This window comes from Ruegeria denitrificans (assembly GCF_001458295.1).
GTDB classification, from domain to species: domain Bacteria; phylum Pseudomonadota; class Alphaproteobacteria; order Rhodobacterales; family Rhodobacteraceae; genus Ruegeria; species Ruegeria denitrificans.
Genome location: NZ_CYUD01000003.1, coordinates 57672 through 114535 on the forward strand (window position 1 = coordinate 57672; position 56864 = coordinate 114535).

51 protein-coding genes, 1 tRNA gene and 2 pseudogenes (2 of these 54 cut by a window edge) are annotated in these 56864 nt (G+C 55.3%); 28 read left to right on the forward strand and 26 right to left on the reverse strand.

What is annotated here, in order from left to right:
* From RUE5091_RS05035 to RUE5091_RS05050, 4 genes and pseudogenes are all read left to right on the forward strand, one after another.
* Positions 1-1210, forward strand: partial view of an oxidoreductase gene (locus RUE5091_RS05035; protein WP_058281094.1) — the 3' portion only. The gene continues 857 nt to the left of window position 1, outside the view; the window shows 1210 of its 2067 coding nt (coding positions 858-2067); the start codon falls outside the window, past its left edge; it ends in the stop codon at positions 1208-1210.
* Positions 1211-1265: 55 nt separating this feature from the next.
* The gene (locus tag RUE5091_RS05040; RefSeq protein WP_058280813.1) at positions 1266-1718 is read left to right on the forward strand and encodes a GNAT family N-acetyltransferase; all 453 of its coding nucleotides are present in this window, start codon (positions 1266-1268) and stop codon (positions 1716-1718) included.
* 86 nt (positions 1719-1804) lie between these two features.
* A pseudogene (locus RUE5091_RS23920) lies at positions 1805-2029 on the forward strand (IS6 family transposase); the annotation flags it as partial.
* A 57-nt stretch (positions 2030-2086) separates the two neighbouring features.
* A pseudogene (locus RUE5091_RS05050) lies at positions 2087-2795 on the forward strand (IS6 family transposase).
* A gap of 71 nt (positions 2796-2866) precedes the next feature.
* Here RUE5091_RS05050 and RUE5091_RS05055 read toward each other — a convergent pair.
* A complete protein-coding gene (locus RUE5091_RS05055; protein WP_082643556.1) occupies positions 2867-4294 on the reverse strand; it encodes a sensor histidine kinase in 1428 nt (475 codons plus the stop codon).
* 296 nt (positions 4295-4590) lie between these two features.
* Here RUE5091_RS05055 and RUE5091_RS05060 point away from each other — a divergent pair, with 296 nt between their 5' ends.
* Positions 4591-5928 (forward strand): cytochrome P450, encoded by a 1338-nt coding sequence (locus tag RUE5091_RS05060; protein ID WP_243470716.1) that lies wholly within the window; start codon positions 4591-4593, stop codon positions 5926-5928.
* Positions 5929-5989: 61 nt separating this feature from the next.
* Here the strand turns inward: RUE5091_RS05060 and RUE5091_RS05065 are convergent, their stop codons facing one another.
* On the reverse strand, positions 5990-7120 hold the full coding sequence (locus tag RUE5091_RS05065) for a response regulator (protein WP_082643557.1): 1131 nt from the start codon (positions 7118-7120) through the stop codon (positions 5990-5992).
* A gap of 389 nt (positions 7121-7509) precedes the next feature.
* Positions 7510-8250 carry an acyl-homoserine-lactone synthase gene (locus RUE5091_RS05070; protein ID WP_082643558.1) on the reverse strand — a complete coding sequence of 247 codons (741 nt, stop codon included), beginning with the start codon at positions 8248-8250 and terminating at the stop codon, positions 7510-7512.
* Positions 8251-8647: 397 nt separating this feature from the next.
* Between RUE5091_RS05070 and RUE5091_RS05075 the strand changes: the two genes are divergently transcribed.
* From RUE5091_RS05075 to RUE5091_RS05085, 3 genes are all read left to right on the forward strand, one after another.
* Complete coding sequence (locus RUE5091_RS05075; protein WP_165590752.1) at positions 8648-9733, forward strand: response regulator; 1086 nt, start codon at positions 8648-8650, stop codon at positions 9731-9733.
* Positions 9734-10136: 403 nt separating this feature from the next.
* Complete coding sequence (locus RUE5091_RS05080; protein WP_058280817.1) at positions 10137-11282, forward strand: M24 family metallopeptidase; 1146 nt, start codon at positions 10137-10139, stop codon at positions 11280-11282.
* A gap of 195 nt (positions 11283-11477) precedes the next feature.
* Positions 11478-11855, forward strand: a complete 378-nt coding sequence (locus RUE5091_RS05085) for a nuclear transport factor 2 family protein (protein WP_058280818.1) — start codon at positions 11478-11480, stop codon at positions 11853-11855.
* Between the two features lie 127 nt (positions 11856-11982).
* On the opposite strand, the gene RUE5091_RS05090 is transcribed toward RUE5091_RS05085, so the two are convergent.
* Positions 11983-12951 (reverse strand): LysR family transcriptional regulator, encoded by a 969-nt coding sequence (locus tag RUE5091_RS05090; RefSeq protein ID WP_058280819.1) that lies wholly within the window; start codon positions 12949-12951, stop codon positions 11983-11985.
* 129 nt (positions 12952-13080) lie between these two features.
* Between RUE5091_RS05090 and RUE5091_RS05095 the strand changes: the two genes are divergently transcribed.
* The 6 genes from RUE5091_RS05095 (at position 13081) to RUE5091_RS05120 (ending at position 20275) form a co-directional block, all read left to right on the forward strand.
* Positions 13081-14088 (forward strand): TAXI family TRAP transporter solute-binding subunit, encoded by a 1008-nt coding sequence (locus RUE5091_RS05095; RefSeq protein ID WP_058281096.1) that lies wholly within the window; start codon positions 13081-13083, stop codon positions 14086-14088.
* Positions 14089-14169: 81 nt separating this feature from the next.
* A complete protein-coding gene (locus RUE5091_RS05100; RefSeq protein ID WP_058280820.1) occupies positions 14170-16383 on the forward strand; it encodes a TRAP transporter permease in 2214 nt (737 codons plus the stop codon).
* A gap of 3 nt (positions 16384-16386) precedes the next feature.
* Positions 16387-17625 (forward strand): NAD(P)/FAD-dependent oxidoreductase, encoded by a 1239-nt coding sequence (locus tag RUE5091_RS05105; protein WP_058280821.1) that lies wholly within the window; start codon positions 16387-16389, stop codon positions 17623-17625.
* Positions 17626-17662: 37 nt separating this feature from the next.
* Positions 17663-18403 carry an aspartate/glutamate racemase family protein gene (locus RUE5091_RS05110; protein ID WP_058280822.1) on the forward strand — a complete coding sequence of 247 codons (741 nt, stop codon included), beginning with the start codon at positions 17663-17665 and terminating at the stop codon, positions 18401-18403.
* Positions 18404-18513: 110 nt separating this feature from the next.
* Positions 18514-19248: a hypothetical protein gene (locus RUE5091_RS05115; RefSeq protein WP_058280823.1), complete on the forward strand. Its 735-nt coding sequence runs from the start codon at positions 18514-18516 to the stop codon at positions 19246-19248.
* A 10-nt stretch (positions 19249-19258) separates the two neighbouring features.
* On the forward strand, positions 19259-20275 hold the full coding sequence (locus RUE5091_RS05120; protein ID WP_082643572.1) for a D-cysteine desulfhydrase family protein: 1017 nt from the start codon (positions 19259-19261) through the stop codon (positions 20273-20275).
* Between the two features lie 138 nt (positions 20276-20413).
* Here RUE5091_RS05120 and RUE5091_RS05125 read toward each other — a convergent pair whose 3' ends face one another.
* The gene (locus RUE5091_RS05125) at positions 20414-20878 is read right to left on the reverse strand and encodes a putative molybdenum carrier protein (protein WP_058280825.1); all 465 of its coding nucleotides are present in this window, start codon (positions 20876-20878) and stop codon (positions 20414-20416) included.
* A 556-nt stretch (positions 20879-21434) separates the two neighbouring features.
* Between RUE5091_RS05125 and RUE5091_RS05130 the strand changes: the two genes are divergently transcribed.
* Positions 21435-21650, forward strand: coding sequence for a hypothetical protein (locus RUE5091_RS05130; RefSeq protein WP_058280826.1), 216 nt, complete (start codon positions 21435-21437; stop codon positions 21648-21650).
* 95 nt (positions 21651-21745) lie between these two features.
* Positions 21746-23149 carry an MATE family efflux transporter gene (locus tag RUE5091_RS05135; RefSeq protein ID WP_058280827.1) on the forward strand — a complete coding sequence of 468 codons (1404 nt, stop codon included), beginning with the start codon at positions 21746-21748 and terminating at the stop codon, positions 23147-23149.
* 5 nt (positions 23150-23154) lie between these two features.
* On the opposite strand, the gene RUE5091_RS05140 is transcribed toward RUE5091_RS05135, so the two are convergent.
* The 13 genes from RUE5091_RS05140 to RUE5091_RS05205 form a co-directional block, all read right to left on the reverse strand.
* Positions 23155-24252 carry a M56 family metallopeptidase gene (locus RUE5091_RS05140; protein WP_058280828.1) on the reverse strand — a complete coding sequence of 366 codons (1098 nt, stop codon included), beginning with the start codon at positions 24250-24252 and terminating at the stop codon, positions 23155-23157.
* On the reverse strand, positions 24239-24634 hold the full coding sequence (locus RUE5091_RS05145) for a BlaI/MecI/CopY family transcriptional regulator (RefSeq protein ID WP_058280829.1): 396 nt from the start codon (positions 24632-24634) through the stop codon (positions 24239-24241). The genes RUE5091_RS05140 and RUE5091_RS05145 overlap by 14 nt, the downstream gene beginning before the upstream one ends.
* Before the next feature lie 66 nt (positions 24635-24700).
* Positions 24701-24970, reverse strand: a complete 270-nt coding sequence (locus tag RUE5091_RS05150) for a DUF2160 domain-containing protein (RefSeq protein WP_370731977.1) — start codon at positions 24968-24970, stop codon at positions 24701-24703.
* A gap of 143 nt (positions 24971-25113) precedes the next feature.
* Positions 25114-25911: a carbohydrate ABC transporter permease gene (locus RUE5091_RS05155; RefSeq protein WP_058280831.1), complete on the reverse strand. Its 798-nt coding sequence runs from the start codon at positions 25909-25911 to the stop codon at positions 25114-25116.
* Complete coding sequence (locus RUE5091_RS05160; protein WP_058280832.1) at positions 25908-26771, reverse strand: carbohydrate ABC transporter permease; 864 nt, start codon at positions 26769-26771, stop codon at positions 25908-25910. Before RUE5091_RS05160 ends, RUE5091_RS05155 begins: the two co-directional genes overlap by 4 nt.
* Complete coding sequence (locus RUE5091_RS05165) at positions 26768-27844, reverse strand: ABC transporter ATP-binding protein (protein WP_058280833.1); 1077 nt, start codon at positions 27842-27844, stop codon at positions 26768-26770. The genes RUE5091_RS05160 and RUE5091_RS05165 overlap by 4 nt, the downstream gene beginning before the upstream one ends.
* Position 27845: 1 nt before the next feature.
* A complete protein-coding gene (locus RUE5091_RS05170; protein ID WP_058280834.1) occupies positions 27846-28895 on the reverse strand; it encodes an ABC transporter ATP-binding protein in 1050 nt (349 codons plus the stop codon).
* Positions 28896-28978: 83 nt separating this feature from the next.
* Positions 28979-30718: an ABC transporter substrate-binding protein gene (locus RUE5091_RS05175; RefSeq protein WP_058280835.1), complete on the reverse strand. Its 1740-nt coding sequence runs from the start codon at positions 30716-30718 to the stop codon at positions 28979-28981.
* A 506-nt stretch (positions 30719-31224) separates the two neighbouring features.
* A tRNA-Glu gene (locus tag RUE5091_RS05185) sits at positions 31225-31299 on the reverse strand.
* Positions 31300-31397: 98 nt separating this feature from the next.
* On the reverse strand, positions 31398-33140 hold the full coding sequence (recJ, locus tag RUE5091_RS05190) for a single-stranded-DNA-specific exonuclease RecJ (RefSeq protein WP_058280837.1): 1743 nt from the start codon (positions 33138-33140) through the stop codon (positions 31398-31400).
* A 91-nt stretch (positions 33141-33231) separates the two neighbouring features.
* Positions 33232-34215: a class II fructose-bisphosphatase gene (glpX, locus tag RUE5091_RS05195; protein WP_058280838.1), complete on the reverse strand. Its 984-nt coding sequence runs from the start codon at positions 34213-34215 to the stop codon at positions 33232-33234.
* Positions 34216-34284: 69 nt separating this feature from the next.
* Positions 34285-35571 (reverse strand): homoserine dehydrogenase, encoded by a 1287-nt coding sequence (locus RUE5091_RS05200; RefSeq protein ID WP_058280839.1) that lies wholly within the window; start codon positions 35569-35571, stop codon positions 34285-34287.
* A 126-nt stretch (positions 35572-35697) separates the two neighbouring features.
* The gene (locus RUE5091_RS05205; RefSeq protein ID WP_058280840.1) at positions 35698-35946 is read right to left on the reverse strand and encodes a hypothetical protein; all 249 of its coding nucleotides are present in this window, start codon (positions 35944-35946) and stop codon (positions 35698-35700) included.
* A 99-nt stretch (positions 35947-36045) separates the two neighbouring features.
* Between RUE5091_RS05205 and RUE5091_RS05210 the strand changes: the two genes are divergently transcribed.
* Positions 36046-36633, forward strand: a complete 588-nt coding sequence (locus tag RUE5091_RS05210) for a TetR/AcrR family transcriptional regulator (protein WP_058280841.1) — start codon at positions 36046-36048, stop codon at positions 36631-36633.
* On the opposite strand, the gene RUE5091_RS05215 is transcribed toward RUE5091_RS05210, so the two are convergent.
* Entirely contained in the window at positions 36630-37541 is a 912-nt protein-coding gene (locus RUE5091_RS05215; RefSeq protein WP_058281097.1) for a pirin family protein, read from the reverse strand. The genes RUE5091_RS05210 and RUE5091_RS05215 overlap by 4 nt on opposite strands.
* A 147-nt stretch (positions 37542-37688) precedes the next feature.
* On the opposite strand from RUE5091_RS05215, the gene RUE5091_RS05220 reads away from it, so the two are divergent.
* Complete coding sequence (locus tag RUE5091_RS05220; protein ID WP_058280842.1) at positions 37689-38180, forward strand: hypothetical protein; 492 nt, start codon at positions 37689-37691, stop codon at positions 38178-38180.
* Here the strand turns inward: RUE5091_RS05220 and RUE5091_RS05225 are convergent.
* From RUE5091_RS05225 to RUE5091_RS05235, 3 genes are read right to left on the reverse strand one after another with little or no spacing between them, the layout of a single operon-like run.
* Positions 38143-38721, reverse strand: a complete 579-nt coding sequence (locus RUE5091_RS05225; RefSeq protein WP_058280843.1) for a TadE/TadG family type IV pilus assembly protein — start codon at positions 38719-38721, stop codon at positions 38143-38145. The genes RUE5091_RS05220 and RUE5091_RS05225 overlap by 38 nt on opposite strands.
* Positions 38722-38725: 4 nt before the next feature.
* On the reverse strand, positions 38726-39256 hold the full coding sequence (locus RUE5091_RS05230; RefSeq protein WP_058280844.1) for a TadE/TadG family type IV pilus assembly protein: 531 nt from the start codon (positions 39254-39256) through the stop codon (positions 38726-38728).
* Entirely contained in the window at positions 39253-40932 is a 1680-nt protein-coding gene (locus tag RUE5091_RS05235; protein WP_058280845.1) for a pilus assembly protein, read from the reverse strand. Before RUE5091_RS05235 ends, RUE5091_RS05230 begins: the two co-directional genes overlap by 4 nt.
* Positions 40933-41259: 327 nt before the next feature.
* Here RUE5091_RS05235 and RUE5091_RS05240 point away from each other — a divergent pair, with 327 nt between their 5' ends.
* The 4 genes from RUE5091_RS05240 (at position 41260) to rpoD (ending at position 47267) form a co-directional block, all read left to right on the forward strand.
* Positions 41260-42690, forward strand: coding sequence for a Glu/Leu/Phe/Val family dehydrogenase (locus tag RUE5091_RS05240; protein ID WP_058280846.1), 1431 nt, complete (start codon positions 41260-41262; stop codon positions 42688-42690).
* A 149-nt stretch (positions 42691-42839) separates the two neighbouring features.
* Positions 42840-43136: a hypothetical protein gene (locus tag RUE5091_RS05245; protein WP_058280847.1), complete on the forward strand. Its 297-nt coding sequence runs from the start codon at positions 42840-42842 to the stop codon at positions 43134-43136.
* A 78-nt stretch (positions 43137-43214) separates the two neighbouring features.
* Complete coding sequence (dnaG, locus tag RUE5091_RS05250) at positions 43215-45164, forward strand: DNA primase (protein WP_058280848.1); 1950 nt, start codon at positions 43215-43217, stop codon at positions 45162-45164.
* A 114-nt stretch (positions 45165-45278) separates the two neighbouring features.
* Positions 45279-47267 carry an RNA polymerase sigma factor RpoD gene (gene rpoD, locus RUE5091_RS05255; protein WP_058280849.1) on the forward strand — a complete coding sequence of 663 codons (1989 nt, stop codon included), beginning with the start codon at positions 45279-45281 and terminating at the stop codon, positions 47265-47267.
* A gap of 187 nt (positions 47268-47454) precedes the next feature.
* On the opposite strand, the gene RUE5091_RS05260 is transcribed toward rpoD, so the two are convergent.
* Positions 47455-48543: a helix-turn-helix domain-containing protein gene (locus RUE5091_RS05260; protein ID WP_243470717.1), complete on the reverse strand. Its 1089-nt coding sequence runs from the start codon at positions 48541-48543 to the stop codon at positions 47455-47457.
* A 255-nt stretch (positions 48544-48798) separates the two neighbouring features.
* On the opposite strand from RUE5091_RS05260, the gene RUE5091_RS05265 reads away from it, so the two are divergent.
* The 6 genes from RUE5091_RS05265 to ribD all read left to right on the forward strand — a co-directional run bounded on the left by RUE5091_RS05265 (position 48799) and on the right by ribD (position 52386).
* Complete coding sequence (locus tag RUE5091_RS05265; protein ID WP_058280850.1) at positions 48799-49236, forward strand: thiol-disulfide oxidoreductase DCC family protein; 438 nt, start codon at positions 48799-48801, stop codon at positions 49234-49236.
* A complete protein-coding gene (locus RUE5091_RS05270; protein ID WP_058280851.1) occupies positions 49237-49785 on the forward strand; it encodes a DUF4166 domain-containing protein in 549 nt (182 codons plus the stop codon).
* A gap of 72 nt (positions 49786-49857) precedes the next feature.
* A complete protein-coding gene (locus RUE5091_RS05275) occupies positions 49858-50265 on the forward strand; it encodes a hypothetical protein (protein ID WP_243470718.1) in 408 nt (135 codons plus the stop codon).
* An 18-nt stretch (positions 50266-50283) separates the two neighbouring features.
* A complete protein-coding gene (locus tag RUE5091_RS05280; protein WP_058280852.1) occupies positions 50284-50697 on the forward strand; it encodes a secondary thiamine-phosphate synthase enzyme YjbQ in 414 nt (137 codons plus the stop codon).
* A 121-nt stretch (positions 50698-50818) separates the two neighbouring features.
* The gene (gene nrdR, locus RUE5091_RS05285) at positions 50819-51289 is read left to right on the forward strand and encodes a transcriptional regulator NrdR (RefSeq protein WP_037307671.1); all 471 of its coding nucleotides are present in this window, start codon (positions 50819-50821) and stop codon (positions 51287-51289) included.
* Entirely contained in the window at positions 51286-52386 is a 1101-nt protein-coding gene (gene ribD, locus RUE5091_RS05290; protein ID WP_082643563.1) for a bifunctional diaminohydroxyphosphoribosylaminopyrimidine deaminase/5-amino-6-(5-phosphoribosylamino)uracil reductase RibD, read from the forward strand. Before nrdR ends, ribD begins: the two co-directional genes overlap by 4 nt.
* On the opposite strand, the gene RUE5091_RS05295 is transcribed toward ribD, so the two are convergent.
* The 3 genes from RUE5091_RS05295 to RUE5091_RS05305 form a co-directional block, all read right to left on the reverse strand.
* The gene (locus tag RUE5091_RS05295) at positions 52383-54383 is read right to left on the reverse strand and encodes a capsule polysaccharide biogenesis protein (protein ID WP_058280854.1); all 2001 of its coding nucleotides are present in this window, start codon (positions 54381-54383) and stop codon (positions 52383-52385) included. The genes ribD and RUE5091_RS05295 overlap by 4 nt on opposite strands.
* Positions 54383-55513 carry a polysaccharide biosynthesis/export family protein gene (locus tag RUE5091_RS05300; protein ID WP_058280855.1) on the reverse strand — a complete coding sequence of 377 codons (1131 nt, stop codon included), beginning with the start codon at positions 55511-55513 and terminating at the stop codon, positions 54383-54385. Before RUE5091_RS05300 ends, RUE5091_RS05295 begins: the two co-directional genes overlap by 1 nt.
* Before the next feature lie 92 nt (positions 55514-55605).
* Positions 55606-56864, reverse strand: the 3' portion of a protein-coding gene (locus tag RUE5091_RS05305) for a capsule polysaccharide biogenesis protein (protein WP_058280856.1). It continues 40 nt past the right edge of the window; 1259 of the gene's 1299 nt are visible here — the last part of the coding sequence; its start codon lies off the right edge, out of view; its stop codon occupies positions 55606-55608.

Below are 56864 nucleotides of genomic sequence, written 5' to 3' on the forward strand. Positions count from 1 at the left end.
CGTGACGGATAAGCCTGTGGTAACCGTTGGTCGCTTTACGTCACCGGATACAATGGTCTCGCAAGTCAGGCGGGGGATTACTGATTTCATTGGTGCAGCGCGCCCGTCGATTGCCGATCCTTACCTTCCAAAGAAGATCGAGGAAGGACGCTTGTCTGCGATCCGCGAGTGTATTGGATGCAATGTCTGTTACGCCAGCGACTCGATCGGAGTACCTATTCGTTGCTCTCAGAACCCAACAATGGGGGAGGAATGGCGTAAAGGCTGGCATCCAGAAATCCTTCGCAAGAAGTCCTCAGAGGCGCGTGTTCTGATCGTCGGGGCCGGGGCTGCCGGACTGGAAGCAGCACGGGCACTTGGTGTGCGAGGGTACGATGTCCTACTGGCGGAAGCTTCACGTGAGTTGGGTGGCAGGGTCTCGCGCGAAGCAGCTCTACCTGGCATGAGCGAGTACATTCGCGTGAAAGACTATCGCGAGCAGCAATTGATTGAGATGCCCAACGTTGAAATCTACCGTGAAAGTCCGCTGACAGTTGACGATATCTTGGCCGTTGAGGCTGATCACGTAGCGATTGCGACCGGCGCGACTTGGCGAAAGGAGTGTTTTGACGAAGAACGTTTCGTCCCGGTTACAGAAGGAGCCGCCCTAAGTCGCGTTTTCACCCCAGATGACATCATGGATGGAAAGCTTCCCGACGGACCGACGCTCGTTTTCGATGGGGATGGCTATTACATGGCCAGCGTCATTGCTGAGAAGATACGAGCGCAGGGACATGCTGTAACGCTGGTCACACCGTCTGACAGTGTTTCTGATTGGGCGGGAAAAACCTCCGAACGTTGGCGCATCCGAACGCATTTGCTTCGCCTAGGTGTCGAGGTCCTGCCGTCAAAATCGCTTGTACAGTTTGATGGCGAAATCGCGGAGTTAGAGTGCACTTATGGCGGGCCAAGTGTGACCGTACCCGTTGCCAACACTGTTATGGTTACTGCTCGCAAGCCAAATGATAGCCTTTACAGGGGGGTGCTCGGCCGGATGAGCCCTGAGGACTTGCCATTCAGTCTTCGTCGCATAGGAGATTGTGATGCGCCGGCGATTATAGCCGCAGCGGTTTATGCAGGTCATCGATACGCTCAGGAATTGGAAGAAGCCGTGGATGAGGACATTCCACTTAAACATGATCGTGTGGACGTCGGGCAGCAGCCCATTTGACCGAATGGCGCGATCTCGGTTGTAGGCAATCAAAGAAACGTTGGAGGAACCACCCATGCCGGAAGGCTTAGTTATCCGCCCCCTCGAATTGAAAGATCACGAAGAGTGGAGCCGCTTATGGACGGCATATTTGGAGTTCTACGAGACCTCTGTTTCAGAACAAGTCTATGAGATTTCGTTCAACAGGTTGTTGTCAACAGATGCAGGTGAATACAATTGTCTTATCGCTGAGTTGGAAGGAAGGCCGGTTGGAATAGCGCACTACCTTTACCATAGGTTCATGTGGTCAGTGGAGGATACTTGTTATCTGATGGATCTCTTCGCCGACCCGCAGGTTAGGGGAAAAGGTATTGGTCGGGCTCTAATCGAGTCTGTTTTTCAGATCGCCAAACAGCACGGTGTTCCAACCACCTATTGGACAACTCAAGAAAATAACTACCAAGGTCGAATTTTGTACGACAAGGTGGCTAAAAGAACGCCATTTATTGTTTATGAAAAAGACGAATGACCAACTGCGTTTTGTCAGAAAGGTCTTGTCGGCACTGTCAGAAGAAACCCACTTGAGCCGGGCAGGTGGTTTCGTAGATTCGCGACATTACAAAACGCTCCCCATTCCGTTACTTCAAAACCAGCCCAGTGATCATTCGCCTAGCGGTTATGATGTATGTCCGGTTCCAGCTATCGCTTCGGATCGTGGAAGGCCTTCTGCATGAGCGCGGCATCGACGTGAACCACGAAGCAATCCGGTTTTGGTGGAACAGACTTGGTCCGTTGTTTGCCGCTGAGATCCGCCGAAACCGCGTCCATAGTCTCCGCGCGGGTCTTGTCAGAAGAACTTTGCTTGAGCGGGGCAGGGCGGTTGCGTAGCTTTTGTCCATGACCAAACCTGCCTCTTTCAAATACTTTAAAACCAATCCCGAGATCATTCGCCTTGCGGTTATGCTGTATATCCGATTCCTGCTCTCGCTTCGGAATGTAGAAGATCTGCTGCACGAGCGCGGTATCGACGTGAGCCACGAAACGGTCCGATATTGGTGGAGCAGGTTCGGTCCGATGTTTGCCGCCGAGATCAGACGAAAGCGAGTTCAGCAACTGCGCGCATTCTCGAAATGAAAGTGGCACGTGGACGAGGCTTTTTGTGAAGGTAAATGGCAAGAGACACTACCTCTGGCGGGCTGTAGATCATGAGGGCGAAGTGTTGGAAGCAGTTGTCACCAAACGCCGAAACAAGCAGGCCGCATTGAAATTCCTCAGGAAACTGATGAAGCGCCATGGCTGTGTGGAAGAGACTGTGACGGATCGCTTCGCATCGTATCGGGCCGCTCTCAGAGAGCACGGTGCTATCGAAAAACTGCAGACGGGAAGGTGGCTCAACAACCGCGTGGAGAATTTGCATCTTCCGTTTCGACGACGCGAACGCGCCATGCAACGTTTCAGGCGCATGCGAAGTTTACAGAAATCCGCATCCCTCCATTCCTCCGTCTACAACCACTTCAACCAGGAAAGATCGCTAGCCAGCAGAGATACCTTCAAGCTGACGCGCACCGCCGCTCTTGCCGAGTGGCGCGAACTTGGCGCGGCATAAACGGCAGCTATACTGGCCTAGCTGAGACTGGTTCGAATTCCTCTGACAGCACCCATTTGGTCCGTCGGAAGTTACCGTGAAGATACGACCCCAGTTTTCAAGGTTCGCAGTTGTTTATTGGTTTCAATCGCCTTGCTTTCCAACATAGGTAGTTCAATGAAAAACTCGGTGCCTTTGCCGAGAACACTTTTATAGTCAATAATTCCTCCAAAGTGTTCGACAATTTCTTTGGAAATATGCATGCCAAGCCCGGTTCCTCCGGCGTGCCGCTCATCTGAAGAGTCAATTTGCGAAAAGCGGTCAAAAACTTTTTCCCGGGAACCTTTTGGAATACCGATGCCCTGGTCTTTTACGAATATGCGCACGTTCTTACCGACCCTTTCACAACCAGCTGTGATTTCTCCACCTTCGCGCGAGAATTTGGCTGCGTTGGAAATCATGTTTGCTAAAACCTGAAGAAGTCGCATTGCGTCCGCTCGTACATACACATTGCCACTGCCGCGGATGTCTTCTGTAATTTCTACATTATGTGCGCTGACATACCCCAAGTTGCATGAAATTGCTTCTCGAACCAATTCGTGCACTTCAATTTTTCGCTCGCGATAGTTCATTTCGCCAGCTTCCATTTTTTGGATGTCGAGCACGTCGTTAATCAAGGAGGCGAGGCGTTCACTGTTCTTGCTTGCCAGGAGAACGAGATTTTGCATCGGTTCAGGAATTTCACCCAATGCACCGGTATTGAGCAGATCAAGAGATCCCTTGATTGAGGTTAGAGGAGTGCGCAGTTCATGGCTGACTGTGGAAATGAATTGAGACTTGGCAATGTAAGCGGCCTTTGTTCTTTCATGCTCTTCTTTAAGTTTTTCGAGTTGCTCCAGGTTTTTCCGGTACAGTTTCAGAAATACCAGAGAACAGTCGATCAAGAAGTACATCACAAAAATAACGGTGAAAAACTGTAGCCAAAGATCAGACGAAAGCTCGGGACGTTCGACCCAGATGTCCTTCACAACTATGACCATGAATGAAACGCCATACATCGCCAGGCGCACACTCATTGCCCAGACAAACTGATGGTTATTCATCGCTGCAAACAACGCCGCTGCAAACAAGAAAAACAAAGGGGTAAAGTGTCCACCAACCGGCTGTTTGAAGGCAACTGAAACAGCGTACAGGCAGATCGCAGTTGAGCTGAGGATCGTGTTGAGCAGTATCCACGCAACCATCATTGCAATTGCTTTATGCTGGTCCGGACCTAAGCGAGGCACGCGTTTTGCGAGCATCAAGTCCTGTACTTCGCAAATTAAGATCACTCCGTAGAACAACAGCGCATTTACGGGATCAAAGAAGAATCCGGTAAGAATGGTTGTGGCAAGAAAAATAGCTTGTCGCTGCCATAAAAGCGCGAAGCTCATGGCGGTGTAGTCTTTGATATTTTGCAAGAGCCGGTTTTCCGGCTCGCCGGTTGATCGGTCCGGCTGTGCTGGGTCGATAGCCGTCATCCCAATGTCTTTTTTCTCGTACTCACAGGGCGGGAATATCCGAACAATGAGGACGCAGTTGGTCGGAATTGGGTTCACAGTTTGGCAATAATTGTGGCGTACCCGGAAAATTGTTGAGTTTCAGGTGGGGTATTTCCCCAGTTACCGTGGTACCTATATTGTTGCGTAAGTGCCTACATGGGCGTCAAAAGCCTATGATTTCGTTGCTAAGACGGTGTCTTCCCACTTAAGTTGAAGCGTAGGCAGGCTTTGATACTCCAAGGAACCGCGTTTTGACTGCGTTTGGAATGACGAAAATGAAGCAGTTCGACGTCACTCCGGTTGCGGCGAAACTGGCCGAAAAACCTGTGACTTTGATCCAGTTCGCAAGGTCGGCCGGTCGAAACATGCTTGAAGTCATACCAGTTGAAACTCTGCGCCAAACCTATGTTCGCGGGCCGCTAAACATACACTACATTTGTGATCCGGAAATGATCACTGAACTGCTTGTTGGGCAGGGCCGCGCTTTTCCTAAGGCAAAGTTCACAAAGGATATTATCGGTTCGGCCGTTGGCAACGGTTTGATATTATCCGAGGGTGAGAAATGGCGTCAGCAACGGCGGCGGTATTCTCCTTTGTTCGCGGCCAGAAATCTTCCGGTTATGGCTAAACATTTTGCTGAAACCGGTGCGGAAGTTGCAGACTCCTTAGCGGAAAACGAAGGTCCGGTAGATGTATCTCAAGTTGCACCTGCCTCGACTTTGACAAACATTTCACGAGTGATCTTTTCAGGAAACGAAGAGGTCAGCTCTGAGCAAATTCGTTTAGGGCTGATTGCATACTTTAACTATATTTCAGATTTATCGCTGTTCGATTTGATGGGATTGCCAAAATGGTTGCCGCGCAAGAAATGGCTTATGAGCAAGGCTCCGGTTACCAAGATGAGAGACCTCGCGCGACAAGTTATAGAACACCGTCGGTCTGAAAACCGGGGTGAACCCCGTGACTTTCTTGATTTCATGATTGAGGCGCTGAAGACGGATTTCGAAGACGAAGAGACGACTGTCGATAATCTGCTGACCTTTGTAGTTGCAGGTCATGAAACCTCGGCCAACGCGCTGGCTTGGGGGTATTACCTGCTGGCGTTGAACCCAGATATTCAAAACAGAATTCGAACTGAAATTCAGGCCGTACGACCTGATGGTTTGGTGGAATTTTCTGACCTTGAGTCGATGCCATTGTTGCGCGCCCACGTGAAAGAAACTTTGCGCCTTTATCCATCTGCGGCTTTTTTCGCCAGGGATGCGTCAGAAACCGTCGAAATCAAGGGTGTTACAATTGAAAAGGGAGACGCGCTTTTTTTCCCTGTTTATTCGTTGCACAGAAATGAAAAATTATGGGACGATCCTGATCAATACCGACCGGAACGGTTCTTGGGTGCCACTCTGCCACGCGGTCAATATATTCCCTTCGGAGATGGGCCCAGAATTTGTATAGGTGCGCAATACGCAGAAACGGAGATCATGGTTTTGATGGCCTCGGTGCTGCGCTGTATAAATTTTTCGTTGGGCGAGGCAAAATTACCAGAACCAGTTTTGACATTTACGATGCGCACCAGTGGCCCGCTCATACTTGAAGCCGAACGGGCTTCGTAAGAAGCCGAAGCGCGAATCCACTTTGCACTCTGAAGAACAAAGGTGTTCCTGACCTTATCTGCTATCGATCAAGGTAGGTATTGGTGCTGTAGAGCTCTCGCAGCACAGTGTCAAAGAGCCTTGTGCTAGGCTTGTTCTTGCGGACGGACTCGGTTGTTGACTGCATTTGCGACTGCGATACGGCGATTTTTTCCGGCTTACTTTCTCTCTTGTTTGCTTTTTCACACGCCTGTTTTAGGGCCGCATTCGCACCGGATTTAGAGAAAGAGCGCATTGACAAAGGTGCGCTCATCACCACTTTGAGATGCGCAGGAGCATTTCGGCTGCTTAAAACTGTCCTCAGTTTCAGATTAAGAACTTCTTCAGTAGGCAGCCGGTTCGTAAAGCCACGCCCGTGAGTTACGATCAGGAAAGTGCCACTTCCCCGGTAGGAAAATACACCGTCGGTCTTCCTTGATGTTTTTTCTATGCATTCACCGAGGTCGGAAATGACGCGCCGAAAAGCACCAAAATCATTTATATCAAAATGATACCCGGCGCCCCGTAGTTTGATTGCCGTCACCCAAGAGTCAAAGCGGCGTCCTCTTGAAAATTGATCGACGTAGTTGTCGAACTCGACATAGCGCAAACACCGATCCAATCCTTCGATCGACAGGGGATCTTCGAAATTGAACTTCTGATTGTAGTCCAATTCTTCGCGAAGGTTCTTTAATGAGGCCGAAGAAGTCTTTGCCCTGAGCCGCTCCATCATCAAAAGATGTGCTGCATTCATGCGGCTGCGCAGTTCCAAAAAGTCAAAGGGCTTGGTGATGTAGTCGAAGGCACCTTCCAAGAAAGCCCTTTCAATGTGCTCCTGGTCCGTCATTGCGGTCAGCATAATTACGGGTGTTTCAAGATATTCCGGTGTTCTGCGAAGCTGTTTGAGCAATTCAATCCCGGTGGTTCCGGGCATTTGAATGTCTACGAGCAGGCAATCAAACGGAGTTTCTGCCGCTTCAATTTTCTTTAGTGCCAATTCGGCCGATTCTGCCACTGAAACTTTACAGTTTTCAAGTTCCGGAAGGGCCGACTGGAGGAGCTCAAGAATACACGGTTCGTCATCGACAACTAAAACGTTAAGCGTCACTTGCCTCAGTGCTTGGAGGTCCAATTTTAGTTGAAACCGATCATTGCCGAAGGTGGAATGTCTCATAACTGATGAACCGTTACTGCCCTGCCTAACGTGCCTAGATTAGGCGTCGAGTGGGACGAAACAGCGGCAAAACAGCAGAAAATCTATAGGAAACGAGGTATTTTCTTGACCTTATTTTGGCAATTGCGGTCTTTACGCCCACTTTTGTGTATTGGACGCCAGGTCTTTAGAGCTTCATTTAAGCAATAGAGTATAGCAGCGGTTTTCATCAATTGGGTTAACGAGCTTTGCAATATACCCAATAAAAAACATGAAGAGAATTTTCGGATCAACGGATTGTGAGACAGGCAACTCAATCTTCAAAACTCTTTAAGATCCCATGTCTTGCAGATTGACGTGACATAAGAAGGGCAGCCCCCCCTTCGTTTGAGCTGCCGGTGTAGAAAAGCCTATCTGTCAATATTGAACAAAACGGATTGGCTTGCGGTGCCGTCTATCGAGAATTTTGCCCCGACCGGAGAAGCTGAAACGCCTAACCGTCTTGACCAACGTGCCCAGAGAGCAGGGACGATACCCAGTATGCTTAGCGCTCCACTTTGTTCTGCCGCAAGAGTCATTTGGTGAAACAACTCTTGCTGAACCAAGAGCCTGCGCGAAGACGAAACGCTGTCCGATACAAAAAAACGCGTTGCTTCCCAGACACCCTGTTTTACCGGCGCGTCAAAAAACAGAATATCAGTAGGCATTCCTTTTAAGATACCTCTCTGCGCATCTCGCAACATATAACTGTATATTCCACATTGAGCCGTGCTTGGAAGAAGCCTTACCCCGCCAAGAACCTCGCCGAATTCATGAAGAACGATCCACTGGCAGGCGGGGGTATCATATTGGTCGAATTCCATTCTGTCAGCTTCGCCAACTTGCCACTTCAGCTTGTCGATAAAGATGGCCTTTCGCATTTCGAGGTACTTCGTAAGCAAAGTGCCATGTTCGTGCATGTTGCGAAAACTCATTGTGGTCGAGCGAACGTCACCAAACGCGCCCCGAGGTTCAGGCTCGGCACGTTTGACGGTAAACAACTTGCGCCGCGCCAAGGACTTTGGCGCAGTCGGAGCATCATTGGCGGGACTCAGATCTGGAAATGCTTCCGCTGCCTGGTATGCCCGCCGATAGCTGAGTGGTCGGTCCATATTTTACTCGTAGTTTCGCCACACTTATGACAAGATTAATTTAGGTAGGTCCACAACCTAATGAAGTGTTATCGGCAATTGATGCGAAACTGTGTCTAATTCACATCCCTTGAGTCTAATAGTTCACCATCAGGGTAGAGCCTCTTAATCGTCACAGCCACATTTTTGCTTTCTTCTGGGCTCACTACTGGGTAAATTTTCCGTCAAGCTGTTGTTAAGGCTTAGTTTCAGTTTCTTGGCTTCTTACGGATTGGCGAGTGAACAAAGTGTGATTGGGTTGTGCTTCAACGCAAGGCTTAGCGCCGCAAGATACTAAGTATGATCCACATTAAATAGCTTGTTGGTTTACAACTGCCGGATGCAGTTTACGTCAGTTAATTGAATAAACGAGAAAATGATGCGTAGACATAACGAGGCCCATCTTGGGTCAACGTTTTGCCGCCTTCTTTCTGCATTATGGTGCTGTCGAGAGAGTTTTACGCATCAGCCAATCGTTGCTCTTTGTCTGCAATACACAGCGATTGGTTCGATGCAAGAAGTTGGTGAAAAGAATATGCGTATACTGGCAGTAGACGATGACCCTAGCATTCTGGAGTTGCTGAACAGCGTACTCGCTGCATTCGGATACAAAGACGTGGCTACCGCCCGCAGTGGTCAAGAGGCTCTCGAAATATTATCGGACCCGTCACAGGTATTCGACTGTTTGCTTCTGGATGTGCAGATGCCAAAGATGAACGGAATTACTCTGTGCGAGGAAGTCCGCAAGATACCGGATTACGTATATACGCCCATTATCATGGTGACCGCCATGGTGCAGAAACAGTATATTGACGAAGCTTTCGAAGTTGGAGCCACTGACTACGTTACAAAGCCCTTTGAGTTTTCTGATCTGAAGCAAAGACTTTCGGACGCTTACAGGATGGCAGCTGAACGTAGAGCAGCAATCGAGGTGCTCAAAGCTGATGAAGAACAATGGCAGTCTTCGGAAGTTTATCCGGGTGTTCGTATTTGCGATCCGCAATACCTTGGAGGCTTGCCTGGATGCATCGGACTGGCCGAATTTGAGAATTACGTCATCCAGGTTTCCACGATGCATTCCACAGCTGCAAACATAGTGGCTGTCAAAGTGACTGACATGGAGCAAGTCTACAAATCTGTCTCACCGAACGAGTTTCGTGAATCCATGGCCTCAGCGGGTGCCGCGCTGCTTAGGGCCACTAAGGAGGGGCGCAAAGTAGCGACGTATTGGGGTAATGGCGTGTTTCTGTTTGTCTTCGACAAGCAAGACGGAAAGAGTGCGGAACGGCTTGTGCAGCAGGGTCCGGAAATTGCGGACGGCGTTTTGTTAGGCACCACACTGGTTTTTCTGGTGGGTGAAGAAATTGCGCTGGAAGCTACAACTAAAATGGAAGCGCTGTTCTTGATAGACAAGGCGGTAGAGCTGGCTGAGTTGCGAGGCGATCAAGTCGCTCAATCAGGTTAAGGTCTCCAGTACCAGGGGCTCGCTTACCCGCCTTGATCGCAGCGCTGGCAGCGATCGCGATATATGAACGGTTCATCAGTCAGATTTAGATTTGCGTAGAATTGTCACGCTTAGCTGACGAACGCGCCCGATCCTCCGTGTTTCAATTTTCAAGGTATTCTTGTTCAACGCTCAGGCACTGCAGCGCACCGTGCTGCAGGTTTCAGACTTTCGATCGGGAAGAGCAAATCAGGTCGCGTCGGTTCAGAGGCAGACCGTTGGAAACTATTTCGCTGACAAATCCCAGATCAGATCCAGATATCGATTTCTTCGTGTAGACCGAAAGAGAGACCTGTTCTACCAATCAGGGTAAGTTCAAAAAATCAGCGGAAGGCAAGGTGTGCCTTCAGGACGGAGGCTGACGATGTTTGCCAAAAGAATGCAGAGTTTCCGAAGCCGTATGCAAGAGGCTGATATAGATGTCGCTCTGATCACAGATGAAGACAACATGTACTATCTGACCGGGTATTACGATTATCTGCATATGGAATTTGGCCGCCCAACTGTACTCGTCATACATCGTGACGGCGAAAGTCTGTTAATAACCCCAACCATTGATCTGAACACTGCACAGGCGGCAGCCAAGGTGGATCGGATCGCTGCTTGGAATGACGGTATGGGCGATGAGTGGAGGGCCGAATTGCCTGACGCAGTTAAGGGCGTCAACAGTGTTGGGATCGAGCCTGATAGTATGCCACCGATGGTGCGCCGATATGTGGATGTGATTATTCCATCAAATCAGCTGGTTAGCGCTGCGTCTCTACTCTCTGATATGCGCATGGTGAAATCATTTGAGGAGTTGCAACTGGCACGGCACGCTGGCGAGGTGGCGACGGCCATGATGGAAGCCGGGCGTCAGGCAATAGGACACGGAGTTCCGGAATATGAGGTTGCGCTGGCAACTTCTCAGGCCGGGACGCGTAAGGCGGCGGCGCTTTTGGCTGCTCACTATACAGACGCTGAAATGTCTCCGAATACCCATTTTTTGCAGATCATGGCATCTGGAGATGCCATCATCAAAACGCATCACCGCGCTACAACCAGGATCATGCAGCAAGGTGATCCTGTGTTTTTGTGTTTTTGTGGGATGACCAATTTTCATCGTTTCAAACTGGGCTTTGATCGAACTTTCTGGATTGGCGATATAAAAGACAAACAGCAGGAACGCGTATATGAAGTTGCGGTGGCTAGTCAGGCAGCGGCTTTAGACGCTTTGCGCCCAGGAGTTACGGCAGAAAGTGTGCACGCGGCCTATGCTGAAGTCATCGAAAGCAACGGCTATGAGTACCCATTTCGGTGCGGGCGCGCCACGGGTTTCAGTTTCCTGGAAAAACCGCAATTGGTCACAGGAGACAAAACTGTATTGCGCCCGGGAATGGTTTTTGCAGTAGACGGTTCGGTCTCAATTGACTCATTCCGCGCACAGGTTGGTGACAGCTTCATCATCACTGAGGATGGCTGGGAGGCAATAACCGAACATCCAAAATCTCTGGATGCGGTCATCATCTGAGGGGCTTGCCTTGACGCGGGTATGGGCTTTTCGCTTTTCCTGCAAACTCACATGAGTCTCAGGCTCAATGCCGTGCCGGTCAGGTCTAGGCCGGGTTGAAAATGTCTGCCGGACCTGTGCGGTCTGTTCTTTGATACGTGTCAAGTTGGCCGAAGATAAAAAGCGGTACAATTAGTGACAATGCAAGGGGGGCTCATGGAAGACCTAGTTGAAATTGGAAGAACCTTCGTTCAGGCAATGCGTAATCGCAGAGGCCTTGAAAATGTTGATGAAATGTATGCGGAAAACGCACAGTCGGTTGAGGCGGTTGTGCCTCCGGTTCGACAGTTCCGCATTACAAAGGGCCAGGAAGCCATCAAAGGAAAAAGAGAGGATTGGCTGGCTGCGTATGAAATCCGGGAACTTGACGTTGATGGCCCTTACGTTCATCCGCCCAACCGCTTTGGGGTGCGATATAGGGCTGAGGTAACTCGGAAGGCCACAGGTGAACACATGACCTTACGCGAGATAGCCATTTATTCGGTGGCAGAAGGCAAGATCGTTCAGGAAGAATTTTTCATGCTGCCAAAATAGGAATCGCGGTCGGCAACAGTGTCGTGGCCCGGGCGGTTTGCCCGATGACGTGTGCTGTTTGACGTTCGATGGTCAGTTGATCCAGGCATGTCTTGTTGCATGCGGGAAGGGCGTCAGTGTGTCAATGTCAGGTCTGTTCGTCGGACTCGTCCCCGATCCATTCCGTTCGCGGGTTGGCTTTCACTTCTTCAAGCATTTTAAGAACTTCGGCTTTCCAACCCGCTTTGATTTTTAACGCCAACTGAGACGGCGGGCGGTGGGCAGGTTCAAGGATTGCGTATTCATATCTAAGCGGATTGACCAATGGTATGAAAACGACCTTGCCATTGGACAGATTCATTTCGCGCTCGGTTGCGACGGTCAACGGGTCAACGATGGTGCTGCACTGGCCCGAACTGACAAAGGGAATGAGGGGTAGAAAATACTGACAGGTCACGGTCGGATCATAGATTGCAGACACGTTCTGAAACTCTTGTCGTATTTTTCTTTGGAACGGGTGCGTCGCGTACAATCCTCCCATTGGCATCCCGCTCAGGTCGGAAATTGCAATGCTATCTCGCGAGGCCAGCGGATGATCACAATCTATCGCACAGAAACAGTCTGCTTTGATGAGTTCGGCTGAATATTGTGCTTTTCGCCCGGCCGAATGTTCAAAATCGGCAAATCCGAAATCGATGTTTTGTGTTCCCGCCAGTTCAATGATTTGCGGAGAGCTGCGCGAAGACAGCGTGATCTGAATGTCCGGGTTCTCACCCAACGACTGGCTGATGAAGCGTGGGAACAAGAACGCAGAGGGGCCCGGCATCGTTGCGATATTCAGGCTGCCGGAATGCCCTTTGATCAATCCCTCCATGGTGCTGGAGATCGTTGCAAGGCGATCCAGAATGCCTGCGGTCTCGGCCAGCAGATAATGCGCCTCGGGGACCGGAACAAGCCGACGTCCTCTGCGTTCAAACAGTGTCAGGCCCAATGATTTTTCCAGATTTTTAAGGGCAAGGCTGATCGCAGGCTGCGTCCGGTTGAGTTTCTTGGCGGTCTGAGAGATGGAGCCGGACTCCATCACTTCGCGAAAAACGGAAAGCTGGGTGAGGTTCATGGCTAAACATATAAGTTAAAATTTAGTTTTGTGAAATATAACAAATTTGTATTTATGGGAATTGCCTTTACGCTTGCAGGATCGAAATTCGGGGAAACCGAATCCGACGTTCAAACTTGGGAGATGACAATGAAATTAGTGAAATGCTTGACTGGATTGGCTTTGGCTGGCGCGCTGGCCGCACCGGCGCTGGCGCAGGACCCGACCTTTTTCCGCATTGGCACCGGCGGTGCTGGCGGAACTTACTTCCCCATTGGCGGCACCATCGCAAATGGTATCTCGGCCCCTCCGGGTTCGCGCCCCTGTGAAGAAGGCGGCCAGTGCGGCGTTCCGGGTCTGATCGCGATTGCGCAATCGACCACCGCGTCGGTGTTCAACAACGCCGCTGTTCAGAACGGTGAACTGGAAGCTGGCCTTGCGGCGGCGGACGTCACCCGCTCGATGTATCTGGGCGAGGGCAAGTTCGAAGGCAAACCGCACCCCAAGCTGCGCATCGTCGCCAATCTGTTCCCTGAAGACCTGCACCTGGTGCTGCCAGCCGGTTCGACGATCAACGATCTGGGTGATCTGGAAGGCAAGCGCGTCGGTATCGCGCAGGCAGGGTCGGGTACGCAGGTTGCCGTGCTGCAGATGCTGGATGCCTGGGGCGTCAACCGTGACAACATGGACGAAGCCGAGCTGAACAACAGCCAAAGCGCCGAGCGCTTGGCCGATGGTCAGCTGGACGCCTATTTCTACGCTGCAGGCTGGCCGGTTGCTGCTATGGTGCAGCTGTCCTCGACCAAGGGTATGAACCTGCATTCCTTCAGCGACGAAGATCTGGCCAAGATCAACGAGATCATTCCGGCCTATATCCCCTCGGCCATTCCGGGTGGCGTTTATGAAGGTATCGATGGCGAAACCAAGACGCCTGCGGTCAGCGCGATGCTGGTTGTGTCGTCAGACCTGTCGGATGATCTGGTCTATCAACTGACCAAGGCGATGTGGAACGACAACACTCGCAAGCTTTTGGACAACGGCCATGCCAAGGGCAAGCAGATCACTGCCGAAACGGCTTTGGACGGTGTCGAGGCGCTGGGTGTTCCGCTGCATCCGGGTGCCGAGAAGTTCTACAAAGAAGCTGGGCTTCTGCAGTAATCGCATCTCATCGTAACCTATCGTCCGGTGCCCCATATCGGGGCACCGCACACTTGAATTTTGCGAAATCAGGGGGCCATCATGACCGAGACCCAGAAACTTGATGACCACGAGCTGACGGCCGAAGAACTTGCGGCCATCGAAGAACAGTTCGACGAAGGTGCCGCTGTCCGGCAGGTCACACCAACCACCGGTAAGGTCCTGCGCGTCGTTGCCCTGATCTTTGCATTCTATGAATTCTTTACTGCCGGATTCGGCTTGCCAGCCGACCATTGGCATATGGGCATCTATCTGGCCCTACTGTTCATTCTGGTCTACGCGACCATTCCGATTATCGGGTCGCAAAGCCTGTATGCGCTGAAAGTCAGCCGGTTCCGTATCGGAAACATCCCCCTTTATGATCTTGTCTTCATGGCGCTTGGCATCATCGCAGCGCTGTACGTAGGCTTCGCCTGGCGCGGTATTCCGTTGCTGGGGATCGAGGAGCAGACATTCCGCATGGGTAACCCCAACGGCTATGACGTGTTCCTGGGTGTCATCATCATCCTGCTGGTGCTGGACATCGCACGCCGCACGTTGGGTTGGGTCCTGCCGCTGATCATCTGCGTATTCATCTCATACGCCCTGCTGGGGCCGTATTTCCCGGGGTTGCTGCAACATCCTGGTGTGAACTTCAAAACCTTCGTGTCGTCGATGTATTTCCCGCAGGAAGGCATCTATGGCGTCACTCTGTGGGTCGTTTCGACTATTGTGTTCCACTTTGTCCTGTTCGGCGTGATCGCACAGCGCACAGGGCTGGGACAGCTTTTCATTGATAACGCCACGATTTTGGCGGGCCGCTATACTGGCGGTCCTGCAAAAGTGTCGGTGGTGTCCTCGGCCTTCTTCGGCACGATCTCTGGTTCTTCGGTGGCCAACACCGTTTCAACCGGAGCGCTGACCATCCCCAACATGAAGCGCCTTGGATACCCCGGCCATTTTGCAGGCGGGGTCGAGGCAGCGTCTTCGGCGGGTGGTCAAATCACACCACCGATCATGGGCGCCGCGGCCTTCATCATGGCCGAGTTCCTTGAGGTTCCGTACACCACCATCGTGATCGCGGCGATCTTCCCGGCGCTTCTGCACTATGTTGGTGTCTTTGCCGTTGTGCACCTGATGGCGCGCAAGCTGGACCTGAAGGGGCTGACCAAAGACCAACTGCCGCAACTCAAGGCCGTATGGGCCGAAGGGTGGGCCAATATTGTGCCGCTGATTGGTCTGCTAGTGGTGCTGTTTACCGGTTACACGCCGTTCATGTCGGCCTTCTGCGGTATCTCGCTGGCGGTGATTGCGGGTATGTCGCGGATCAAACAGCCTCCGACGCTGATCTACGCAGCCGCATTCCTGGCCTTTGTCCTTTGGAAATTCTCGGACGGCGGGTTTGATATGACCATGACGGCCATTCTTTGCACCTTGTCTGTGGTCGCAACACTCAATCCGCAAAAACGGATCGAAGTGCCCGAGATGCTGCAGGCGGTCGAATTGGGTGTGAAATACTCGCTGGCCGTGGGTGCCGCAGCTGCTGCTGTGGGAATTGTGGTAGGAGTGATCAACACTACTGGCATCGGCTTCCGTATTGGCTTCATGGTGACACAGGGCGCAGGCAATCTGGCGGCGGATCTGTACAACATGATCTCGTTCGGCAGCTTCCAACTGTTTGCGATGGAAGACCTGCAACTGTTCATCTCGCTGGTGTTCATTGCCATCGTCTGCATCCTGATGGGCGCGGGTATTCCCACCACGGCGCTGTACATCATGCTGGTGTCGGTCGCACAGCCCGCGCTGGCGCAGCTTGGCGTGCCGCCCATCGCCAGCCACCTGTTTGTGTTGTACTACGGGGTGGTGTCTGAAATCACGCCTCCGGTCTGTACATCGGCCTATGCGGCGGCGGCGATTGCGAATTCGAACCCGTTCCGTACCGGACTTTCTGCCTTTACCCTTGGGTTGGGCAAAGTCATTGCGCCGATGGCCTTTGTCTACGCGCCGGTTCTGCTGTTTGTGTCTTCGACCGGGTTTGATCTGTGGGAATTCACCTATACCGCCGCTAGCTGTATTGCCGGGGTTATCGCCCTGTCGGCTGCAGTCGTGGGGTTTTGGTTGAGCCCCTTGAACTTGGTGTCACGCATATTGATGGCAATCGCCGGGATCATTTTCGTGGCGCCGAGCCTGACCGCTGATCTGGTCGCTCTGGCCGTGGCGTCACCGGTTATTGTCACGCAGTTGATCGCCCGCAATCGCAGTCATTCCACGGCCTGACAAATGACGGAACAAGTCACCATCATCGGTGCCGGCATCGTCGGCATCTGCTGCGCCCTGTCTCTTCAGGAACGCGGTATCCCGGTTCGGCTTGTCGATAGGGGCGAGCCGGGTCAGGAGACCTCGTTCGGGAATGCGGGTGTGGTGTCTCCTTGGTCGATTATCCCACAGGCGGTTCCGGGGATCTGGAAGAAACTGCCCCAGATGCTGTTGGACCCGAAAAGCGCACTATCGGTCCAGCCTGCCTTCTGGCCGAAGATGATCCCCTGGGGGTTACGGTTTCTGGGCAATTCCGGTAAAAAGACCGTGCGCGAAGTCTCGGATGCCATGGAGCTTTTGTGCCGTCCGTCGATTGACCTGTACCGTCGGCATTTACAAGGTACTGGCCACGAGGACCTGATCGCCGACAGCTACTATGTCCACGCGTTCCGTCGCCCGGAACAAGCCGATCTGGAAGGTCTCGACTATCTGATCCGCCAGGAAAAGGGCGGTGATCTTGAGCGTGTCGACGGTCAGGAATTGCGTCGTCTCGAACCTGCGCTGAGCTCTGAGTTCAAAGCGGCAGTACTGATCAAGGGGCAGGCGCGTGTGACCTCGCCCGGGCGCGTTGGAGCGGTTCTGGCGGAAAAAGCGCGCCAGCAGGGGGCCGAGATCGTAAAGACCGAGATCACTGGGCTGACCGCGACACAAGACGGCGATTGGCATCTGTCCACACCGCAAGGAACATTGAACGCGCACAAGGTCATTCTGGCGGCGGGCGTTTGGTCCGCAGAACTATTGAAACCTCTGCGCCTGTCTGTCCCGCTTGTCGCCGAACGCGGGTATCATGTCGAGTTTCCGACCCCAGCAGCCAACCTGAACAACTCGGTCATGGATGTGGATGCAAAGGTGGTGGCAAGCTCGATGGCGGACGGGCTCAGGGTTGCTGGCACGGCCGAGTTCGCAAAGGTCGACGCGCCAATTGATCCGCGCAAGGAAAAGCTATTGACGGAACAGGCGAAGTCGATGGTACCGGACCTGGATACTAGCAAGGCGCGGTTCTGGATGGGGCGGCGGCCGTCTTTCCCTGACAGTCTTCCCGCGATTGGACAGCTTGAGAGCAAAACCGGGCTATATGCTGCGTTCGGGCATTCCCACTATGGCCTGATGATGGCCCCGAAAACCGGAGAGCTGGTGGCTGATCTTGTGTCCGACCGCAAACCTAACATCAATCTGGCGCCGTATTCACCAAACCGGTTTTGAACCTGCGGCACATTCTCATCGAAGGGACCTGAACACCATGCCGATTTACGAAGGCGGTCAGAACATCTGCGGGGCCTCAATAGGCGTTCTTTGTCTTGAGAGCTATTTCCCCAAACCTCCGGGGCATATCAAGAATCCGTCCAGCCTGCCGTTTCCGGTTCTTTATGAAATGATTGACGGCGTGACAGTGCCGACCCTGTTGAAAAACCCTACGTCCGAGCTGCTTGACCCGTTCCTTAAAGGTGCGCAGCGGCTTGAGGCCGAAGGTGTGCGGGCCATCACCGGCAGCTGTGGTTTTCTCGCCCTGTTTCAAAAGGAACTGGCAGCAGCAGTGTCTGTCCCTGTATTTTCGTCCAGCCTGATCCAGGTGCCTCTGGCCTTTCACATGACCGGAGCCAACGCGCCTGTTGGCGTGGTGACCGCAGATGCATCGGCACTGACGGACCGGCATTTCGCAGGCGTCGGAGCGGCTGGTATTCCCGTCGCCGTACAAGGGTTGGAGCACACCAGTGAATTCGCCGATGTGATCCTGCGCAACACAAGAACCCGTATGGACACCGATCTGATCGAGGCTGAATTGATGGATGCAGTGCGCAACCTGAAACGGCAATCACCTGACATCCGGTCCATCGTTCTGGAATGCACCGATCTGCCGCCGTACGCTGCGCGAATTCAGCAAGAGCTTCAATTGCCTGTTTTTGATCTGACGACCTTGGCACAGATGGCGCATACAGTTGCCACGCGCAGCGCATATTTCGGGATCATGCCCTGGACGTAAAGATCGGCGGGCCGGGCGTTTCATACCTTTTCGGAAAGGCATGGACCCCGGACCGCAATTGCGGATACTCCGAACCTTGCAAGGGGTGATCATGACCAAGGGGGTGTGAAGTGACCGTCGAACTATCCATCCTGATGGTCGCCATCTGCTTGGGTGCTGTATTGCAGGTCGGTGTCGGTATTGGGTTCAGCATCATTGCGGGCCCGCCGATGATGATCCTGTTGGGAACATCGACGGCCGTGCCCGTCTTGCTGTTGTTGAACACCATAGTGTCATTGATTGCCACCGACCGACGCATCCTCGCGAACAAACGAAAGACAATCCTCATTGGCATTGGCGGGTGCCTTATTGGTGTTTTCGCAGGCCTGGCAATCTACCCGTTTCTGAGCGAAGTGTTCGTTTTGACCCTGACAGCCTGCTTGTTGCTGATCGGGCTGATCACAACCCTAATCCCGTTTCACCGCGCTATTGGCACGGCGGGTTTTTCAGCCGTATCAGGGTTATCCGGGCTTGCAACCGTTTGGGCGGCGACTCCCGGACCGCTGATGGTGTTTGGCCTGATTGCGAAGGGTCACCAAGCCAAAGAAGTCGCAAAGCTAGTCCAACCTATTGCTCTGGTGGCCTATGGGATTGCGTTCATGTTGCACAGCCTGTCTTCGGCGCAGGCAATTCCGTTTGGATCGCAACTATGGGCATTCATTTTGGTCACCCTGATCGGCAGCCTGATTGGCCGCGCCATCGGCCCGTATCTGCCGCAACCTCTTATCACTGTGGCAATCCGTCTGGTTTCGTTGATCGCCTGCTGTGTTCTCTTTCAACGTGCCTATGTGATGGCCTATCTCTAAGGGGCAAATGATGACACACAATGATATTCTGGCCCAATTCCCACGCGCCCAGCTTATGTCAGGTCCAACCCCGCTGGAGCGTCTGAACAGGATGTCCGACGAACTGGGCATTGATCTCTGGCTGAAGCGTGATGATCTGACGGGCCTTGGGTTCGGGGGAAACAAGACACGGCAGCTCGAGTTCTATTTTGGCGACGCGCTGCAACAAGGTGCTGACACCGTCCTGATCACTGGTGCAGTTCAATCCAATTATGTGCGTTCTGCTGCTGCGGCTGCTGCGCGGTTGGGTATGCAGTCGGTCCTGCAATTGGAAGAGCGGGTTCCGGATATGGGGCCTGACTATTACACCTCTGGGAATGTGTTGTTGGCGAGAATTCTGGGGGCCGAGCACATGAGCTATCCTCTGGGTGAGGATGAGGCCGGTGCCGATGCAGCCCTGCATGCGCGTGCGGATGAATTAAAGGCGCAGGGACGCAAGCCTTACGTCATCCATCTGGGGCTGCATCACCCGCCGCTAGGGGCCCTAGGTTATGTCGCCGCTGGTCTGGAATTGTGCCAGCAGATGCGCGATTTCGATGCGGTCGTGGTCCCGTCGGGCAGCGGGGCGACGCATGGCGGTTTGTTAACCGGCGTTGCGCTGGCCGATGTGTCGGCGCCGATCTTCGGAGTTTGCGTGCGCCGGAACAGCGAGCAACAGCAAGCGCGCATGGAAACTGTGCTGCAAAAGTTGGCAGTTTTGCTGGGCATCGAAGCGGCCCCTCTGCAGGACAGGATTGACGTGACAGACAATGCATTACCTCCGGGCTACGGCAAATTGAGTACTAAGACGCAGAACGCCTTGGAAAAGATGGCCCGGACCGAAGGAATATTCCTTGATCCTGTTTATACCGCGAAAACCTTCGCAGGATTGTTGCACCTAGGGGAAACAGGAGAAATCCAACAGGGGCAGAAGGTTGTCATGTTGCATACGGGCGGACTGCCTGCGCTGTTTGGTTACCAAAGTGAGTTGTTAGGCGGTTTGCAGTAAAACAACTGTCAAAGTTCTCAAAAGGGTGGATCAGTATTTTGCCTTCGCCGGTTTAGCCAGCGCATAGATGGCAAGCAGAAAACGTCGGAGATCCAACGTTTGTGTTCTGGATGAAAACAGAAAGCCGGGGCTTTGGTTTCAGGCCCTTATGAGGTCCAAGTTCCGATCCAGTATCTCGCGCACCTGCGCACCGATTTGCGGGGCTTCGGATGCTCGGGGGCCTGCTATATTCAGGACTGACACTGGGTTGGCCTTCAACCATTCTCTAGTGCGCGCCGAGCTGGTGGCTATGCCCATCCTGACGTCAATAACCAGATGCGGTCTTTCAGCTTCGTTGGCAAAAACAATGGTTTGCTGTGTGCCGGGGCTGAATGAACCATCCACGAAAATCAACGTGGCATCGCTTGATAAGACATTGCAACGGGTGCGTTCTGCTACGTCTTCAGAAGCCGTTTCGGTCAGACTTTTGAATTGGCTGGGAATCCGACCATCCTCGTTCATGCGGCCTTTTGGGACCCAGCCGCCATAGGGCAAACCGTTTTGGCGCGCGAACTCCAAAGCGGCCATGTCCACGCCGGTCTGCCCACCTGAGACGATTTTCATAACCCACGTCCTTTTAGATTTAACCAAGCGTAGCCAGGTCATTCAGCGGTCGCAATTCGGGAACGTCCGAATAGCCAAGGGAATTCACCACTTGGCGTGAAGGTGCTCGGTATAAATAGCTGTTTCGCCGCAATAAGTTTTGCATCTGATGGCAGCAGGCGACAAAGGAAATAAGCTTTGTTGAGTGCCATTAAGGAAATAATCCTGAAACAACGACGCCTGCTCAACACCAAACGCGCCCGGTAATGCCACAATTGATGAGCCTGACCGTCCAAGACGCTGCCAATTAGACTGGACCGATTTGTTTGACGGTGGGCATCCTTGTTAGTGAAGGTTGTTCGCGATGCTGCAGTGCAATTTTTTTTGAACATTGTTCAAAAATCAGGAGAGGTAAACGGCTGAACAGTATTTCTAAAGGTAAGCTATCTGAAACCGCAGAAAACTGGACAAAATTGGTACGGATTGGCCGCGACAACCCTAACCTCTGGGCGGCGCTGTTTGACCACAAGATGCCCCCGGCGTACCTGTGCCCGACTGCTGCCTATGAGAACATGGCTTGCAGATTGTGCAAGTGATCGACCCGCTGGTGGAAGTAAGCCCCGTTTTGGATGACGCCACGTTGACCTTGTGCGCAGGTTCCGTATTTGCAGTTGTCCATGGAGCCGTCAAACTGACACTAGAGGGTCGCTTTGGTGCATTGGGTGCGGGTGCCGTTCGGTCGCGACTGTCTGAATTTGCCCTGCAGGTGCTGCGCGGCTATCAGGCAGCCTAAATGGAACCCAAGGCTTAGCAGGCAATTGCGAACAGGCGTTCGACGCGACCGTTTGCGGAACCAGAAAAACAGGCACTTCAAAGGACCGGGATAGCATGGCGACAAAATCCAAAAGCAAGGCGGTCTTTCTGACGGGCAGTTTGATGGGGCATGTGACCCGGATGTCTCTGACCACCAGTATTGGTCTGATGGCGATATTTGCCGTTGATTTCGTGGATATGGTCTTCATCTCGATGTTGGGCAACGACGCACTGGCCGCGGCGGTTGGTTATGCCGGGACGCTTTTGTTTTTTACCAACTCAGTCAATGTGGGCTTGTCGATTGCTGCTGGGGCATTGGTCGCCCGTGAACTTGGTGCAGGGCGGCATGAACAAGCGCGCCAGTTCGGAACCAGTGTGGCGGTTCTGGGTACCGTGGTCGGGTTGATTGTGTCAATGACCGTCCTGTTCAACTTAACGTTCTTGCTGTCTCTTCTAGGTGCGGAAGACGAGGTGTTGCGTCTGGCCGCCCGTTACACTTCGATCATTCTGCCGACCATGTGGGTAATGGCGATGGCTATGACTGGGATGGCGGTTTTGCGCGCATATGGGGACGCGCGGCGTTCTATGCTGGCCACAATCTATGGCGGCGTGGCAAATGCCGTTCTGGACCCGATCTTGATATTCGCTGTCGGGTTGGGATTGGACGGGGCGGCCATCGCCTCGGTCATTGCGCGTATTTGCATGTTGGTCGCGGCGGTCGGGCCGGCTGTACGCGTGCACCGTGGTTTTGGACGACCCTCACTACAGCAACTTAGGGCCGATATTCGACCGGTCGGCGCGATTGCGGTGCCTGCCGTTCTGACCAATATCGCCACCCCTATCGGCAACGCTATTGTTATTCGCGAGATCGCGCAATTCGGAACCGATGCAGTGGCAGGCATGGCCGTAATTGGGCGGTTATTGCCCGTGGCGTTCTCGGTCATCTTTGCTCTGTCCGGTGCCATTGGGCCAATTGTCGGGCAGAATTTCGGGGCAGGGCAGTACGACCGGGTGAAGCAGAGTTTTCTGGCCGGGGTCAAATTCACCGCTGTTTATGTCTGCCTGATGGCCGCCACGCTGTTTTTGCTTCGCGCGTCGATTGCCGATCTGTTTCAGGCGCAAGGGGAAACGCGCGCGCTGATTTACCTGTTTTGCGGGCCGCTGGCATTGGCATCTTTCTTCAACGGCATGATCTTTGTAGCGAATGCCAGCTTCAATAATCTGGGGCATCCTGTGTATTCGACATGGGTGAACTGGGGGCGGCATACTTTGGGCACATGGCCCTTTGCCGTGGCCGGCGCCCATATTGCGGGGGCGCCCGGAGTGCTGATGGGTCAGGCGTTGGGTGGTGTGATTTTCGCTGGGGTTTGTTGGGTTATGGTCCGCCGAGTTGTATCAAAACTGGCCACGCCGCAACCGATGGAGCCGTTTGCCGGGCAGAACCGATTGCAGGCGCTATTTGGGCGACGAGGGTGGTAATTCAGTCAATTCCCCTGATTGCGGGCCTCCAGCCGTTCGAGGTTGACGACGGTAGATAGCATCAGCCGATCGTGGCTCCAATCCTCGGTCTGTTGGATTGAAGCGGCACCAAGTCCTAGCAGCAGGGCAAACAGAACGGTCAAACCAAGGAACATGAATGGCGTGGATGTGTTTTCCGATGGTGCATCGGCCAGTGCGATCACACGCTGCCGCAGAACCCGCTTGGCTTTGCCGCCTGTAACCAGAGCCACATTCAGCACCCGAGGGCTGCCGCGCGAAACGGTACGGGCGCAGTAATCCAGAAGGCATCTGGTGTAATCCTGAGTGTCGATGCCTTTGCGGGCAACTACCGACTGATCGCAGGCCAGCTCACGCAAGCGGTCGAACTGGTATTTCAGCACAATATAGGCCGGATTCCAGAACAGCAGGGGGCGCAGCAATTCGAAACCAAGCTCCCATTCTACATCACCAGCGCGGATGTGCTGCAGCTCATGCGCAAGGGCAAATCGTATCTCGCGCGGGGAATCCAGCAGGTGACTGGGCAGCACCACATGGCGTCGGCGCAACCCGCGCACGGCAAATGGAACTGTGATGCGGTCAGACAGACGGATATCCACGTTGGCTGATTGGCGCCACAGAAAACTGGTGTTCACCGTCTCGCGGATCGACAGACCATCGCGGATCACACGCAGGGTATAGGCAAGCGTGCCCAATGCCATCAGCACAAGGACAGCCAAGACAATGGGATAATCCCCGCTGAACAAAATTTCGGCCCAGCGCTGCCGCGTGTTCAGTAAAGCCTCGAATTGGGTGGCCGGCATGGCGATGTCACCGCGCAGGTAAGCCGCGACAGCAATATCACCGATGGCAACTGTACCCTTGGCCGGGGTGTGAGACGCCAGCACGGACACGCCCAACGCCAACAGAGGGCTGAGGACGACACACAGGCAAAGCACCTTGAGCGCGCGCAGCTGTGTCACAAATCCGTGGCTGAGGGATGTTCTGGTCAGAATGCCCCGTGCAACCAGCCACACAAGCGCGGCCAGCCCTAGGATCAGATTCAATTCCAGATACGCGTCGAGAACCGGTTTAACCGCTGTCATTTTGCAGTCTCCTTTCTACCAGTGCTCGAATTTCCTCCAGATCGGCTTCGCTGAGCCCTGCGTCGTCAACCAGACGCGCGACCAGTGTGGCGGGCGTGTCGTCGAACAGGGTCCGCGACAGGTTTTGCAGGGAACGCGCCTGATACCTGTCCTTTTCCAGCAGCGGCGTATAGATCAGCGTCTTTCCATCCTTGCGGCTTTCGACAAACCCTTTTTCATCGAGAATGCGCAGGATGGTGGCGCCGGACGTATAGGCCAGATTGCGTTCGGCTGGCAGGCGATCAAGCACGTCACGGACCGAGCCCCGACCCAGCGCCCAGAGTTCATTCATGAACTCAAGTTCCACTTCGGTCAGTAGGTTTGTTGTTTTTTTCTTTCGCATCGGTCTTTCGTGTCGCATTTTTTAGTATGCCTGCCAGACAAGCATCCTTTCGCTGTTTCGCAAAGCTTAAACTTTCCAGAAGACGAAGATGCCCCAGCCGATGGACAGGAAAAGTGGCGTCCAGACCGGTTGGCCGACCAGTCCCAGCCATGCGAGGAAGATATAAGCCGAGCCCAGCAGGGTGATGAACAGCCTGTCCCCCAGCGTGGTCGTCAGGCCCAGCACGCCGCGCCGTTCGATCCCGTCGCGAAACTTGAACCCTTCGAGCACGCCGATCAGGGCAATAGCCGAAAAGATGCCCACGAATACGGCCAATGTGGCCGGGGTCCAGGCCATCCAGAAATCGGGCCACAATGGGTCGGTCCACGAGAACCCTTTTTCCTCTTGCTGGCCGACATTGCCCCATCCAGCCTTTGCTTGGGCAAACGCCGTTGTGGGCAGGAAGGGAAGGGTGAGAAGAAGTTTACGCATATTGAACCTCACACACGTCCCATCGCGAAACCGCGCGCGATGTAGTTGCGGACAAACCAGATGACGATTGCACCGGGGATGATAGTTAGCGTACCGGCAGCGGCCAGCAGACCCAACTCATACCCCGCGCTGGAGGCTGTACGGGTCATCACGGCTGCGATGGGTTTGGCCTCGACTGCGGTCAGGGTTTTGGCCAGCAGCATTTCCACCCATGAAAACATGAAGCAGAAGAAGGCTGCGACGCCGACGCCCGCTTTGATATTGGGCAGGAAGATCGTCACGAAGAAACGCGGGAAGGAATAACCGTCGACATAGGCTGTCTCATCCAGCTCTTTCGGGATGCCACGCATGAATCCTTCCAGAATCCACACCGCCAGCGGCACGTTGAACAGCGTATGCGCCAGAGCCACGGCCAGATAAGTGTCGAACAGGTGGATCGACGAATAGAGCTGGAAGAATGGCAGCGCAAACACCGCAGCCGGTGCCATCCGGTTGGTCAGCAGCCAGAAGAACAGCTGCTTATCACCCAGGAACCGATAGCGCGAGAACGCATAGGCCGCAGGCAGAGCAACACAGACTGACAGCACCGTATTGATCGTCACATAGATGATCGAGTTGATGTAGCCCCAATACCATGTTGGATCGGTGAAGATCGTGATGTAATTCTCCAGTGTAAAGGTCTGGGGAAACAGCGAAAAGCCTGACAGAATCTCGTTCGTGGTCTTGAAGGACATCGCCACTAGCCAATAGATCGGCAGCATCAGGAACGCGATATAGAGGATCGGGATAAGGGACCGCTTCTTCATTGCGCGTCATCCTTTGTCATCAAAGTGTAGAAGACCCAGCTAACCAGCAACGTTATAGCGAAATAGATCAGGCTCATGGCGGCTGCAGGGCCAAGGTCGAATTGTCCCAGCGCGATCTTCACAAGGTCGATCGACAGAAGGGTGGTTGAGTTGCCGGGGCCACCGCCGGTCAGCACGAAGGGCTCGGTATAGATGTTGAAGCTGTCCATGAAGCGCAGGAGAACGGCGATGGTCAGAACCGTCTTCATCTTGGGCAGCTGGATATAGCGGAACACGGACCACGGGCTGGCACCGTCGATCTTGGCGGCCTGATAATATGCATCCGGGATCGATACGAGGCCCGCATAGCACAGCAGCACGACCAGTGACGTCCAGTGCCAGACATCCATGACGATGACCGTAATCCAGGCCGAAATCGGCTGTTGGGTCATGTCATAATTGATGCCCAGAACATCATTCAGGAAGTATCCCAGCAACCCGATCTTGGGCAGGGTGAAGATGTTCCACATCGAGCCGACCACGTTCCAAGGGATCAGCATGGGCAGGGCCATCAGCACCAGACAAACCGGCACCCAAAAGCCTTTGCGCGGCATCGAAAGGGCTACGATAATGCCCAGCGGCACCTCGATCAGCAGGATCAGGAAGGTAAAGAGGAACTGCCGACCGAGGGCTGCTTGGAACCGGTCCGAGCGCAGGATTTGTTCGAACCAACCCAGTCCTTCCCAGAAGAACTGGTTGTTTCCGAAGGTCTCCTGCACCGAGTAATTGACCACCGTCATCATCGGCACCAGCGCGTTAAACGCCACAAGTGCCAGGACTGGCAGGACAAAGAACCAGGCTTTTTGGTTTTCCGTTCTCATTGCGCCCGCTCCTGCGTTGCGATCCAGCCGTCACGATAGACGCGGGATTGTTCGGGTTTAAATTGCAGGAAGACCTCTGAGCCGGGTTCGGGCACGCTGTGTTCGGTCACGGCCTTGAGGGCCGTGTTGCCAACCATCGCGCTGACCACGAAATGACGGCCTATGTCCGAGACTTTAGTGACATGTGCCGGGATGCCCGTATCGCCAAAGCCGACATACTCAGGTCGGATGCCCAGATCGGTTCGACCTCCGTCACCATGGGTTGGGCCTTCCAGCATCACCTCGTGACCTTCGAATAAAGCGCGGTCGCCCTTGGCCTCGCAGGGCAGCACATTCATACCGGGCGAGCCGATGAAATGACCGACAAATGTATGCTGGGGGCGCTCGAACAGCTCAACCGGCGTGCCGATCTGCACCACTTCGCCGTCTTGCATCACGACGACTTCGTCGGCGAAAGTCAGCGCCTCGGTCTGGTCGTGGGTCACATAGATCATCGTGGCCTGCACGCGCTGATGCAGTTCTTTCAGCTTGGATCGCAGTTTCCATTTTAGATGCGGGTCGATCACGGTCAGCGGTTCGTCAAACATCACCGCGTTCACATCGTCACGAACCAGACCACGGCCCATCGAGATTTTCTGTTTGTTGTCCGGGCTTAGACCAGAGGCACGTGTGCCCAGCATATCCGCAACGTCCAGCATCTCGGCGATCTCATCGACGCGCCGCTTGATCGTCGCGGGATCAACGCCCCGGTTCTTTAGTGGGAATGCAAGATTTTCGCCAACAGTCATCGTGTCGTAGATCACCGGAAACTGGAACACCTGTGCGATGTTGCGCTGATCGGGGGGCAGGGTAGTGACATCTTGACCGTCGAACAGGATCTGCCCCTCAGACGGGGTCAAAAGCCCCGAGATGATGTTTAGCAGCGTGGACTTGCCACACCCGGAAGGGCCCAGCAACGCATAGGCACCGCCATCGCGCCAGGTCACGTCGATTTCCTTCAGTGCGTAGTCGTCCGGGCCTTTCGGTGCGGGCATATAGCTGTGTCGCAGGTTTGAAAGTTTGATTTGTGCCATGTCAGGCCACCCTTTTGCCGTCTTGGCCGAAATACCGGCAATGGGCCGGGTTCATGTAGAAACTGTGGTCTTCACCCACCTGATAGGGATGCACACCAGCGGCCAGAGAGACCCAGGCGTCCTCACCATGCTGAAAATGTGCGCTGGAATCCGAACCCGACAGTTCGGTTACGATCACACGGCCCGTTAGTTCCACATCCGCATCCGAGGTGCGGAACGGTGTCACGCGATGCGGGCGAACGGCGACGGCATAATCACCATCGGCCATGCCCGAGACGTTCCAGCGACCGCCACCCTCTAATTGTGCCATAGCGCCTATCACTTTGACCCGACCCACATTGATCGGCGGGTCCGAGAATACGCGCGCGGCGGCGATATTTTCCGGATTGCGGTAAATGTCGGCTGTAGGGCCGAACTGTGTGATGCGGCCGTCTTCCATCAGTGCAGTATAGCCGCCCAGCAGCAGCGCCTCTTCCGGTTCCGACGTCGCATAAACCACAACTGCGCCGCGTCCGGCGAACAGATCTGGCAGTTGCTCGCGCAGTTCTTCGCGCAGCTTGTAATCGAGGTTCGCCAGCGGTTCATCCAGAAACACGGCGCGGCTTTCCTTCGCGATGGCGCGGGCCAGCGCGGTACGTTGTTGCTGTCCGCCCGACAGCTCGTGCGGGCGACGGTGCAGCATCGGACGAAGCTGCAGCAGGTCGGCGGCCTCTTCCACACGGCCTTCAATCTCGGATTTCGCCATACCAGCCACGCGCAGGGGCGAAGCGATGTTGTCGAAAACACTCATATGTGGGTAGTTGACGAAAAATTGGTGTACTAGGCTGATTTGACGCTTTTGCGTGTTCAGCCGTGTCACATCCTGTCCATCCATCAGAACTTTGCCCGAGGCGATCGGGTCCAGCCCGGCCATCATCTTGATCAGAGAGGTCTTGCCCGAGCCCGTCGCGCCCAGCAGCACGTTGAAATGGCCCGTTTGCAGCGTCAGGTTGGTGGGTTTGATATGGATGACGTTGCCAACACGTTTGGTGGCATCTTGAAGTTCGATCATGTCCGTGAATTCCGGTCCTTCAGTGCATCGCACTGGTCTTTGGGGTGGGGATGCCTGAACCGGCACCCCCAGGTTTCAAAGGTTCACTGAGACTGCCAGCGCTGAACCAGTTCGTCATAGTTGACGGTCTGGCCTTGCGGCTTTTCGTTCTCAAGCTTGGCCTTTGGCGAACCCTCTTTTTCCAACCAGAAGGACGCGTCCTGCGGTTCGTTTAGGCGAGGACCACAGCCACCGTAGACACCGGCGCTTTCATCCGCGGCCTGCATGCGGGCCATGGTGATGTCCATCTCTTCGGCCAGACGGTCCATCGCCTCTTGCGGAGTAAACGCACCCGAGTTCACGTCACCGATCTGCTGCCACCAGATCTGGGCCAGCTTGGGATAGTCCGGAACGTTGATGCCGGTCGGCGACCATGCCACACGGTCGGGCGAGCGGTAGAACTCGACCAGACCACCCAGCTTGGGTGCGCGTTCGGTGAACGACTCGTGGTTGACCGAGCTGTCGCGGATGAAGGTCAGACCCACGTGGGACTTCTTCACGTCGACAGTCTTGGAGGTCACGAACTGAGCATAAAGCCAGGCCGCCTGAGCACGATCCGCTGGGGTCGATTTCAGGAAAGTCCATGACCCCACGTCCTGATAGCCAACTTTCTGGCCATCTTCCCAATAGGGACCATGCGGGCTGGGTGCCATCCGCCACAGCGGCGTGCCTTCGTCGTCCACGGTGTTATTGCCTTCGGACTTCGGCTTGACCATGTCGGCCGTAAAGGCAGTGTACCAGAAGATCTGCTGAGCCACGTTGCCCTGGCTGAGCGCCGGCAGCGACTGGTAGAAGTCGTAAGATGCCGCACCCGGAGGCGCATAGTTCCGCAGCCATTCGTCCCACTTACGGATCGCATAGACCGCAGCCGGACCGTTTGCAGCACCGCCGCGCGATACGGACGCACCGACAGGGTTGCAGGTACCCGCTTCCATGCGGATGCCCCATTCGTCGACGGGAATACCGTTCGGCTCACCCTTGTCGCCAGCACCAGCCATCGACAACCAGGCGTCGGTCATGCGCCAGCCGAGATCGGGCGCGCGCTTGCCGTAATCCATGTGGCCATAAATCGCCACACCGTCGACCTCTTTCACATCATTGGTGAAGAAATCCGCGATATCTTCGTATGCGGACCAGTTGACCGGAACGCCCAGATCATAGCCGTATTTCTCTTTGAACGCGGCTTTGTTGGCTTCGTCATCGAACCAGTCCTTGCGGAACCAATAGAGGTTCGCGAACTGCTGGTCAGGCAGTTGGTACAGCTTGCCATCTGGACCGGTGGTGAACTGAATGCCCATGAAGTCATCTAGATCCAGCGTCGGCGATGTCGCCGCCGCCCAGTCACCAGCCATCATGTCCGTCAGCGGATAGGCCAGTTGCAGGCGCGAGTGGGTGCCGATCAGGTCGCTGTCGTTGACATAGCCGTCATACAGGTTCCGACCGGTCTGCAACTGTGTCTGAACCGCCTGAACCACTTCGCCTTCGCCGAGGATCTGGTGGTTAACCTTGATGCCGGTGATTTCCTCGAACGCCTTGGTCAGGACCTCGGATTCGTAAGAGTGGGTCGGGATGCCTTCGGACAGGACGTTGATTTCCATGCCAGCATAAGGCTGTGCAGCTTCGATGAACCACTGCATTTCCGACATCTGTTCGTCTTTCGACAAGGTCGATGGCTGGAATTCGTCGTCGATCCAACGTTGTGCTGCGGCTTCGTCGGCCCAAACGGGACCGTGCCCCGCAATGACGGCAGCCGCCGCCACTGCGGAAAGTAGATGTCTCCGCATCTCTTTCCTCCCAAAAAATTATGGTTGTCCGGCGTTAACCGGATGACGGGTAGCATCAGCGATTTTCTGCGCGCGTGTCAAACTAAAATTTTAGTAAATAGATTTTTTGCCTGTTTCAAAGGCGGGTCTCATCCTCTTAGGCCTTCTCAGGTGCTCTTTTTAAGTCGTTGTTAAAATACCATAAAACCAATCTTCTGTCATGGCGGGGTTGCGTCAACTTTCGTTGGCGCAAAGGAATTTTTGGTGTCCGGAGTTCAGATGAGTTTTATGGCCGCCGGAGTATTTTCAGTGGCACCATCATGGTTGGGGCGATTAATGGTGGCCATGAATCTCAACCAAAGGTGATTGTGGTCAACCGGGAACGATATGGCCGTGCAAAGATTTGCGCAGTTCGTTTTCGGGTTAAAAAATTGCCTCTCTGCAGCAGAGATCATGCTGGAAACGCAATCTACCTGAAGGCAGATTTCAAAATCTGCGACAAGACAAGCGGTGCGAAAGAAAGGAAATGGTAGCCCGTAGGGGAATCGAACCCCTCTTTCCAGGTTGAAAACCTGGCGTCCTAACCGATAGACGAACGGGCCACGCTGGCTTGTGGAGGGCCTTTTACGGTTTACCTTGCACCCCCGCAAGCCGAAAAACGCAAGGCTGTGAAACTTTTTTACCGGGCTCGAAATCAGGCCTAATTTGCCTCTGCTGCGTCTTCGAGCCTGAGTTGTACGCTTTGGCGTCCGCCCCATGTGTTCACTTCCAACCGCCCTGCAAAATGAAAGCGTGCGCCACCGTGATTTGACAGCCTGTCGCCCATCGGACCGTCAAAGGCCCCAAAGGCAATGGCATCAAGGCCACCGCCAACTCCGTCGGACAAAGACAGTTTCAGATGGGATTCTCCGACGCGCTTGGCAAAGCGCACCTGCAGGTCGGGCAGGGCATATCGCGGGGCAGGGGCGCTGGCCCCGAACGGCCCGGCCTTTTCGATCTGTTCGATCAGATCAATGGTGGCTGCACCAGGCATCAAGGTGCCGTCCAGCTTCAGATCAGCCGGACCACCTTCGCCCGCGCCTTGTTTGGCCAGCAGTTCACTGAGACGCGCCATGGCTGGTTTCAGCTGGTCTCGCATCAAGGTTAGACCCGCCGCCATCTTGTGACCACCGCCCTTGACCAGCAACCCTTCGGCTGCAAGCCGTTGAATCGACGCGCCCAGATCAACGCCCGAGATCGAGCGGCCCGAGCCTTTGCCCTCATCCCCGTCAAAGCCGATGACAATCGCGGGGCGGTTGGCGTTTTCTTTCAGGCGTGAGGCTACGATGCCGACCACGCCAGGGTGCCAGCCCTCGCCAGCAGCCCAGACAAGCGGCGCGTCCAGACCGCGTTCCTCGGCCTGTTCCAATGCTGCGGCACGCACGGCATTTTCAATGTCGCGGCGCTCGGTGTTCAATTCATCCAGCCTTTGCGATAGCGCCTGCGCCTCATGCATCGAATCGGTGCTGAGCAACCGCGCGCCCAAGTCCGCCTGACCGATGCGCCCACCTGCGTTCACGCGTGGTCCCAACAGGAACCCCAGGTGATAACTGTTCGGCGCAGAGTCCATGCGCGCCACGTCAGACAGGGCCACCAGGCCCGGCCTCTGCCGTTGGGCCATAACCTTTAGCCCCTGACGCACAAGCGCCCGGTTCGCGCCGATCAAGGGGGCGACATCCGCCACGGTCGCCAGCGCTACAAGGTCCAACAGGCTGATCAGGTCAGGGCCTTTCGCGCCCGCCTCACGCAGTTGACGTCCGGCTTCGACCAACATCAGGAAAACGACGCCGGCGGCACAGAGATAGCCCAAATCGCCGCTTTCATCCTGCCGGTTCGGGTTCACCACGGCGACACAGTCGGGCAGGGTTTCGCCGCCCAAATGGTGATCCAACACGATCACATCCGCACCCTTGGCGGCTGCAATTGGCTCGTGGCTGAGCGTGCCGCAATCGACGCAGATGATCAGGTCATGCGTGGCGGCCAGTTCCTGCATGGCAGGTGCGTTGGGGCCATAGCCCTCATCAATCCTGTCGGGCACGTACAGGGTTGTCTGCAGGCCCATCTGCCGCAGCCACACCAGCAACAACGCTGCGGAACTGCCGCCATCCACGTCATAATCTGCGAACACGGCGATCTGCTGCTTGTTCCTGACCGCTGACAGGAACCGCATCGCGGCCTTCTCCATATCCTTCATGTCGCGCGGATCGGGCAGCAGTTCTTTCAGCTTGGGTTCTAGAAACCCAGAGGCCTCCATTGCGGGGACGCCGCGTCGCGCCAGAACTTGACACACAGCGCGGGGCAGGCCGGCTTGTTGGATCAGCATTTCGGTGGCCCGCTCGGTTTCGGCCGATGGCCCAACCCAGCGCCGCCCGCTCAATGACTGCTCAACCCCTAAAAAGCCCATGACCTGCCTTTCATATATCAAGGCCGGACCCTCTCGGACCCGGCCTCTTATTAGCTATCGATAACTCTGCCACTGGCAAAGGCGCAAGCCATCACGCCTTGTCGTGTGGCCACATCGGCGTGCGGTAAGACATGCGGCGAACCGAACCGGTTTTCGACCGCATCAGCAGGGTGGTGGTCTCAACCCAACCTGGCTCGCGCTTAATGCGCGGCAGCAGCGATCCACCGGTCACGCCGGTTGCGGCAAAGATCACGTCGGCGGTGACCATCTCGTCGCGGGAATACACGCGGTCCAGATCGGTAATGCCTGCTTTGGCAGCGCGGCCACGCTCGTCATCGTTGCGGAACAGCAGGCGGCCAAAGATCTGCCCACCCATGCATTTCAGTGCAGCAGCGGCCAGAACACCCTCAGGCGCGCCACCCGAACCCATATACATGTCGATACCGGTTGTTTCGCTTTCGGCGCAGTGCATGACACCGGCCACGTCACCATCGGTGATCAGCCGGATCGAGGCACCGGTTTCACGGACCTCAGCGATCATCGCTTCGTGACGGGGACGTTCCAGAATGCACACGGTGATATCTGCGGGCTTGCAATCCTTGGCCTTGGCCAAGGCTTCAACACGCTCGCGGGGCGACATGTCCAGATTAACCACACCTTCGGGATATCCCGGACCAATAGCCAGCTTATCCATATAGACGTCGGGCGCATGCAGCATTGATCCGCGCGGACCCATGGCGATCACGGTCAGCGCGTTCGGCATGTCTTTGGCGGTCAGAGTGGTGCCTTCCAGCGGGTCCAGCGCGATATCCACGCCGGGGCCGTTTCCGGTGCCGACCTCTTCACCGATAAACAGCATGGGCGCTTCGTCGCGCTCGCCTTCACCGATCACAACGACGCCTGCAATATCCAGCAGGTTCAGCTGTTCACGCATGGCGTTTACCGCCGCCTGATCGGCGGCCTTCTCATCGCCGCGGCCGACCAGTGAAGCCGAGGCCAGTGCGGCCTGTTCTGCGACCCGCGCAAGGCCCAGAGACAACAGGCGGTCGTTGAAATCAATCTTGGCAGCACTCATTTTCACTATCCTCAGGTCAGTATCGGCGTTTTCTTCGGCATAGCCTGCGTCTTAGGTAGGCCGCAAGGGTCAAACCTCTTCTATGCGCAGTGCAACAGGCTCTTCCGCGACCACATCTGTTTCCCGCAGCCCGTTCAGGGCAACGTCCAGCGTGGCGCGCGTGGTTTTGTGGGTGACGATCAGAACCGGAGCGGTGCTTTCGGTGTGCCCGTATTGGCGCATTCGGTCGATCGAAACACCTGCATCGCCCAGAATGGCCGCCACTTTGGCCAGCGCACCGGGTTTGTCGAACAGGGCAAGGCGCAGATAATAAGGGGCGGGCAGACCGGTCACGGCAGGTTTAGCATCTTGTAGAGATGCCGCCGGGCGGCCAAAGGTCGGGATTTGCAGCCCACGCGCCAGATCACAAACGTCGCCCATCACGGCGCTGGCCGTGGGGCCTTCGCCGGCCCCGGGGCCGCGCAGAACGACTTGTTCCACCGCGTCACCTTCAATCACCACCATGTTGGTGCCCCCTTCCAACTGCCCCAGGGGCGAGCTGCTGGGCACCAGGCAGGGCTGCATACGTTGTTCCAAACCGCGAGCTGAACGTTGTGCTACGCCCAGCAGTTTGATGCGATAGCCCATATCAGCCGCCTGATGAATGTCGTCTAGGCTGATGTGCTGAATGCCTTCGATTTGGATGCCATTGAAATTCGGCTTGGTGCCAAAAGCGATCGAGGACAGCAGGGCCAGCTTATGCGCCGCGTCGATGCCGCCTACGTCGAGGTTCGGATCGGCCTCAAGATAACCAAGCTGCGCGCATTCTTCGAATAGCGCGTTATAGCCCAGTTCCTGCGATTGCATGCGGGTCAGGATATAGTTGCAGGTGCCGTTCATCACGCCCATGACGCGGGTGATCTCATTCCCGGCCAGACCTTCGGTCAGCGATTTGATCACCGGGATACCGCCGGCAACGGCAGCTTCGAACCGGATCACGCGACCGGCAGCCTCGGCCATTTCGGCTAGTTCCTGACCATGGATCGCCAGCAGCGCTTTGTTGGCGGTCACTACGTCTTTGCCTGTGGCCAGCGCCGCCTCGACCGAGGCTTTGGCCGGACCGTTTTCACCGCCGATCAATTCGACGAACACGTCGATATCGTCGCGTTTTGCCAGCGCCACGGGGTCCGTTTCCCAGACATAGTCCGACAGGTTCACGTCGCGATCTTTGTTCGCATCGCGCGCCGAGACGGCGACAATCTCGACAGGTCGCCCCGTACGCGCCTGCAACAGATCCGCGTGGCGGCGGATGATCTTTACGACACCCACGCCAACTGTTCCCAAGCCCGCAATTCCCAGCCGCAGCGCCTGTGTCATCTCGTGGGTTCCTTTCCGCTCGAAATCTCGTGGTATCGGGCCTGTTGACCGTTCAGCGCTGCCTTAGCGGGTTCGGCGCTAGGGTGCAATGCGTCGTGGGTCCGGGTGGGGCTGAATCGCGGAGGCTCAATTAATTTCTGCGTTCTGGAGGTCTTCTGACTTTTCCTCAAGCGCCTCGCGTCGCGCGAGCAAGTCTTCTTCAACCTCGGCAGCCTCATTCACCGGATCAACCGGCGGGCCCAGGTTGTCCTGCAGCGTGATAAGCATGGGATAACGAGCTGATTTAAGCTCTGGCGGCTCGCTTCCTTCCAGTTCTGGGAAATCGGCGCAACCGGCGCAGGCAAGCATCAGGATCAGCAAGGTCAGGGGCTTCATGCAGAACCCTTTCAAGGACAACTGCACCCCTGATGCACCTTTTGGGGGCTTGGTTCAAGCGGGGTTCTATCTGAACAAACGTTCAGATACGGTGAGGGAATGGCACGCACGCAAGGTTCACATTCCGATATCACCGGCCCACGCATTCGCAAGGCGGCGTTGGCGTTGTTTGCCCGTCACGGCTACGCGGCTGTCTCGATGCGCCAGATCGCGTTCGAGGTCGGGGTGCAAGCCGGAGCGCTTTACAACTACACGCCCGACAAACAAAGCCTGCTCTACCGTCTGATGCACGAACACATGCAAGACTTACTGTCGGCCTATGACGAGCTTGAGCAGTCAGCTGATGCGTCCCAAGCATTGCGTCAATTCGTGGGGTTTCACATCCGCTTTCACCTGGAGCGACCGGATGAAGTGTTCATTGCCTATATGGAGTTGCGTAACCTGACGCCCGAAAATTTCTCGGAGATTGAAGCCTTGCGCCGCAAGTATGAAGACACGCTTGAGGCCATCCTGAGTAGGGGGCAAGAGGGTGGGGTGTTCGATATCGCGGACACCAAAATTGCTACTCTCGCCGTCATTGCCATGCTGAACGGGGTGATGACCTGGTATCGCGCGGGTGGGCGTCTGTCGCTGGATGAGGTCGAGCAGGTCTATTGGGACATTGTCCGCCGGTCGGTCTCGGCCTAATGCGCGGGTTGGATGAAAGTACCATTGCGCAGCTCTCGAAAAGCCTGTTCCAACTCAGACCGCGTATTCATGACAATTGGCCCGTGCCAGGCCACGGGTTCGGCAATCGGTGCACCTGAGATCAAAAGAAACCGCACGCCTTCAGGGCCAGCCTGTACCGTAATTTCATCCCCGGTGCCAAAACGAACCAGCGTTCGATTACCGGACATGTCGCGGATGTTCACCTCTTGACCGGCAACTTCCTTTTCCAGCAGGATGCCCGTCGGTTGTGATGCATCGGCAAAGGCGGCCTGACCTTCGAACACATATGCGAATGCACGGCGATAGGTGTCGATCCGCAAGGTTTTCTTGACGCCCGGGGGGATTTGAATGTCCAGATATTGCGGGTCGGCTGCGATCCCGTCGACCGGTCCGGTCTTGCCCCAGAACTCTCCTACAATCACACGGACTGTTGTGCCGTCATCGTCGATGACTTCCGGGATATCCTTGCTTTGTACGTCCTGATAACGCGGCGCGGTCATCTTCTGAGCCGAGGGCAGGTTGCCCCAAAGCTGGAACCCGTGCATCTGGCCTGCAGGATTGCCCTCGGGCATCTCCTGATGCAGGATCCCGGACCCGGCTGTCATCCACTGCACATCTCCGGCACCTAGCGTCCCGCTGTTGCCAAGCGAATCCGAGTGATCGACTGTGCCGGCCAGAACATAGGTGATTGTTTCGATGCCACGATGGGGATGCCATGGAAAACCCGCCTGATAATCCTGCGGGTGCTCATTGCGAAAGTCGTCGAACAGCAGGAAAGGGTCCAATTCCGACGGGTCTTGAAACCCGAACGCGCGATGCAGCTTAACGCCTGCGCCCTCAAGCGTGGGGGTAGAGCTGCGGGTTTCCAAAACTGGACGTAGGGACATTGTGGCCTCCAATAGCTTTGGCATCCATGTATGAATGGCGCGGGGTGGGTCAATCCGCAGAACAGAACGGATGATGTGCGGAAATCTACCCCTCTGTCCTTCCCTGTACAAAACCGTTAAACCCTGAGGAAAATATCGGGGAGTCACATGCAACAAGACGTTTTGGCCACCATTAAACCTTCAATCGCCAGACGTTGGTTGGGCACCGGAATGTTGGGCTGTGTCGGAGTACTTGTTCTGTATGTCGCGTTGTCGCATCCAACAGAACCGGTATGGCTGGTTTTTCTGCTTGCGGTTGGCGGCGCGTCTTTCTGGTTGGCCTACCGAATGTGGTTTGCGACCGATGATTCGATCGAATTGACGCAAACCGAACTTAGAACCGGGGCAGGTCAATTGATTGCCAGGGTCGAGGATATCGAAGGCATCGACCGAGGCGTCTTTGCGTTCAAACCGTCAAACGGGTTTCTTCTAAAGACAAGGGAAAGTACCGAAAACAGCTGGGCGCCTGGCTTATGGTGGCGTTTGGGGCGCAGAATAGGTGTCGGCGGCGTAACAACTGCCGCCGAAACCAAATTTATGTGCGAAATGCTGCAGGCGCTCGTTACGTCTGGCAGCCCTGAAGAGAAACATCCCCTCTGACGGGATCAAATCGTGGCCGCGTGAAGACATAGTTCTCGAACTGGTAGTCGGTATTGAGCCAGGCTGGCTTGACTGTCCATTCATAGTCATTTGAAGATTCGACTATGATCATGGGTTCAGCGTCTGCCATGGGCGGAAGTCTGTCGCGTAGTAATTCGATATTGCTGTCATTCCAAATTCCTGGAAATCCGCACGTTGTGGTCCAATCGACGAAATACTCGTCATTCTCAGCGTCATACGTGATGTGCGACACACGCAGTCTCATCTCTGCGGGACTGTCTACCATCCGTTGCATCAGTGTACGCATAGAGGTGATGTAAGTGTCGTTAATCAAGCCTTTCTCGCGAGAGATCAGATCGCTTACCGTGTATGCCGCTTTGATGTTCAGAGTACTTTGGCGAAAACCGTCAAAGAACGTGTAGGCCAGCGAAACCGTCATTACAAAGATCGGAAACATCAGCAGGGATTCCAGAGTGAGATTGCCGTTCTCACGCCGCGCTGACTTCTTCAGAAACTGTCGGACTCCAGATAAAAAACGCATTGGATCAAGGCTCCTGAACAAAAGCGGTGGTTGCAGACAGAGAGATCACGCCATCGTCACCCACCAAGGCGACCGCCATATCCGAACCCGGAAAAACAGGGTCAATTTGCGCGCAGGCGCGCAGGATCATCAGTTCATTTGCTGGACCGTTTGAGAATTCCCGAACTGGTTTTGCCGGCTCCGCGCGATCCGTACAGTCGGGCTCCTCAGGAAGAGTCACACCGGTAAACGCACTCTGACGGATCATTTCGAGTTGCAAGTTGCTTGTGCAATCCTCGATCACGAGTGACCTGTCGCAAATTGCATCCTTGATCTGATCGTGCGTTGGCCCAGATCCGGTTCCAAGGCGAATATCACGGACAACAATATCGACAGCACGTTCCAGCATAACCTGCTTTACAGAAATCAATGCGTATTCTACCGCGCACAATATGACGACGAGGTACAGGGGGAACAGGACAACAAACTCAACCGCCAGCCCCCCTTTCTCGGATCGTCTGAACCGAATGAACTTTTTCAGAAAACTACAGGTCATTGTGTCAGCTTCAGTTGTTTGATCGATGCAGCGATGGATTCAAACACCTGGTCTAGCGACAAGTTGGTGCTGCCCAAAGATCCATCGCTGTTGACTGCATAAACTTTGCCAGCGCTGCTGGCGCAATCCTCAATGGTGGTTACGCCGACTGCAGGTGCTTCGAAGGCAATACCGTATACGACCACGCCCTTTTTCTTTGCTTCTGCGCAGATATTAGAGGTGCGAGTGTTCTTTGTGGACGAACCAACAGAGTTGTAAGCGTTCCAGTACCAGTTGTTGATGTTGTTATTTTGCCAGTCATAGTTGTTCTCGGCGTTCCAGCGCAGCGAGGTACGGTTAAACAACTCGGGGTAAGTCAGACGATTGGCCTCGCCGGGCTCCTGATAGCCGTAGGGGTGGTTCCGAAATGTATCTTGCCGGGTCCAATAAAACCAAGGCGATTCATCTGGATCCGAAACTCTGACGCTATATTCACCTACTTGTTCACCATCCACCGTGTATTCTGTGTTGAACCACACATCAGAATTTCCATCGCGCAAATCATCATCCAGCCGATATTGCGATGTGTTTTCACCGTCGGTAAAGACGATCAGGATCTTTTCAACATCGTCTTCATAGTTTTTCGGGCGGTCACCGAAAGTTTGGGGGACAATCGTTTCGATCGCACCCGGGCTAACCCCCTCCCGCGACAACTGACCTATGATCCCTCTAAATTCAGGGTCCAGCAATGCCATGCCCCATTTCACGCCAATGTCGATTGAGGTATTGCCTTGCGCGGTCAAGTCGTCGATCTGCTCATGCAACTTGTCAATATCGTTTGTATGAGCCGTGATTTCACTACCTGCACGCGTCGCGCAGGTTAGAAATCTGGGTGCCTCCCACTGCGTGCCGTTGGTTCGGTACCGATCAAAGTGGGCCGTGCGCTGAAATGAAGCGTCTGGATCCAATACTGCTGTCTGGAAATCTGAACCGCGGAAGTTCAGGCAGTGGGAATAGGCGTGTTCCGCTGTCACGTTGGTAAACTTATCCAGAATATCTGCACCTGCGTTGACCTGGGTGGCATAAGGGATGATCGAAATAGAAATCTTATCGGGGTTTTCCTTTTCGTACATCGTGGTCACGAAGTTTTTTGCCGCTTCCTGCAGAACTTCCATTTTGGTTTTGCCCGGCGTGGCCGAGGCCCTGCCCATCGAACCGGACATATCCAGAACCAGAGAAATTTCGACAGAACCAACAGATTCCTCTGCGGTGCTGGTGACCGCAGCCGTCAGGGTATCAATGCCGACCCATTTCATGAAATTGGTTGTGACGATTTTGTCGGATGTCGCGACCACTCTCCGAGAGCCGATACCTTCAAAGACCTGAATTTCGTAGTTGATGTCGCTCAACCCGGATTTTTGAATATATTCCTCTGCCACCACTTTGGCGGGAATTTCGACTTGATCCAAGTTAGCGGCGGCAAGAACTGCGCGATCCAAGGTTGCTTGCATCGAGGCGCGTTCACGCTCAAATTTCATAATGTCGACGCCCATACCGGTTGTCGCAAACATCATGAAAAGGCCGATAATCACGAACAGTGTGAAAACCGCACCATCTTCATCTTTGGCGAAATGGCGTGTGGCAGGCGCCATTTTCTCAGATTTCTTTAAGCCGCTTTGAAAAATGCGCTTCTTCATATTGAGGACCTCGCTGAGCAGACACCCAAACTGCTAAAGGAATATTAACTCATCATTAATAAAGCCGAATCGTGGCGGGATTTGGGCGAAAAAGCTTCTGATTTGCCTAGTTTGCATGCAAAGGAGGGATAATTTACGGACAGCGGGCGCCTCTGTTTTCGAATGGGCGACAATATCGAGATGGCAAGCCAAATTCAGCGACTCAGCGTTCATTACAGAACTTTTGATATGTTTTTCGAGTTTTATTTCTGCTTAATTATTGATCGTTTACCCAATGGGTGCGACAAAACGGCAGAGGGCAATTCGTTCGCCGGCATGGAGGAATAAATGACGGCTATAAAAGAACCCAGTTTTCGCGAAAGTGTAGACCTTATGTTCAACAGGGCGGCGTCCCTGATGGATTTACCCCCGGGGCTGGAGGAAAAAATTCGCGTCTGTAACGCGACCTATACTGTGAGATTCGGTGTGCGACTGCGGGGTGATATTCATACTTTCACCGGCTATCGGTCGGTTCACTCCGAACATATGGAGCCGGTCAAGGGCGGTATTCGATACGCTCTGGCTGTAAACCAGGACGAAGTTGAAGCCCTAGCGGCACTGATGACCTATAAATGTGCGCTGGTGGAAACTCCCTTTGGTGGCTCAAAAGGTGGTTTGTGCATTGATCCCCGGCAATATGAAGAGCACGAGCTAGAGCAGATCACACGTCGCTTTGCCTATGAACTGGCCAAGCGCGACTTGATCAACCCGTCTCAGAACGTGCCTGCGCCTGATATGGGTACGGGCGAGCGTGAGATGGCGTGGATTTCGGACCAATACGCTCGGATGAACACAACCGACATCAACTCGCGCGCTTGTGTGACGGGCAAGCCGCTGAATGCAGGTGGTATCGCCGGTCGTGTTGAGGCAACCGGACGGGGCATCCAATACGCGTTGCGCGAATTCTTCCGGCATCCTGAGGATATGCAAAAGGCAGGCCTGACCGGCAAGCTGGACGGCAAGCGCGTTGTCGTGCAGGGGTTGGGCAACGTGGGATACCATGCGGCAAAGTTTCTGAGCGAAGAGGATGGTGCTCGCATCGTCGGCATCATCGAATGGGATGGCGCGCTTTGTAACCCTGACGGGATTGATGTTGAATCGGTGCGCCAGTGGATTGTGAAGCACGGGGGTGTAAGTGATTATCCAGACGCGACGCATTCAGCCGAAGGCGGCGAGGTTCTGGAGGCGGAATGTGACATTCTCGTTCCAGCGGCCCTTGAAGGCGTCATCAACCTGTCGAACGCCGAGCGGATCAAAGCACCTTTGATCATTGAGGCTGCGAATGGTCCAGTGACCGCAGGTGCGGATGAAATCCTGCGCAAGAAGGGCGTCGTGATTATCCCCGACATGTATGCGAATGCCGGTGGTGTGACGGTTTCTTACTTTGAGTGGGTGAAGAACCTCAGCCATATCCGTTTTGGCCGGATGCAGCGTCGTCAGGAAGAAGCGCGGCATGAGTTGATCGTCAGCGAGCTGGAACGGCTGGACCGTTATCTGGATGATGCGTGGTCGATGTCTCCGAACTTCAAGGCCAAATACCTTCGCGGTGCGGATGAGCTGGAGTTGGTACGTTCGGGTCTCGATGACACGATGCGAATTGCTTACCAGTCCATGCGTGAAGTCTGGCACAGCCGTGACGACGTCGAGGATTTGCGGACGGCTGCGTACATCGTGGCCATTGATCGCGTCTCGAAAAGCTACCGCGCCAAAGGGCTTTAATTTTGCGCTTTGCAGGGGCGGTCGGACCACGGTCCGACCGCCCCTGTTGCTGTTTGGCCTAAATTGGTATCACGCGGAGAAAAGGGCGATGGCAGGTGATTTGTTTGACGGGTAAACTTCCGCGAAAGAAACGATTCCGGGAGATTCCCATGTTGCGTACCGCCATCGCGACCCTTTTGTTGGCCACACCTCTGGCTGCTCAAGAAACCAAAGAACAAAGCTGCCAGTATCAGGGGGAAGTCGTTGCGGCGATCCAAAAAGCGCGACTGGACAGGGTCAAGGAACGTGACGTACCGCAAGCGGTGGCTGACACAAGTCCGACATGGCCCGAAAACTACAACGCGGCCATTCCGTTGATCACCCCTTGGGTTTACGAGCAAAAAATGCGCGATGTGCGCAAAAAGGACCTGGGCGCCGCTTGGTTAGAGCTGTGTCTGCAGCAATAATCCACAGCTAAGCGAATTCGCTGTGGATAAGCGCGCCATCCCCTTGGCGCGCGTTTGCATTTCTGGCAGGCTTGACAAATGTCACTGCCCCCCGGATTTCTGGATGAACTGCGTACCCGCCTCAGCCTGTCTCAGGTCGTTGGGCGCAAGGTCATGTGGGATGCGCGTAAGTCCAATCAGGGCAAGGGCGACATGTGGGCACCGTGCCCGTTCCATCATGAAAAGACCGCGTCCTTCCATGTCGACGACCAAAAAGGGTTCTACTACTGTTTTGGCTGCCATGCCAAAGGCGATGCGATTAGCTTTGTGAAAGAGACCGAGAATGTCTCGTTCATCGAAGCAGTCGAAATTCTGGCGCGCGAAGCCGGAATGCCGATGCCCGCACGCGACCCCAAGGCACAGGAGAAGCAGGATCGCCGCTCGCAATTGGCCGAGGTTATGGAGCAGGCAGCACAGTTCTTCCGCCTGCAGCTCAAGACTGGGGCAGGGGGCGCGGCGCTCGATTACTTGAACCGTCGCGGACTGGACGCGCAGGCCTTGGAGCGGTGGGAAATCGGCTTTGCCCCCGACGGTTGGCAGGCGCTGTGGGATCACCTACGGGGTAAGAATGTGGCCGAGGATCTGATCCTGGGCGCGGGTTTGGCCAAGCCATCGAACAAGGGCAAAAAGCCTTATGATACGTTCCGCAACCGGATCATGTTCCCGATCCGCGACCCGCGCGGGCGCTGTATCGCCTTTGGCGGTCGCGCGATGGACCCAAACGACAACGCCAAATATCTGAACTCGCCCGAGACCGATCTGTTCGACAAAGGGCGCAGCCTCTATAACCACGGCCCTGCGCGGCAATCGGCGGGCAAGGACCTGCCCTTGGTCGTGGCCGAAGGGTATATGGACGTCATCGCATTGGCCGAGGCCGGGTTTGGCGCCTCGGTTGCGCCGCTCGGCACTGCGATTACCGAACATCAGCTGCAACTTCTGTGGCGTATCTCGGACGAGCCGATCATCGCACTGGATGGCGATACGGCCGGTCTGCGGGCCGCCATGCGGGCGGTTGATCTGGCTCTGCCGCTGCTAGAGGCCGGTAAATCTTTGCGCTTTGCCCTGATGCCCGAAGGGAAAGACCCTGACGATCTGTTGCGCGCCGAAGGGGCAGGGGCCGTTCAGGCTGTGCTGGACGGGGCCATTCCGATGGTCAAACTTCTGTGGCAGCGCGAAACCGAAGGCAAGGTTTTTGACAGCCCGGAACGCAAGGCGGCGTTGGACAAGGTGCTGCGGGACAAGATCAAACTGATCCGCGACCCTTCGATCCGGTCCCATTACGGGCAAGAGATCAAGGATCTGCGCTGGCAATTGTTCCGCCCGCAGCGTCAATCGGGGAACCGCCAATGGCAACCACGTGGCAAGTGGCAACCGGCAAAACAGCCTGCAACGCCCGGTGCGCGGGCGTCGTTTTTGGCCTCATCCGAAGATGCAGAGATTCAGCTGCGCGAAGCGGCTATTCTGGCCATTGCTGCGCTGAACCCTGAAGTTGTCGTGCAGTTTGAGCATCAGTTGGAAGAGATGGAGTGCCGCGATCCCGACCATGCCGCCCTGCGCCATGCGATCTTGCGCCATGCGATTGACGATCCTGACAACCTGAAAGACCACATTGCCGAAACTTTGAGGCCTCAAGCCCTTGAAAACCTGCTGGCCCTTCGCCATGTCGCAGTAATCCCCTGTGTGTACAAACCAGGCGACGTTGAAAAGGCCGAGATGACTCTGGCCGAGGAACTCGCAAAGATCAAAGCGCTCCGGGGGTTGGATGCTGAGATTGCCGAAGCTGCAGAGGAACTGTCCGATCTGGCCGATGAGGCGTTGACGTACCGATTGGCGCAAGCTGCCGAAGAACGCAACCGCACAAGCCGCAGCCAGAACGAGGACAGGGCCGTTTTCGACATCGCCGACAATGGCGCGCGGATCAACCGCGACGAGAAAGATGCGTTCAAAGCAATCATGTCGGGCATCAATTTTGAACGGAAACGCCGGTGAAGTGGTGTTTTCGTAAGGCACTGGAAAAGAAAAGCAGGTAAACGGGTGGCCGAATCACTTCTACGCGCTAATGATTCGGTTGAAACGAATCACCCATCCCTGCAGGAGCATTGAATGGCCGCCAAGGATACGAACGAAGACCGCAAATCCGACGAGCAGGAACAGGAAATCTCGCTGGACATGAGTCAGGCTAACGTCAAGAAGATGATCGCCGAGGCCCGCGAGAAAGGTTACATCACCTACGACCAGCTCAACCAGGTGCTGCCGCCTGATCAGGTCAGCTCGGAACAGATCGAAGACGTTATGTCGATGCTGTCCGAAATGGGCATCAACATCATCGAAGATGAAGAGGCCGAAGAGGAAGAGAATAAAGGCTCTACCGAGCTGACCACCACGGAAAGCAACCGTGAGGTTGCGCTGTCTGGTGCTGCAGCTGAAAAACTGGACCGCACTGACGACCCAGTGCGCATGTATCTGCGCGAAATGGGCAGCGTCGAACTGCTGAGCCGTGAGGGTGAGATTGCCATCGCCAAGCGGATCGAAGCCGGTCGGAACACGATGATTGCCGGTTTGTGCGAAAGCCCGCTGACATTCCAGGCGATCACCATCTGGCACGACGAATTGCTGTCTGAAGACATTCTGCTGCGTGACGTCATCGATCTGGAGACCACGTTTGGCAACCAGATGGACGAAGAAGGCGATGTCGAAGAGCCTGTTGTCGACACCTCGGCCGTGCAAGCGGCAAAGCCTGCCAAGGACACCGGCCCGGAACTGGACGCGGACGGCAATCCGATCGCCAATGACGACGATGATGACGATGATGATCAGGCCAATATGTCGCTGGCCGCGATGGAAGCGGCCCTGAAAGATCAGGTGCTGACCACGCTCGAGCGGATTTCGACCGATTTCTCGATGTTGTCGGAAATGCAGGACAGCCGGATTTCCGCCACGCTGAACGAGGACGGTTCGTTCAGTGCAAAGGATGAAGAGACTTATCAAAAGCTTCGGGCAGAGATTGTTGAGCTGGTGAATGGTCTTCACTTGCACAATAACCGGATCGAGGCGCTGATTGACCAGCTCTACGGCATCAACCGCCGGGTCATGTCGCTGGACAGTGCGATGGTGAAACTGGCGGACCAAGCCCGCATCAACCGTCGCGAGTTTATCGACGCCTATCGCGGCCGCGAACTGGACCCGAACTGGCTGACCGAGATGGCCGAAAAGCCGGGCCGGGGCTGGCAGATGTTCATCGAACGCTCGACCGCCAAGGTCGAGGAGCTGCGCAATGATATGGCACAGGTCGGGCAGTATGTCGGTCTCGACATCCCTGAATTCCGCCGCATCGTGCAGCAGGTTCAAAAGGGTGAGAAAGAGGCGCGTCAGGCCAAGAAGGAAATGGTCGAGGCGAACCTGCGTCTGGTGATCTCGATTGCCAAAAAATACACGAACCGCGGCCTGCAATTCCTTGATCTTATTCAGGAAGGTAACATCGGCCTGATGAAGGCGGTGGACAAGTTCGAATACCGCCGTGGCTATAAGTTCTCGACCTATGCGACCTGGTGGATCCGTCAGGCGATCACGCGTTCGATCGCGGATCAGGCCCGCACGATCCGTATTCCGGTTCACATGATCGAGACGATCAACAAGCTGGTCCGGACCGGTCGTCAGATGCTGCACGAGATTGGCCGCGAGCCGACGCCGGAAGAACTGGCCGAAAAGCTGCAGATGCCGCTGGAGAAGGTCCGCAAGGTGATGAAAATCGCCAAAGAGCCGATCTCTCTCGAAACGCCGATTGGCGACGAGGAAGACAGCCAGTTGGGCGATTTCATCGAGGACAAGAATGCCGTGCTGCCGTTGGACAGTGCCATTCAGGAAAACCTCAAGGAAACGACCACACGGGTTCTGGCCTCGCTCACCCCACGTGAAGAACGGGTTCTGAGGATGCGTTTTGGCATCGGCATGAACACCGATCACACGCTGGAAGAGGTCGGTCAGCAGTTCAGCGTGACCCGCGAACGTATCCGTCAGATCGAAGCGAAGGCGCTGCGGAAGCTGAAACATCCCAGCCGGTCGCGTAAACTGCGATCCTTCCTGGATCAGTAATACAAAGGGCGTCTCGAATGAGGCGCCTTTTTTCTTTCTGCCCACGGGCTTTCACATTGTCCGCTTCAAAGATCAAATTGGCGAGAAGTCACAAGGCTAGATCCCTGCGCCTCCTTATATCCGCATTGTCCACTCATGGGACAGGCCGGGGCGAGGCTTTGCGGCTGATGACCCCCGGCCACTTGCATCAGGAACTATCCGGCAAATCCAGGCGACTGCGGAACGTGCTGGGGGCCTGACCGGTCCAGCGTTTGAAAGCAGTCGAAAAGGCTGGTTGGTCAGCATACCCCAGCGAATAGGCAATCTCGGACAGGGGCATATCGTTCGTGATGAAGGTTTGCGCCAAATCGCATCTGAGGTCGTCGACGATATCGCGATAACTGGCTCCTTCCTCTTTCAGCCGCCGGGTGAAGGTGCGCGGACTCATCCCCAAATTGGCGGCAGCCTCATCGGCGTGAATGACGGTGCCGGGCAGTGACCGAGTGATCAGCCCTTCGACCTGCGCCCTGAGTTTTTGCTTGGGTGAACGCCGCTCGGCAAGGACACGTTCCCCATATTCCAGAAGGTGCGCACGCAGGTTCGAATCGTAGGTCGGAACCGGTAAATTCAACGTGGATACGGCAAGAACGATTTCGAACCGTTCTGCGCCGAATACAACCGGAAATCCGGCAAGCTTTTGAAATTTATCTCTGTTTCCACCAACCTCATGCTGAAATCGTATCTCAATCGGATAGAAGTTTGATTGCGTCAGGGTCCGCATGCGAGCCAACCCGGCGAACATGAGAAACTCGGTCCGGCGATGATAGCGGGCAAAGCTGGCGTCCTTCCATTCGGCCTCAACAGTGGCAAAGTTTCCGGCAAGACGCAGCGTAAAGGCAATGGCTGGGTCGATGAACATGTGAAAGCGCGAGGTATTCTCGATCACCTGCCGAAGGTCGCGCGAGTACTTACTGATATAAGCGGTCAGGCTGGACGATGACGAAAACTGCAATCCGGTTTGCGCGGCGAAGGTGATATCGCCCAAGGTATCGCAGGCATAACGCGCGAACAGGGCCTCTTGATGGGCACTGCATGTTGTGGCCGATGCTGCAATTGATTCCCGGGTTAGCTCGCATTTTCCAAGGATGCGGTCGGAGGCTTGGGTGCCATTGGTTCGCTGATCAAGTGCTCTGGTCAAAAGCTGCAGGCGGGCGATATCAACTTCCATGGCTATTCCACCGTAAATTCCACCGGGTTCCACGCCAAAGCGGCGCATTGGGCGGTTTTTTGATCCCAAGTCGTGCTTCAATGTCTGGAATTCGAATGGTTTTGGCAGGCAAAAACAAGACCCAACGGCAGACATTGTGTAATTTCTGCCCGATGTCGGATTAGCACCTTTTTGGGGATGAGGTCAGAGCCCCGGTAAACTTACCAATACCGGCGGCTCCCCGGCACCTTCGAACGGCTGCGAAATGGATGGCCTCATGTCGCATTGCCCGGATTCGGCCAAGGTGAAAGAGTGGCGGCAGTTAACTGATCTGGCGCACCAAACATGCCGAATCTTGCCACAACCGAATTGATGGGCAGTCAGGATGCCATTGTTTTTGATGGTGAATGCGTCCTGTGTTCCGGGTTTTTTCAGTTTATGGCGGCACGGAATAAATCACAGCGTTTTAAGTTTGCGACTGCGCAATCGCCGGTGGGACAACGCCTGTATCAGGAACTTGGTCTGCCTACGCAAGATTTTGAAACAAATCTGGTTATCATAAATGGTAAAGTGCACCAGCGGCTGGATGCGTTTGCTGCGGCGATGAATGCGTTGCCGGGAATTTGGCCGGTCCTTTCAATTTGCAGGTTTCTGCCTGGATGGATTAAAGACCCGCTGTATCACGCTATTGCCCGCAACAGATACAAGATGTTTGGGCGTAACCCGACCTGTTTGATTCCAGATGCCGCGCTGCGAAACCGGTTTTTGCCCGAGGGGTTTTGAGTGGAACCTGATCCCTTTTTGCAAGCCCTGCCTGCCGGCGCAGACGTACCTTCAGCCTTGTATCTATTGCACACTAATCCCGGTCAATACGAAGGGCGGTGCAGCATTATCCGGGGCAGCGGGTGGATTATCAGGCTTGCTTTGCAGCTTGGGCGCTTTCCTCCTGATGCCGATGACATACCGGTAAAGGTCAAAATTGATTGTGCCGGTGACACCTGGCCGTGGGCGCGGGACTTTGACGGACACACGACTCGATCCCTACTGACATTTGATCACGGTACGGATTGTGTTCGTGAACAACTGGGCTGGCTGACCCTATGGCTGATGCCAGAAATCGACTCGGGGCGCATGATAATCCACATTCGCGGTCTGAGCATTTTCGGTGTTAGCTGCCCCACATTTTTCCTGCCGCGCTTGTCAACCGTAGAATGGCAGGACGAAACGGGGCAATTTCGCTTTGATGTATCAGCCGCAATGCCGGGGCTTGGGCAATTGATCTGTTATCGCGGCTGGCTGAAACCTGTTCACGGGCAGGCTTGCACCGGTTGAAGTCATCGTGAACCGACTTTGTTGGATTTCAGAGTAAACTTAATCAATACCTGCCTTGAGATAGGAAAGAGTATGGATATGAAAAAGGTTATGACTTATGCGGTGTTCGCCGCACTTGTGGCTAGCACACCAGTCTCGGCTTTCAATGGTCGTTTAGGATACCAATCGGTTGCTCTGAGCAATACGGTATTTGAAGTGATTCCGCGCGGACGCACTGATGTTGACGGATATTGGTGCGCAGCATCGGATTTTGCCCGCAGGACATTAGGTGCCGACTGGAAACAACGAATATATGTCAAGCGTGGCTATGGCCCTAGCGAGGCAACAGGCCGCAGAACGGCTGTACAGTTTTCTCTTACGGCACCTGAGGGCGCTCCGCAGCAAAGCAGCGGCATCATCACGGTTGGATTTCAGCCGGGATTCAGCATGTCCGTTTCGGCGGCAAATGGGCGATGCAACACGCGGCCCTTCGTTGACTAATGCATAGCTGAACATCGTATGCAGACTGAGTTTGTCGTTTCCACGCAAGGTCCGGGGCTTTATGAGTTCACCTCGGACGTGCGCCGATGGTTCAACTCGGTCGAGCGCGATGGGTTGCTGACGCTGTTTGTGCGGCATACGTCGTGCTCGCTAGTCATTCAGGAAAATGCCGACCCCGAAGTGCAAACGGATTTGCAGGCCTTTTTCGGTCGGCTGGTGCCACCGTCTGATCACCCTTCCATGGCGTATCTGCAGCACACGTATGAAGGCCCTGATGATATGCCCGCCCATATCAAAGCTGCACTTCTACCGGTATCCCTGTCGATCCCTGTGGTTGAAGGACAACCTGTTCTGGGTACTTGGCAGGGCATTTATCTGTTCGAACATCGCATTGCGCCGCATCACCGAAAGGTTGCGGCGCATTTCGCGTGACCCCTTTATATTGCGGTGAAAATTTCCGACTACCCAAATCCTAGCGGCTGCCATATAGTTGTGGATAAATAAGCCACTGCTCTTACAATAAGGGGCGGTACAAGGGACGAGGAGACGGCGGATGCGCTGCCCGTTTTGCGGAAATATCGACACTCAAGTCAAAGATTCACGCCCGGCAGAGGATCATGTCGCGATCCGCAGACGCCGGTTTTGTCCCGCTTGTGGGGGGCGGTTTACCACTTACGAACGTGTGCAATTGCGCGACCTGGTGGTAATAAAAACCAACGGTAAACGGGAAGATTTCGACCGGGACAAGCTGGAACGCTCGATTCGGATTTCGATGCAGAAACGTCCCATTGATCCCGAGCGGATCGACCAGATGATTTCCGGCATCGTCCGCCGTTTGGAAAGCATGGGTGAGACCGATATCCCCTCCAGCAAGATTGGTGAGATCGTCATGGAAGCTCTGGCGCGGATCGATACCGTGGCCTATGTTCGCTTTGCGAGCGTATACAAGAATTTCCAGGCGGCCGATGATTTCGAGGAGTTTGTCCACGAACTGCGCCCGCCGCAGCCTTCGACGGACGAGTGAGCGAAACAGATAAGCGATATATGGCGCTGGCCCTGTCATTGGGGCAGCGCGGTCAGGGCACGTGTTGGCCCAACCCCGCCGTAGGGTGTGTCATCGTGCGCGACGGTCGGATCGTCGGGCGCGGTTGGACCCAACCCGGTGGCCGTCCACATGGTGAAACGCAGGCTTTGGCGCAGGCTGGCGATGCTGCGCGCGGCGCAACTGCCTATGTTTCGCTGGAACCCTGTTCCCATCATGGTCAAACGCCGCCCTGCGCCGAGGCATTGATCAAGGCAGGTATGTCGCGGGTGGTTTCAGCGATTGAGGACAGCGATCCGCGTGTGGCAGGGCAGGGCTTTGCCATGTTGCGAGAGGCTGGGGTTGAGGTCACTACCGGCGTTTTGGCGGAACAGGCCGCGCACGATCACGCGGGATTCTTTCTGAAAACGGAACAAGGGCGTCCATTTGTGACGCTCAAACTGGCCAGCAGTTTTGATGGCCGCATCGCGACATCAACCGGGCACAGCCAATGGATCACGGGGCCGAAAGCGCGCCGGGCGGTTCATGCCATGCGCGCGCGCCATGACGCGGTGATGGTTGGGGCAGGGACAGCGCGGGCGGATGATCCATCTCTGACAGTTCGCGATCTGGGGATCGAGGCGCAGCCGGTGCGCGTGGTTGTCTCGCGCCATCTGGACATTCCGCTAATGGGGCAATTGGCGCGCACTGCGGCCGAAATACCGGTCTGGTTGTGTCACGGTCCAACCCCGGATGTCGAACGCGCCCGCGCGTGGGAGGGGTTGGGCGCACGTCTGATTCCCTGTGCACTTCAGGATCATCACATAGATGCGGCTGACCTGTTGCAGCAACTGGGGCAGGCTGGTTTGACGCGCGTCTTCTGCGAAGGGGGCTCGGCGTTGGCGGCGTCCTTGCTTGTCGATGATCTGGTGGATGAACTTGTCGGCTTCAGCGCTGGGCTGACAATCGGTGCCGAAGGTTTGCCAGCGATTGGATCGCTGGGATTGGACAAGCTGGATGCAGCCCCTCGGTTTGATCTGATCGAATATCGGGCTATCGGACCGGATGTTCTGCATCGCTGGGCGCGCGCGCTACGTTAGCGGCGACGCCACAGATGCGCTTGAGTGGCAAATGCGCCCTGCATTTTCGACAACAGACGCAGAGAGAGACCGCCCTTGCGTTCATTCCCTTCTTTCAGGCGTTCTAACGCGAGTTCGACGGGGCAGGGTTGCCCGGTGAGCGGGTCAAGGTATCGCGGATAGTCGATCAGGGCGGCATGCACCAATCCCAGCACCGACGGCCTTGCACCACGTCGAGCGGGCACAGTTCCCAGATCGGTCGTCAGCCCCCACCCGGCATAAAAAGGAGCCCCAAGTGTCGTCACTTGCACTCCACGCAACAGAGCTTCGAACCCGAGCAGAGAGGTCATAGTCCACACTTCTTGCACGTGCGGCAGAAGTGCGGCTGGGTCGGTATTTGTTGCGACCACGTCAGCGGGCCCCTCGTCTTCGATTGCACCTTCGCGCAGCCCGGCCTCAACATCAGGATGAGGTTTATAGATCAGGATCGCATTCGGGTTCGCTTCACGTGTGGCTCGCAGCAGATCTGTGTTGGTGCGGATCGTCGTAGTGCCAAGCAGGATCGAAGCGTCATCCTCGACCTGACCCGGAACCAAAATACGGTGTCCTTCTGGTAGTTCAGGGGGCGCACCGCCGGTATTGTATTTACTGAGCTGACCCGAAACGATCTGGGCCACCAGCCGTTCGGCCCGCAATTCCTGATCCGGGCGCAGGGTTTCACGGGCGGTGATCAATTCTTCCAGCCGACTTGGATGGGTCGGGTCGTAATAGATGCCAAGATCGTCTGTTGCTAAAGACAGCGGAGGCACGAGGTTGGCACCAAGCCCGCGGGATCTTAGAAAGCCATCCTCGATTCTGACTGCGTTTTCCGCGCCACGGGCGTGTTTGGCCCAGACCATATGGGGGCGGTCGGATGCATCCGGTTGGCGTGAGGTAAATTGGACCTTTCTTTCGCGGCCAAACATTTTCTGCAAGTGTTTGCGCTTCCACAACCGCATGCCAGAGGCCGTCCAGCCTTTGTGATCCTCTCGCCAAGCGCGCGTTTGGGCCTCGAGCGTGTCCAGCACGGTCTCCAATTCGCACAACTGGTCCCGATAGGGGTCGTACCATGTGGGATAGAGGATCATAGCGGCTGCAAACAATTGCGCCCGCGTCAGGCTCCGCTGGCGACGCGGGGCGTATGCCTCATCTTGGGTCAGGCCCCATCCAGCATAAAAGGGCTGGCCGAAGATGCGCGGTTTGTGCCCGGCGATTATGGCCTCGAACCCCATTTGTGATGACAAAGTGTAGACACCAACCGCGCCTTCTAGCAGGGTCCACTGGCTGATGGGATCGTTCACAAATGAAACCCGGTCGGACATATCCTGATCCGAGTAATACCCGCCACGATGCCCTGAAACGGTTTCGGGATGTGACTTGATCAGAACACGGGCACCGGGGTTTTCCTCTTGCGCCATGACCAGCATTTCGCGAAATCGCGCGTCGTCCCCGGCACTCGCTGTGACCGAGGCATCATCGCGGGCCTGATCGACCACTAGAACATAACCCGGATCAGGCGGCTGCAAGGTGGGGTCGACGGCTGAATACTTGCTTAGGTGCAGCTCGCGCATCCGGTCCGCGCCATAGCGTGCCCGGTTCAGCAACGCCGTGTCGTCCAGCGGATGAGATGCTAACAGGGTTTCCAGGTCCGAAGGTTGTGCCGGATCGAAATGCACCCCGGAGCGGTCAAGCAACAGGCCCAGCGGAGCGTCACCATCCCGCCCCGGATGTAGGGAGCGCAAAAAGGCATCTTCGACCCACAGGACCGGTGCGTTGTGCCGGGCCGCGATTCCAAGGCCGCGATGTGCCGTTGGACTGTTGCCCCAGACACCGACTACGTCGCGGTCCCTGGGCAGACCCAGTCGGATGTCATAGCCCTTGAGGTGCAGGATGCGCCGTATCCGGCGTTGCGTGAGAAAGCCACCGTTATAGACAAGCAGCCGGGTCCGCTGAGTCCCAGCTGTTTGGTCAGGTTGCATCAGCCACCCGTCAGCGTGGCGACGTTTGCGACCGGTGTCAGACCGCCCGCGATCAGAGAGATCGACTTGCTCCACTGTGCGTAGGGAGCTTCGGTCACATAGATCGTGTCGTCGTCACGGATGACAAAGTCCCGGGCAACAAACAACCCATTAGGCGCGGTCAGGTTCAGCAGATAGATCATGCGTTGATCCCCTTGCAAATCCTGCCGCCCCATGACGTTGCGCGCAATGTCCTGCCGTTCCTTGCGCAAAACAAATATACCGGTGGGGTCCGAGGAAAGGGATTGCAGGCCGCCCACCTGCGCCAGTGCTTCCAGTGCCGTCAGGTCCTGCGTGTCGAATGCGACGCGCGACTGCCCGGTGGCCCCTAGTGCGATGTAGGATCGGCTGTCAGCCTCGACCAGAATGCGGTCTCCGCCTCGCAATGCGACGTCCAGTTGAGGGTTCCGGACCAGATCGTCATACCAGACCGTCCCACGGTCATTCCCGCGGATCAGGGTTACCAGCGCGATATCCGAACCGACGGCAACGCCACCAGCCTGCGACAGCATGCCCGACAAGGTGCGGCTTGGACGTTCAATCGGATAAATGCCCGCCGCTCCGATTTCACCGCTAAGAGAAACAGTGGCGCCGTCCCCTGCAACACGACGGACTTCGACTTGTGGATCCGGCGTTTGTTCTTTCAATTCGCTGGTGATCAGTTGGCGCAGTTGCTCGGGCGTGTTGCCAGAGGCCCGAATGCGCCCGGCATAAGGAACGAAGATGAATCCTTCGCTGTCGACTTGTATCTGTTCAAGACTGGTGGATGAGCCGACTTCACCGGACAGCAGGCCGTCATCCACGTTTTCCCAGATCGTCAGGCCAAGAACATCGCCCGGGCGAACAGTGTCTGCCGCCAGACGTTGGGCATTGCGGAACGAGGACGAAAACCCGAATTGCTGAATGGCCGAAGTTGCCTTTGCGACGCGGTCGTCAACTTCGACCACGAAAGCATTGCCGCCTTTTTCAGTGGAGCCCGCCAAAATCTCGGATTTATTGGGTCCTGATTTAGGAAGCTGGCACCCGGCCAACAGGCCGATTGCCGCCACAAGGGATATCCCCTGTATCCATCGGATTGGAAAGCGCTGCACTGCCGGTAATCCTCGGTCGTTTTTGTTTTGGTCTTTTGTTGGGCGCAGGCTACCCGGTTCGCGCGATAACTTCTAGCGCCAACCGTCCAGTTTTACTCAACAAGCTTTAACTGTGGCGTCTGAGCCTCTTTGTGGGACAGGACGGTTTGATAGGGGTCTGTGGCGGTCAACATCATATCCGCCACGCCGCGCAAAAGCTGCCTTCGACCTCTGCGAGAATAGAATCCGCCGGGCACTTGGCTCGTTTTCAACAGGAATTGGCGATAGGTCTGATAGGCCTCCTGATCAGGCGGCATCGGATTGGCAAAGAATGCCTCCAGCGGTTGGCGCGAGACGAATTCGGGTTTGTCATAGATCGACTTGCCAAAGATGCGCAGGGGGATGCCACGCCATAGAACCTGCTGCCCTGCTGTTGAATTGATAGTGACTGCAGAACTGGCACCGTCCAGCAGTTTAGCGAGCTTCCCGCCAGGCACATAATGTACCCGGTCTGCAATCCCATGCTTTTTTGCTAACTCTCTTACAAGGTGGTGCAGGGGTTCACGGTGGTTTTCCAGCGGATGTTCTTTGACCACCAACCGGTGATGCCTGGGCGCGCCACTGGCGAAATCACGGACGACATCCTCAAGAAAGTTGGACATGCAGGAAAAATTCGAATGGGATTGAACCGAGCTGTCATGCCCCAGTTGCAGCAAAGCCAGATGATAAGGATGACCATTCCCCAATACGAGTGCCGTGGCCCAGCGACGCTGTATGCGGTGAATCGGCATGAGTGCCAGGCGCTTGAAGTATAGCCTGAATTCCTTAGAGACTGGCAGATCCCGATGCCGTCGGAAATTGCGATAGTGCCGGTTCAGAAACAGCACGAACCAATGGTAGAGTGCCCCGTAAAATATGTGCTGTCGCATGTCCCCCCAATGCGATGGAGGTGGTGGTGTCTGCGTCGTAGCTTGATCCAGAGCGCGCCGCATCTGATCAACGTCCAGCGTCATCAGGCGCGAGTTGCCGTTAGAACCGAACCGCTCATACGTTACCCACCAGGGACGCAAATAGCCTTCCTCGAATACGTGGACAGTCACGCCCTTGGCCTGGGCAATTTTGACGGCGCTGGCGTGAATGGGGCGCGTGTCACCGTAGAGGACGATATCGGTGATACCGCGATCCGCGATCAGCTCAGACAACCAGTCGGGCCAAAGCTCTGGCGCGTCGAGGAATGGAATGTACGAAGTCTTGTCGAACCAGAAGGCCTGATCCCCGGCGTTAAACCCCACACGCCAGACCTCGGCCCCCGAAGACCGCAGCAATCGGCCGAGCCCGTTGAAGAACGGACCATGGGGTCCCTGCAAAAACA

Excerpts from the sequence above, each read along its gene's own strand:
- dnaG (WP_058280848.1), top strand. The coding sequence starts at position 43,215 with ATGTCACTGCCCCCCGGATTTCTGGATGAACTGCGTACCCGCCTCAGC.
- RUE5091_RS05065 (WP_082643557.1), bottom strand. The coding sequence starts at position 7,120 with ATGAGACATTCCACCTTCGGCAATGATCGGTTTCAACTAAAATTGGAC.
- RUE5091_RS05075 (WP_165590752.1), top strand. The coding sequence starts at position 8,648 with ATGCGTAGACATAACGAGGCCCATCTTGGGTCAACGTTTTGCCGCCTT.
- RUE5091_RS05165 (WP_058280833.1), bottom strand. The coding sequence starts at position 27,844 with ATGGCACAAATCAAACTTTCAAACCTGCGACACAGCTATATGCCCGCA.
- RUE5091_RS05090 (WP_058280819.1), bottom strand. The coding sequence starts at position 12,951 with ATGAACCTCACCCAGCTTTCCGTTTTTCGCGAAGTGATGGAGTCCGGC.
- RUE5091_RS05210 (WP_058280841.1), top strand. The coding sequence starts at position 36,046 with ATGGCACGCACGCAAGGTTCACATTCCGATATCACCGGCCCACGCATT.
- RUE5091_RS05120 (WP_082643572.1), top strand. The coding sequence starts at position 19,259 with ATGACACACAATGATATTCTGGCCCAATTCCCACGCGCCCAGCTTATG.
- RUE5091_RS05095 (WP_058281096.1), top strand. The coding sequence starts at position 13,081 with ATGAAATTAGTGAAATGCTTGACTGGATTGGCTTTGGCTGGCGCGCTG.
- RUE5091_RS05230 (WP_058280844.1), bottom strand. The coding sequence starts at position 39,256 with ATGACCTGTAGTTTTCTGAAAAAGTTCATTCGGTTCAGACGATCCGAG.
- RUE5091_RS05060 (WP_243470716.1), top strand. The coding sequence starts at position 4,591 with ATGAAGCAGTTCGACGTCACTCCGGTTGCGGCGAAACTGGCCGAAAAA.
- RUE5091_RS05145 (WP_058280829.1), bottom strand. The coding sequence starts at position 24,634 with ATGCGAAAGAAAAAAACAACAAACCTACTGACCGAAGTGGAACTTGAG.
- RUE5091_RS05110 (WP_058280822.1), top strand. The coding sequence starts at position 17,663 with ATGCCGATTTACGAAGGCGGTCAGAACATCTGCGGGGCCTCAATAGGC.
- RUE5091_RS05220 (WP_058280842.1), top strand. The coding sequence starts at position 37,689 with ATGCAACAAGACGTTTTGGCCACCATTAAACCTTCAATCGCCAGACGT.
- RUE5091_RS05150 (WP_370731977.1), bottom strand. The coding sequence starts at position 24,970 with ATGGCCTGGACCCCGGCCACATTGGCCGTATTCGTGGGCATCTTTTCG.
- RUE5091_RS05080 (WP_058280817.1), top strand. The coding sequence starts at position 10,137 with ATGTTTGCCAAAAGAATGCAGAGTTTCCGAAGCCGTATGCAAGAGGCT.
- RUE5091_RS05155 (WP_058280831.1), bottom strand. The coding sequence starts at position 25,911 with ATGAAGAAGCGGTCCCTTATCCCGATCCTCTATATCGCGTTCCTGATG.
- RUE5091_RS05085 (WP_058280818.1), top strand. The coding sequence starts at position 11,478 with ATGGAAGACCTAGTTGAAATTGGAAGAACCTTCGTTCAGGCAATGCGT.
- RUE5091_RS05170 (WP_058280834.1), bottom strand. The coding sequence starts at position 28,895 with ATGATCGAACTTCAAGATGCCACCAAACGTGTTGGCAACGTCATCCAT.
- RUE5091_RS05040 (WP_058280813.1), top strand. The coding sequence starts at position 1,266 with ATGCCGGAAGGCTTAGTTATCCGCCCCCTCGAATTGAAAGATCACGAA.
- RUE5091_RS05175 (WP_058280835.1), bottom strand. The coding sequence starts at position 30,718 with ATGCGGAGACATCTACTTTCCGCAGTGGCGGCGGCTGCCGTCATTGCG.
- nrdR (WP_037307671.1), top strand. The coding sequence starts at position 50,819 with ATGCGCTGCCCGTTTTGCGGAAATATCGACACTCAAGTCAAAGATTCA.
- recJ (WP_058280837.1), bottom strand. The coding sequence starts at position 33,140 with ATGGGCTTTTTAGGGGTTGAGCAGTCATTGAGCGGGCGGCGCTGGGTT.
- RUE5091_RS05140 (WP_058280828.1), bottom strand. The coding sequence starts at position 24,252 with ATGACAGCGGTTAAACCGGTTCTCGACGCGTATCTGGAATTGAATCTG.
- RUE5091_RS05055 (WP_082643556.1), bottom strand. The coding sequence starts at position 4,294 with ATGACGGCTATCGACCCAGCACAGCCGGACCGATCAACCGGCGAGCCG.
- RUE5091_RS05280 (WP_058280852.1), top strand. The coding sequence starts at position 50,284 with ATGCAGACTGAGTTTGTCGTTTCCACGCAAGGTCCGGGGCTTTATGAG.
- RUE5091_RS05245 (WP_058280847.1), top strand. The coding sequence starts at position 42,840 with ATGTTGCGTACCGCCATCGCGACCCTTTTGTTGGCCACACCTCTGGCT.
- RUE5091_RS05225 (WP_058280843.1), bottom strand. The coding sequence starts at position 38,721 with ATGCGTTTTTTATCTGGAGTCCGACAGTTTCTGAAGAAGTCAGCGCGG.
- glpX (WP_058280838.1), bottom strand. The coding sequence starts at position 34,215 with ATGAGTGCTGCCAAGATTGATTTCAACGACCGCCTGTTGTCTCTGGGC.
- RUE5091_RS05265 (WP_058280850.1), top strand. The coding sequence starts at position 48,799 with ATGCCGAATCTTGCCACAACCGAATTGATGGGCAGTCAGGATGCCATT.
- RUE5091_RS05275 (WP_243470718.1), top strand. The coding sequence starts at position 49,858 with ATGGATATGAAAAAGGTTATGACTTATGCGGTGTTCGCCGCACTTGTG.
- RUE5091_RS05240 (WP_058280846.1), top strand. The coding sequence starts at position 41,260 with ATGACGGCTATAAAAGAACCCAGTTTTCGCGAAAGTGTAGACCTTATG.
- RUE5091_RS05295 (WP_058280854.1), bottom strand. The coding sequence starts at position 54,383 with ATGCAACCTGACCAAACAGCTGGGACTCAGCGGACCCGGCTGCTTGTC.
- RUE5091_RS05160 (WP_058280832.1), bottom strand. The coding sequence starts at position 26,771 with ATGAGAACGGAAAACCAAAAAGCCTGGTTCTTTGTCCTGCCAGTCCTG.
- rpoD (WP_058280849.1), top strand. The coding sequence starts at position 45,279 with ATGGCCGCCAAGGATACGAACGAAGACCGCAAATCCGACGAGCAGGAA.
- RUE5091_RS05235 (WP_058280845.1), bottom strand. The coding sequence starts at position 40,932 with ATGAAGAAGCGCATTTTTCAAAGCGGCTTAAAGAAATCTGAGAAAATG.
- RUE5091_RS05205 (WP_058280840.1), bottom strand. The coding sequence starts at position 35,946 with ATGAAGCCCCTGACCTTGCTGATCCTGATGCTTGCCTGCGCCGGTTGC.
- RUE5091_RS05100 (WP_058280820.1), top strand. The coding sequence starts at position 14,170 with ATGACCGAGACCCAGAAACTTGATGACCACGAGCTGACGGCCGAAGAA.
- RUE5091_RS05070 (WP_082643558.1), bottom strand. The coding sequence starts at position 8,250 with ATGGACCGACCACTCAGCTATCGGCGGGCATACCAGGCAGCGGAAGCA.
- RUE5091_RS05105 (WP_058280821.1), top strand. The coding sequence starts at position 16,387 with ATGACGGAACAAGTCACCATCATCGGTGCCGGCATCGTCGGCATCTGC.
- RUE5091_RS05135 (WP_058280827.1), top strand. The coding sequence starts at position 21,746 with ATGGCGACAAAATCCAAAAGCAAGGCGGTCTTTCTGACGGGCAGTTTG.
- RUE5091_RS05215 (WP_058281097.1), bottom strand. The coding sequence starts at position 37,541 with ATGTCCCTACGTCCAGTTTTGGAAACCCGCAGCTCTACCCCCACGCTT.
- RUE5091_RS05125 (WP_058280825.1), bottom strand. The coding sequence starts at position 20,878 with ATGAAAATCGTCTCAGGTGGGCAGACCGGCGTGGACATGGCCGCTTTG.
- RUE5091_RS05200 (WP_058280839.1), bottom strand. The coding sequence starts at position 35,571 with ATGACACAGGCGCTGCGGCTGGGAATTGCGGGCTTGGGAACAGTTGGC.